Origin of the sequence: Kouleothrix sp. (genome assembly GCF_046328425.1) — a bacterium.
GTDB lineage: Bacteria > Chloroflexota > Chloroflexia > Chloroflexales > Roseiflexaceae > Kouleothrix.
The window spans coordinates 115344-173014 of record NZ_JAXLWP010000009.1 but is presented as its reverse complement, the minus strand read 5'-3'; the positions used below and the strand labels follow the sequence as shown (position 1 = coordinate 173014).

General features: G+C 67.3%; 50 protein-coding genes (1 of these 50 only partly in view). 39 read left to right on the top strand and 11 right to left on the bottom strand.

Features of this window, described 5'->3' with window-relative positions; translation table 11 throughout:
* Positions 1 to 601, bottom strand: the 5' portion of a protein-coding gene (locus U0177_RS10350) for a PP2C family protein-serine/threonine phosphatase (RefSeq protein ID WP_409570547.1). The gene continues 671 nt to the left of window position 1, outside the view; the window shows 601 of its 1272 coding nt (coding positions 1-601); it begins with the start codon at positions 599 to 601; its stop codon lies beyond the left edge, outside the window.
* Entirely contained in the window at positions 594 to 1022 is a 429-nt protein-coding gene (locus U0177_RS10345) for an ATP-binding protein (protein WP_409570546.1), read from the bottom strand. Before U0177_RS10345 ends, U0177_RS10350 begins: the two co-directional genes overlap by 8 nt.
* Before the next feature lie 129 nt (positions 1023 to 1151).
* Between U0177_RS10345 and U0177_RS10340 the strand changes: the two genes are divergently transcribed.
* From U0177_RS10340 to U0177_RS10310, 7 genes are all read left to right on the top strand, one after another.
* The gene (locus U0177_RS10340) at positions 1152 to 1853 is read left to right on the top strand and encodes a class I SAM-dependent methyltransferase (protein WP_409570545.1); all 702 of its coding nucleotides are present in this window, start codon (positions 1152 to 1154) and stop codon (positions 1851 to 1853) included.
* A 15-nt stretch (positions 1854 to 1868) separates the two neighbouring features.
* A complete protein-coding gene (locus tag U0177_RS10335) occupies positions 1869 to 3260 on the top strand; it encodes a serine/threonine protein kinase (RefSeq protein ID WP_409570544.1) in 1392 nt (463 codons plus the stop codon).
* A 481-nt stretch (positions 3261 to 3741) separates the two neighbouring features.
* Complete coding sequence (locus tag U0177_RS10330) at positions 3742 to 4524, top strand: SIR2 family NAD-dependent protein deacylase (RefSeq protein ID WP_409570543.1); 783 nt, start codon at positions 3742 to 3744, stop codon at positions 4522 to 4524.
* Positions 4521 to 5027, top strand: coding sequence for a DUF402 domain-containing protein (locus tag U0177_RS10325; RefSeq protein ID WP_409570542.1), 507 nt, complete (start codon positions 4521 to 4523; stop codon positions 5025 to 5027). The genes U0177_RS10330 and U0177_RS10325 overlap by 4 nt, the downstream gene beginning before the upstream one ends.
* Positions 5014 to 5625, top strand: coding sequence for a GNAT family N-acetyltransferase (locus tag U0177_RS10320; RefSeq protein ID WP_409570541.1), 612 nt, complete (start codon positions 5014 to 5016; stop codon positions 5623 to 5625). Before U0177_RS10325 ends, U0177_RS10320 begins: the two co-directional genes overlap by 14 nt.
* Positions 5626 to 5761: 136 nt before the next feature.
* The gene (locus U0177_RS10315) at positions 5762 to 6307 is read left to right on the top strand and encodes a nucleotidyltransferase family protein (RefSeq protein WP_409570540.1); all 546 of its coding nucleotides are present in this window, start codon (positions 5762 to 5764) and stop codon (positions 6305 to 6307) included.
* Positions 6308 to 6542: 235 nt separating this feature from the next.
* A complete protein-coding gene (locus U0177_RS10310; RefSeq protein ID WP_409570539.1) occupies positions 6543 to 12749 on the top strand; it encodes an Ig-like domain-containing protein in 6207 nt (2068 codons plus the stop codon).
* A 216-nt stretch (positions 12750 to 12965) separates the two neighbouring features.
* Here U0177_RS10310 and U0177_RS10305 read toward each other — a convergent pair whose 3' ends face one another.
* Positions 12966 to 13874, bottom strand: coding sequence for an NAD(P)/FAD-dependent oxidoreductase (locus U0177_RS10305; RefSeq protein WP_409570538.1), 909 nt, complete (start codon positions 13872 to 13874; stop codon positions 12966 to 12968).
* A 501-nt stretch (positions 13875 to 14375) separates the two neighbouring features.
* Here U0177_RS10305 and U0177_RS10300 point away from each other — a divergent pair.
* From U0177_RS10300 to U0177_RS10245, 12 genes are all read left to right on the top strand, one after another.
* Entirely contained in the window at positions 14376 to 14948 is a 573-nt protein-coding gene (locus U0177_RS10300; RefSeq protein ID WP_409570537.1) for a redoxin domain-containing protein, read from the top strand.
* Between the two features lie 369 nt (positions 14949 to 15317).
* The gene (locus U0177_RS10295; protein WP_409570536.1) at positions 15318 to 17426 is read left to right on the top strand and encodes a hypothetical protein; all 2109 of its coding nucleotides are present in this window, start codon (positions 15318 to 15320) and stop codon (positions 17424 to 17426) included.
* Positions 17423 to 18619 (top strand): glycosyltransferase, encoded by a 1197-nt coding sequence (locus U0177_RS10290; protein WP_409570535.1) that lies wholly within the window; start codon positions 17423 to 17425, stop codon positions 18617 to 18619. The genes U0177_RS10295 and U0177_RS10290 overlap by 4 nt, the downstream gene beginning before the upstream one ends.
* Positions 18534 to 19316 carry a glycosyltransferase family 2 protein gene (locus U0177_RS10285; RefSeq protein ID WP_409570534.1) on the top strand — a complete coding sequence of 261 codons (783 nt, stop codon included), beginning with the start codon at positions 18534 to 18536 and terminating at the stop codon, positions 19314 to 19316. The genes U0177_RS10290 and U0177_RS10285 overlap by 86 nt, the downstream gene beginning before the upstream one ends.
* A 238-nt stretch (positions 19317 to 19554) precedes the next feature.
* Complete coding sequence (locus tag U0177_RS10280; protein WP_409570533.1) at positions 19555 to 20232, top strand: class I SAM-dependent methyltransferase; 678 nt, start codon at positions 19555 to 19557, stop codon at positions 20230 to 20232.
* A gap of 4 nt (positions 20233 to 20236) precedes the next feature.
* Positions 20237 to 21436, top strand: a complete 1200-nt coding sequence (locus U0177_RS10275) for a glycosyltransferase family 4 protein (protein WP_409570532.1) — start codon at positions 20237 to 20239, stop codon at positions 21434 to 21436.
* A gap of 193 nt (positions 21437 to 21629) precedes the next feature.
* A complete protein-coding gene (locus U0177_RS10270; RefSeq protein ID WP_409570531.1) occupies positions 21630 to 22508 on the top strand; it encodes a glycosyltransferase family 2 protein in 879 nt (292 codons plus the stop codon).
* Positions 22509 to 22598: 90 nt separating this feature from the next.
* Positions 22599 to 23339: a class I SAM-dependent methyltransferase gene (locus U0177_RS10265; RefSeq protein WP_409570530.1), complete on the top strand. Its 741-nt coding sequence runs from the start codon at positions 22599 to 22601 to the stop codon at positions 23337 to 23339.
* 20 nt (positions 23340 to 23359) lie between these two features.
* Positions 23360 to 24361, top strand: coding sequence for a glycosyltransferase family 2 protein (locus U0177_RS10260; protein WP_409570529.1), 1002 nt, complete (start codon positions 23360 to 23362; stop codon positions 24359 to 24361).
* A gap of 1 nt (position 24362) precedes the next feature.
* Entirely contained in the window at positions 24363 to 25649 is a 1287-nt protein-coding gene (locus U0177_RS10255) for an oligosaccharide flippase family protein (RefSeq protein ID WP_409570528.1), read from the top strand.
* On the top strand, positions 25646 to 26971 hold the full coding sequence (locus U0177_RS10250; protein WP_409570527.1) for a polysaccharide pyruvyl transferase family protein: 1326 nt from the start codon (positions 25646 to 25648) through the stop codon (positions 26969 to 26971). Before U0177_RS10255 ends, U0177_RS10250 begins: the two co-directional genes overlap by 4 nt.
* 23 nt (positions 26972 to 26994) lie before the next feature.
* Positions 26995 to 27693, top strand: coding sequence for a methyltransferase domain-containing protein (locus U0177_RS10245; RefSeq protein WP_409570526.1), 699 nt, complete (start codon positions 26995 to 26997; stop codon positions 27691 to 27693).
* 294 nt (positions 27694 to 27987) lie between these two features.
* Here U0177_RS10245 and U0177_RS10240 read toward each other — a convergent pair whose 3' ends face one another.
* Positions 27988 to 28455: a hypothetical protein gene (locus tag U0177_RS10240; RefSeq protein WP_409570525.1), complete on the bottom strand. Its 468-nt coding sequence runs from the start codon at positions 28453 to 28455 to the stop codon at positions 27988 to 27990.
* 357 nt (positions 28456 to 28812) lie between these two features.
* Here U0177_RS10240 and U0177_RS10235 point away from each other — a divergent pair, with 357 nt between their 5' ends.
* Complete coding sequence (locus U0177_RS10235; protein ID WP_409570524.1) at positions 28813 to 30273, top strand: hypothetical protein; 1461 nt, start codon at positions 28813 to 28815, stop codon at positions 30271 to 30273.
* Between the two features lie 440 nt (positions 30274 to 30713).
* On the opposite strand, the gene U0177_RS10230 is transcribed toward U0177_RS10235, so the two are convergent.
* Both U0177_RS10230 and lgt read right to left on the bottom strand, forming a co-directional pair.
* A complete protein-coding gene (locus tag U0177_RS10230) occupies positions 30714 to 32108 on the bottom strand; it encodes a LuxR C-terminal-related transcriptional regulator (RefSeq protein ID WP_409570523.1) in 1395 nt (464 codons plus the stop codon).
* A 58-nt stretch (positions 32109 to 32166) separates the two neighbouring features.
* Entirely contained in the window at positions 32167 to 33102 is a 936-nt protein-coding gene (lgt, locus tag U0177_RS10225; RefSeq protein ID WP_409570522.1) for a prolipoprotein diacylglyceryl transferase, read from the bottom strand.
* A 114-nt stretch (positions 33103 to 33216) separates the two neighbouring features.
* Here lgt and U0177_RS10220 point away from each other — a divergent pair, with 114 nt between their 5' ends.
* From U0177_RS10220 to U0177_RS10165, 12 genes are all read left to right on the top strand, one after another.
* Positions 33217 to 34002, top strand: coding sequence for a class I SAM-dependent methyltransferase (locus U0177_RS10220; RefSeq protein ID WP_409570521.1), 786 nt, complete (start codon positions 33217 to 33219; stop codon positions 34000 to 34002).
* 60 nt (positions 34003 to 34062) lie between these two features.
* Positions 34063 to 35028, top strand: coding sequence for an asparaginase (locus U0177_RS10215; RefSeq protein ID WP_409570520.1), 966 nt, complete (start codon positions 34063 to 34065; stop codon positions 35026 to 35028).
* A 39-nt stretch (positions 35029 to 35067) separates the two neighbouring features.
* Complete coding sequence (locus U0177_RS10210) at positions 35068 to 35838, top strand: type III pantothenate kinase (RefSeq protein ID WP_409570519.1); 771 nt, start codon at positions 35068 to 35070, stop codon at positions 35836 to 35838.
* A gap of 3 nt (positions 35839 to 35841) precedes the next feature.
* On the top strand, positions 35842 to 36558 hold the full coding sequence (locus U0177_RS10205; RefSeq protein WP_409570518.1) for a ubiquinone/menaquinone biosynthesis methyltransferase: 717 nt from the start codon (positions 35842 to 35844) through the stop codon (positions 36556 to 36558).
* 11 nt (positions 36559 to 36569) lie between these two features.
* On the top strand, positions 36570 to 37514 hold the full coding sequence (locus U0177_RS10200; RefSeq protein WP_409570517.1) for a DUF4230 domain-containing protein: 945 nt from the start codon (positions 36570 to 36572) through the stop codon (positions 37512 to 37514).
* Positions 37515 to 37648: 134 nt separating this feature from the next.
* Positions 37649 to 39178 (top strand): GTPase Era, encoded by a 1530-nt coding sequence (gene era, locus U0177_RS10195; RefSeq protein ID WP_409570516.1) that lies wholly within the window; start codon positions 37649 to 37651, stop codon positions 39176 to 39178.
* Between the two features lie 202 nt (positions 39179 to 39380).
* Complete coding sequence (locus U0177_RS10190; protein ID WP_409570515.1) at positions 39381 to 39512, top strand: hypothetical protein; 132 nt, start codon at positions 39381 to 39383, stop codon at positions 39510 to 39512.
* A gap of 115 nt (positions 39513 to 39627) precedes the next feature.
* Positions 39628 to 40743, top strand: coding sequence for a 23S rRNA (adenine(2503)-C(2))-methyltransferase RlmN (gene rlmN / locus U0177_RS10185; RefSeq protein WP_409570514.1), 1116 nt, complete (start codon positions 39628 to 39630; stop codon positions 40741 to 40743).
* A 133-nt stretch (positions 40744 to 40876) separates the two neighbouring features.
* Positions 40877 to 42187, top strand: a complete 1311-nt coding sequence (gene hisS / locus U0177_RS10180; RefSeq protein WP_409570513.1) for a histidine--tRNA ligase — start codon at positions 40877 to 40879, stop codon at positions 42185 to 42187.
* A gap of 261 nt (positions 42188 to 42448) precedes the next feature.
* A complete protein-coding gene (locus tag U0177_RS10175) occupies positions 42449 to 43087 on the top strand; it encodes a cyclodeaminase/cyclohydrolase family protein (RefSeq protein WP_409570512.1) in 639 nt (212 codons plus the stop codon).
* Between the two features lie 100 nt (positions 43088 to 43187).
* A complete protein-coding gene (locus tag U0177_RS10170) occupies positions 43188 to 43757 on the top strand; it encodes a TlpA family protein disulfide reductase (protein ID WP_409570511.1) in 570 nt (189 codons plus the stop codon).
* On the top strand, positions 43757 to 44479 hold the full coding sequence (locus U0177_RS10165) for a prolipoprotein diacylglyceryl transferase family protein (RefSeq protein WP_409570510.1): 723 nt from the start codon (positions 43757 to 43759) through the stop codon (positions 44477 to 44479). Before U0177_RS10170 ends, U0177_RS10165 begins: the two co-directional genes overlap by 1 nt.
* Before the next feature lie 14 nt (positions 44480 to 44493).
* Here U0177_RS10165 and U0177_RS10160 read toward each other — a convergent pair whose 3' ends face one another.
* From U0177_RS10160 to abc-f, 4 genes are all read right to left on the bottom strand, one after another.
* A complete protein-coding gene (locus U0177_RS10160) occupies positions 44494 to 45510 on the bottom strand; it encodes an ATP-binding cassette domain-containing protein (RefSeq protein ID WP_409570509.1) in 1017 nt (338 codons plus the stop codon).
* Positions 45461 to 46390, bottom strand: a complete 930-nt coding sequence (locus U0177_RS10155) for an ABC-2 family transporter protein (RefSeq protein WP_409570508.1) — start codon at positions 46388 to 46390, stop codon at positions 45461 to 45463. The genes U0177_RS10160 and U0177_RS10155 overlap by 50 nt, the downstream gene beginning before the upstream one ends.
* The gene (locus tag U0177_RS10150; RefSeq protein ID WP_409570507.1) at positions 46380 to 47165 is read right to left on the bottom strand and encodes a hypothetical protein; all 786 of its coding nucleotides are present in this window, start codon (positions 47163 to 47165) and stop codon (positions 46380 to 46382) included. Before U0177_RS10150 ends, U0177_RS10155 begins: the two co-directional genes overlap by 11 nt.
* Positions 47166 to 47245: 80 nt before the next feature.
* Positions 47246 to 49009: a ribosomal protection-like ABC-F family protein gene (gene abc-f / locus U0177_RS10145; protein WP_409570506.1), complete on the bottom strand. Its 1764-nt coding sequence runs from the start codon at positions 49007 to 49009 to the stop codon at positions 47246 to 47248.
* Between the two features lie 639 nt (positions 49010 to 49648).
* Here abc-f and U0177_RS10140 point away from each other — a divergent pair.
* Positions 49649 to 50575 (top strand): LPXTG cell wall anchor domain-containing protein, encoded by a 927-nt coding sequence (locus U0177_RS10140; protein WP_409570505.1) that lies wholly within the window; start codon positions 49649 to 49651, stop codon positions 50573 to 50575.
* Between the two features lie 168 nt (positions 50576 to 50743).
* Positions 50744 to 51415: a PspC domain-containing protein gene (locus tag U0177_RS10135; protein ID WP_409570504.1), complete on the top strand. Its 672-nt coding sequence runs from the start codon at positions 50744 to 50746 to the stop codon at positions 51413 to 51415.
* Here the strand turns inward: U0177_RS10135 and U0177_RS10130 are convergent.
* Positions 51393 to 52073 (bottom strand): dual specificity protein phosphatase family protein, encoded by a 681-nt coding sequence (locus U0177_RS10130; protein ID WP_409570503.1) that lies wholly within the window; start codon positions 52071 to 52073, stop codon positions 51393 to 51395. The two genes, U0177_RS10135 and U0177_RS10130, sit on opposite strands and share 23 nt — an antisense overlap.
* A 136-nt stretch (positions 52074 to 52209) precedes the next feature.
* Here U0177_RS10130 and U0177_RS10125 point away from each other — a divergent pair, with 136 nt between their 5' ends.
* The 5 genes from U0177_RS10125 to U0177_RS10105 all read left to right on the top strand — a co-directional run bounded on the left by U0177_RS10125 (position 52210) and on the right by U0177_RS10105 (position 57595).
* On the top strand, positions 52210 to 52488 hold the full coding sequence (locus U0177_RS10125; RefSeq protein WP_409570502.1) for an Lrp/AsnC family transcriptional regulator: 279 nt from the start codon (positions 52210 to 52212) through the stop codon (positions 52486 to 52488).
* 391 nt (positions 52489 to 52879) lie between these two features.
* Positions 52880 to 55588, top strand: a complete 2709-nt coding sequence (ileS, locus tag U0177_RS10120; protein WP_409570501.1) for an isoleucine--tRNA ligase — start codon at positions 52880 to 52882, stop codon at positions 55586 to 55588.
* A 15-nt stretch (positions 55589 to 55603) separates the two neighbouring features.
* Positions 55604 to 56056, top strand: coding sequence for a DUF5915 domain-containing protein (locus U0177_RS10115; protein WP_409570500.1), 453 nt, complete (start codon positions 55604 to 55606; stop codon positions 56054 to 56056).
* Between the two features lies 1 nt (position 56057).
* Complete coding sequence (rsmG, locus tag U0177_RS10110; RefSeq protein ID WP_409570499.1) at positions 56058 to 56759, top strand: 16S rRNA (guanine(527)-N(7))-methyltransferase RsmG; 702 nt, start codon at positions 56058 to 56060, stop codon at positions 56757 to 56759.
* Between the two features lie 173 nt (positions 56760 to 56932).
* Positions 56933 to 57595, top strand: a complete 663-nt coding sequence (locus tag U0177_RS10105; protein WP_409570498.1) for a PspA/IM30 family protein — start codon at positions 56933 to 56935, stop codon at positions 57593 to 57595.
* Positions 57596 to 57671: the final 76 nt, after the last annotated feature.

Here is a 57671-nt window from a genome sequence, read left to right as displayed (position 1 = left end):
CGCGGTTCACCGCGGCGATCTGCCAGCCGGGCGGCTGCGCGATCGTGCGCGGCAGAAACAGCGATTGGATGCGCCGGGCCACCGCCAGCTCTTCTTCGAGCCGGACAAGCCGGACGCGCTCGGCCTGCGCGGCCTCAAGATCGGCGTAGGCGCGGGCCAGCTCGGCGTGCTTGGCGGCAAGGTCGTCGATCATCAGCTGGCTGGTGCGGCGCAGGCGCGCGGTGCTGCCGCGCAGCAGATCGAGCGTAAGCTCGGGGCTGCTCAGCATCAGCTCGGTGAACGCGCGCTCGTCGAACACCGCCACGCTGCTGTCGGCCAGCGCGCGCACCGTGGCCGAGCGCGGGCTGCCGTCGATCAGCGCCATCTCGCCGATAATCCGGCCGGGCAGGCAGACCTCGAGCCGCTGCGCGAAATCGCCCTGGTGCGCCACGGCCTCGAGCTCGCCGCTGAGCACCATGTAGCACGTGTAGCCAGGCGCGCCCTGCACAAACAGCACGTCGCCGGCCGCCAGCCGCTGCTCGGGCAGCTGCGCGGCCAGCTCGGCCAGGCGCGCATCGTTCGTGCGGCCGAACAGGCCGAGGGTACGCATGCGCTCAAGCATCGCCGGCCTCCGGCCGCTTCACGATCGTCAGCTCGTTCCAGCGCGTGGCCGGGTCGTGGTGGTAGCGCAGCTCGTCGGAAAGCTCGCGCACCAGAAACAGCCCCAGCCCGCCAACCGGGCGGTGCGCCAGATCGGCCGTCAGGTCGGGCCTGGGCGCGTCGTTGGGGTCGAACGGCGCGCCGCAATCGCAGATGCGCACCTGCAGCACGCCATTGGTCGCGTCGCACTCGACGCGGATCGGGCCGGAGGCGGGGCCCGAGTAGCTGTACTTCATGATATTCGTCGCGATCTCTTCGATCGAGAGGCGCAGCAAATATTCCTGCTCGTGCTCAAGCGAAAAATAGCGCTCGACATCATCGACAAAGCGCATCAGCTCCATGAGGCCCGCGTCATTCGCCACAACTTCGATCGACTGGTGCATCGCGATTTCTTTCGTCGCCACCCGGCTGGGTGCTACTAGAATAGCATAGAAATCGATGTGCTATAATGCCTCGCAACGCGCCAACGTATCGGTTCGGGCCACCTCGGTGGCGCACAGCCGGAGGCTACATTGGCGATCTGGCTTGGTCTGATCGCGGTTCCCGCCGTGCTGGCGCTGCTGTACTGGCTGATCGTCGTGGGCGAAGGCACATACCTGGGGCGCTACGCCGTACGCTTCATCTACCAGCGCGGCGCGCGCATCTACGACGATGTGCGCCGGCCGGTGGTGGCGAGCGACGCGGCGCTGCTGCTGCCGCTGCTGCGCGCCGCGCTGGCGGGCCGCGCCGCGCCGCGCGTGCTGGATGTGGCGACCGGCACCGGGCGCGTGCCGCTGCTGCTGGCCACGCAGCCCTGGTTCGGCGGCACGATCTGCGCGATCGATCTGGCCCCGGCCATGCTGGCGCGCGCGGCGGCCAAGCTGGCGGCCGCCGGCCTGGCCGGCCGGGTGGCGCTGCGCGTCGGCGAGGCTGGCGCGCTGCCCTGGCCCGACGCGGCATTCGACCTGGCGATATCGCTCGAAGCCCTGGAGTTCTTCCCGCGCCCGCGCCGCGCGCTGGCCGAAATGGCGCGCACACTCGCGCCCGGCGGCGTGCTGATCGTCAGCAAGTACCCCGATGCCTGGGCGCGCGCGCTGCCGCTGAAGGCGCTCACGCGCGCGGCAATGCGCCGGGCGCTGGCGCGGCTGGGCTTTGGCGCAGTCGAGTTCCGCGCATGGCAGCCCGGCCACTACGAGCTGGTGATCGCGACAAAGCTGGCCGCACAAAATCGATAAGTTCAAAGCCATACTATGACGGCAAATCCGCCTTCAATTCCACTACTGCACGGCCGCTACCGCATCGAAGAGCAGCTCGGCACCGGCCGGCTGGCCGTGGTGTACCGCGCCTACGACGAGCGCCTGCAGCGCCAGGTGCTGGTGCACATGCTGCGGCGCGACATGAGCCAGCAGGAGGCGCTGCGCCAGCGCTTTGTGCAAGAGGCGCACAACAGCGCGCGGCGCTCGCACCAGTCGCTGCTCGAAGTCTTCGACAGCGGCGAGATCGCCGGGCGGCCGTATATGGTGACGGAGTTCGTGGCCGGGCGCACGCTGCGCGAGATCGGCGCAATGCCGCTCGACGATGCGCTGCTGTATTTTCGCCAGCTGGTTGGCGCGGTGGCGGTGTGCCAGGGCGCCGGCGTGCCGCACCCGCCGGTCTCGAGCAATAACGTCGTGCTGGTGGCCGATGGCCACGTCGAGCTGCTCGAGAACTGGCGCACCCCTCAGGCCGAGATCGCGCTCGACGTGGCGGCCTACCGCGCGCCCGAGCGCGTGGCCGGCGGCCCGCTGACACACGCCGCCACGGTGTACGCGCTGGGGCTGCTGCTCGTCGAGATGCTGAGCGGCAAGCGGCTGACAAGCGGCGACGACCCGCGCGCGGTGGTGCAGCAGCACCTGGCATTGCAGGTGCCGCCGCTGGCGCAGCTCCGCCCAATGCTGTTCGTGCCCGCGCTCGACGAGCTGATCAAGCACGCCACCGCGCGCCTGCCCGGCGAGCGCCTGCCCGACGCGGCGGCGCTCGGCCGCGCGCTCGACGAGCTGCGCCGCACGCTGAGCCTCGATACGCGCCGGCTCGACCGGCCGCCGGTGCAGCCGCCGAGCATGCGCGAGCGGATCAATCGCACCACCGGGCGCATCCGCGCGCTGCCGGTGGCCGCGCCAGCCCCCGCGCCCGCCACGCCAGACGACGACGAGGCCGCGCCGGCCCGGCCGCTCGCCTACCCATCCAGCGCGCGCCGCTCGGTCGTCGGCATCGTGATCTTGCTGGCGATGCTGGTAGTCTTTGGCTGCGGCGCGTACTACGCCATCACCGTGGTGGTCGATCGGCTGGCGAATATCGAGCTGCCGCGCCCCGACATCAGCCTGCCCGACTTGGGGGTGCAGCTGCCAGGCTGGCTCACCGGCATCGTCAGCGGCGGCGGGCAGGTCTGGGTAGTGAATATCGATGGCCCCGAGGGCCTGAACCTGCGCAGCGCGCCCGGCACCGAGGCCGAGATCATTACCTACCTGCCCAGCGGCACCCACGTGCGCCAGATCGGCGGCCCGCGCACCGCCAGCAACACCGAGTGGATCCAGGTGCGCGCCGAAGTCGGCGGCAGCGTCGTCGAGGGTTGGGTGTCGCGCTTGTATGTCAAGCCCGAGTAGCGCCCAACGCCGCTGACGCCACCCCTGCCAGGGAGGGGAAAACAGCCTGGTGTTGCCCTGGTGCCGGCGGGCTGATGCAGCACGCCGGCAGCCGGAACGTGGTAGAATGGCACAGCAATAGCATACGAAATGTTTCCATGAAGATATACGTGTGAGCCACTGGCCCACTGCCGCTGAGATCCCGCCACGCTGCCCCGGCTGTGGCGGCCCGCCGCACCCCAATGTCGTGTGATTCGGCGAGGCGCTGCTGCGGCGGCGTTGCCAGGCGCGGCTCTTGGCTCGAACCCCCGGCGTGGTGCGGCGCGCCGCCGACCTGTCCCACTACGCCCGCCGGTGCGGCGCGCCCATGGCGCCGACAATCGCGGCATCGCCCCGCCCGGCATATTCGGTAAGCTGCTGATCGGCCCGGCTGTCGAGTCGCTGCCGCTGCTGCAGGCAGTGCTCGGTGGCCCGGCCGCGTGTGGATATAAGGAGGATCGCGATGCCGCTGACTTTGCCCGACTCAGTGCTGCAGCGCTTGAAGCAGGCTAAACGTGTCGTGGCGCTCACCGGCGGCGGCATGGCCGCCGCCAGCAAGGTGCCTTCGTTTCGCGAGGCCCACACCGGCGAGTGGGCGCAGTACGATGTAAGCGAGCTCGCCACCGTGCAGGCATACCTGCGCAACCCACGCATGGTCTGGGAGTGGTACGAGCACCGCCGCCGCACCGCCGAGGCCGCCGAGCCGAACGCCGCGCACTACGCCCTGGTCGATCTCGAGCAGCACTACCCAACCTTCACGCTGATTACGCAAACAATCGACGGCCTGCACTGGCGCGCCGGCTCGCGCGATTTGATCGAGCTGAACGGCTGCCTGCGCCGCAGCCGCTGCTACGAGGCCGGGCACATTATCTCGGCCTGGGAAGACGTGGGCGAGTCGCCGCCGCGCTGCCCGCATTGCGGCAGCATGCTGCGGCCCGGCGTGGTGATGTTCGGCGAGGGCCTGCCCGAGTGGGAGCTGCGCGCCGCGCGCGCCGCCGTCGAGCAGTGCGACGTGTTCGTGTGCGTCGGCGATGTCGGCGCGATCGAGCCGGTGTCGTCGTTCCCATTCGCCGCCAAGCGCGTCGGCGCGCTGCTGCTCTCGATCGACGCCGAAAACTCGATCTACACGCTGCTGGCCGACCACGTGATCGAGCAGCCGCTGAGCGAGGCGCTGCCCGAGCTGGTGCGCCTGGTGGTCGGCGAGATCGGCGAGCTCGACGCGGCCGCCTTTCCCATCGAGCCATGAAACCAATCACCGTGCGCTCGACCAAGTACGATGGTAGCCTGCACTACCACTACGTCACTACGCTGGTGCGCGAAGAGCCAAACCTGCTGCAGCTGTACCTCGCGCCCGGCGCGCACATCGAAAGCTATCGCGGCTCGATGATTGCTACGCAGCATAATTTGCAGCTCTACTGGGCCGACCGGCCATACAACCTGCATATCAGCTGGCACGCCGATTGGCGCCCGCGCAACCATTACATTAATATCGCCACGCCGGCCAGCTGGCACACCGGCCAGCTGCACTTTATCGACCTCGACCTCGACGTGATCTGGCGCTCGCAAACCGGCGAGGTGATACTCGACGACGAGGACGAGTTCGAAGCACACCAGCTACGCTTCGGCTACCCGGCCGACCTGATCCAGCGCTGCCGGGAGGCCAGCGCCGAGGTGATCGACCTGATCGCGCGGCGGGTCTACCCATTCGATGGTAGCCTGTACGCCTGGAGACCCAATGCTGCTCCGTAGTGCGCGGCTTTCGATTCGTCCCTGGACGTTCCACGACGACGAGCTGGCGGACGAATGGCCCCCCTACAATGATCCGCTTGAGCCGCTCTGGAACCTGCCGCGCCAGGTTGGCCTGTCTAGCGAGGTCTGGTCGTTTTTCGAAAGCACGGCGATGCGCCGCACCTGGGCCGTCGACGATGCGGCCGGCCGGATGATCGGGCGGATCTCGCTGCGCGATATCGATACCCGCAAGTCGCAGGCGCGGCTGGGCATTACCTTCGGCGCGTCGTACGTCGGCCAGGGCCTCGGCACCGAAGCGCTGGCGCTGTTCCTCACCTACTACTTCACCGATCTGGGCTTCCAGGCGATGGTGCTCGACGTGGCCGCGCCCAACCAGCGCGCGGTGCGCTCGTACGAGCGGCTGGGCTTTAGCTTCGCCGGCAGCGACTGGCGCATCGCCGATAGCCGCTTCGACTGGCGCGTGCTCGACAGCCCGCACTACGCCCAGCTGCGGCCGTTCTTCCGCAATGGCCAGCACGGCCTGTATGTCGAGTTCTACGAGATGCAGCTCCACAAGAACGACTGGCTGCGCTACGCGCGCTCGATCGGCCGCCGCTAGCACAGCCGGCCCCGCGCGCGGCGTGGGGGATAGCACAACAGGACTTTTTACCGCCTTGTGCTGCCGTTTCGGCGTGCTATGATACAAGCGACAGCTGCGCTGCCGCTGCTTCTCGTGCTTGCCTGCTGGAGCTGCTATGTCGCTGATCGCCGGGAACCTCGGGGTTGTGCAACGCCTGCTCGACGCCAATACTCTGAAATGGGCGGTGTGCGCCGGCTGCGCCGCGCACCTGTACGGCGATCGGCGGCCGATCCAGGATGTCGATATTCTGGTGACCCCAGGCAAACTACCCGATGTCGTACGGCTGCTTCAGCAGCAGCACAAAGCCGTCCAGTTCGACGGCCAGCGCATTCTCTGGCGCGGCATCAAGCTGTTCGACGACCTGAGCATCCGCCGCGGCGCGCAAACCCACCCCTTCAGCCTCGACGCCGCGATGCTCGCCCACATCCGGCGTATGCCGCTGCTCGGCTCGCCGGTGACGGTGCTGGCGCCCGAGGACGTGCTGGTGCACAAGGTAGTGCTGGGCCGCGGCCCCGAGCAAGGCAAGCACGACCTGGCCGACGCCGCCGGGATCATCCGCCGCCAGCAGCTCGACCTGGCGTACATGCGCGCGCGCGCCCAGGCCATGAACGCGGCCGAGGCCGCCGCCGACGCGCTGGCCCGCCTCGGCCTCGCGCTCTAGAAATGCTACAATATCCCCGGAACATCCTCGCCTGCTCAGGCGTCTCTCTTCCAACATCGATTGGTTCGCACGGCTACTAGGCACGGCTTACGCGCTGGATGCGGCGAGATCGGGCGCCCAGGGCTCCCGGCGCCTTCCGAGCACTGCCCTGGCTGGCCACCGGTGGCCACACCTGGAGCCGGCGGCAGCCAACCCGCAGGGAGCGCGCAGCTCGTGTACATAAAGGGGACGGCCTATGCGTCGCCGCACTGTTCGAATCGCCGCCGCTGTGGTGGTTGTGGCGCTGGTTGGTGGGCTGGCATTTGCGCTGCGCGGCCGGCCGGCGCCGATTGTCGAGCGGCCAACCGAGGCCGCGCCGCCCACACCGGCGCGCCTGCCCTACACCCCCCTGCCCGAGGGCACCGTCTCGCCGATTGTCGTTGGCCGCAGCCCGGCGCGCGGCGCCGAGCTTGCGCCGAACCAGCCGATCGAGCTGGTGTTCGACCGCGCCATGGATCAGAAGGCCGTCGAGAGCGCGTTTAGCCTCGCGCCGGCGGTGAGCGGCAGCATCCAGTGGGCCGACGCGCGCACGCTGCGCTTTGTGCCCAGCCAGCCGCTGCCACGCGCGCGCCTGTTCGACGTGACGCTCGGCCAGGCGGCCCGCGCCGCCGACGGCGCACAGCTGGCCGGGCCGTTCCAGTTTCGCTTCAGCACCGCCGGCTTTCTCGAGGTCGGCCAGGTGATCCCGGCGAATGACGCGGCCGAGGTGCAGCCCAACGCCACGATCACCGTGCTGTTCAACCGGCCGGTGGTGCCGCTAGCGCCAGCCGAAGGCCAGGCCGACGCGCCCCAGCCGCTGAGCTTCACGCCGCCGATCGCCGGCCGGGGCGAGTGGCTCAACACCGCCGTGTATGTGTTCCACCCCAGCGCGCCGCTGCCGGGCGGCATACGCTACAGCGCCAGCGTCGCGGCCGGGCTGCAGGGCATCGACGGCAGCCCGCTCGCCAGCGAGTACCGCTGGTCGTTCAGCACGGCGCGGCCGCAGGTGCTGGCGGTATTCCCGCAAGACGGCGAGCGCCTGGTGCCGATCGAGCAGCCGATCTCGCTGCAGCTGAGCCAGCCGATCGACGCTGCGGCCGCGCGCGCCGCCTTCCACCTGCGCGCAGGCGGCGCCGACGTGCCCGGCACACTTGATCTCGTGCGCGATACGCTGGTGTTCACGCCAGGCCAGCGGCTCGCGTTCGACAGCGACTACCAGGTGGCGCTCGGCGCCAGCCTGGGCGGCGCGGCCGGCGCCGGCATGGCGGCCGACTTCACCAGCGCCTTCCACACCGTGCCGCTGCCACGGCTGCTCGGCACCCAGCCGGCCGACGGCCAGGCCAACGTCAACCCCGGCAGCGACCTGGCGCTGTTCTTCAACACGCCGATCGACGCGGCCACGGTGATGGCCAACCTGCAGATGACGCCGCCGATCTCGCCGACGCAGGTGTACACCTACGGCGCGCAGATCTACCCAGGCGACACCAGCGCCCCGCCCGGCGCGGCCTACGGCTTCCACATCAGCTTTGGCGCCCGCCCGTCGAGCAGCTACCGCGCGCGGATCGGGCCAGGCATCGCCGACCCATACGGCAACCGCACCGGCCAGGCGCTGGAGATCGGCTTCCGCACCGCGCCGCTGCCGCCGGGGATCCAGATCGTGATGCCCGACTACATCGCTACCTACGACGCGCACAACCCGGCGCGCGTCGGCATCAGCTCGGTGAATATCGGCACCGCCAGCCTGGCGCTGTTCCGCCTGAGCCTCGACGCGCTGAAACAGCCCTACTGGGATGCCTCGCGCACGCCGACGGACGACACGCTCATCCGCCGCTGGCAGGTGCCGCTGAACACGCCGCTCGACCAGCCGACGCTCGCCAAGATCGACCTGCTGGCGAATGGCGGCGCGCTCGACCCCGGCGCGTACCTGCTGACGCTCGACCAGCCGCAAGGCCCGCCGCAGCAGCACGTGCTGGTGGTGTCGAACCTGAACGTGACGCTCAAATCGAGCCCCGGCGACGCGCTGGTGTGGGCCAACGACCTGGCCAGCGGCCAGCCTGCCGCCGGCTTGGCGTTCGATTTCTTCGACGACACGGGCAGCGCGCTCGGCAGCGCCAGCACCGACGCGAATGGCGTGGCGCGGCTGAAGCTCGCGCGCAGCGAAAACCACTGGACAATCGCGATCGCGCGCCAGCCGTTCGCCGCCGCCGCCTCGAGCTGGTCGCGCGGCCTGAGCCCTTGGGATTTCGGGCTCGACGGCAGCGGCGCGCTGCCCACGCTGGCGATGCACGTCTACACCGACCGGCCGATCTACCGGCCGGGCCAGGAAGTACACTTCAAAGGCATTGTGCGCAGCGAAAGCGACGCGAGCTTCAGCTTGCCGCCGGGCGGCCAGGCCGAGGTGACGATCACCAGCCCGCGCGGCGAGCAGGTAGCCCAGCAGCAGCTGGCGCTCAGCGCCAATGGCGCGTTCGACGGCAGCCTGAAGCTGGCCGACGGCGCGGCGCTCGGCCAGTACAGCATTGGCGTGTCGCTCGGCGGCCAGGGCGGCAACGCGAGCTTCCAGGTGGCGGCCTACCGCCCGCCCGAGTTCCAGGTGGGCGTGGCGCTGCCCGCCGCCGAGCTGGTGCGCGGCGCGCCGATCGCCGCCACCGCCGTGGTGAGCTACTTCTTTGGCGGGCCGGTGGCCAACGCGCCGGTGCAGTGGAACGTGCTGGCCGATAGCTACCGCTTTCAGCCGGCGTGGGGCGGGCGCTACCAGTTCGGCGATAGCGACGACCCCTGGCGCTGCTGGGAGTGCTGGTGGCGCCCAGCCACGCCACCCCAGCCGATCCTGAGCGGCAGCGGCACCACCGACGCGCAGGGCCGCCTGGCGATCGGCATCCCGGCCGACCTCAAAGACGCCCAGGGGGTGCCGATCACCGACAGCGTGCGCCTGACGATCGAGGCGACCGTAACCGGCAACGACAACCAGGCGATCAGCGGGCGCGCCAGCCTGGTGCTGCACCGCGGCCAGCTGTACATCGGCCTGGCGCCGCGCGGCTACGTCGCGCAGGCCGGCCAGCCGCAGACGATCGACCTGGTGGCCAGCGATACTGCCGGCCGGCGCGTGCCTGGGCAGGCGATCGACGTCGAGCTGGTGAAGTATACCTGGGACAACCGCTTCGTGGCCGACGCGGGCGGCAGCGGGCACTGGCAGTGGCAGGAAGTGCGCACCAGCGCCGGCCGCCAGAGCGTCACCACCGACGCGCAGGGCCAGGCCAGCGCTACATTCACGCCGGCCGAGGCCGGCTCGTACCGCGTGGTGGCGCGCACCACCGACGCCGGCGGCCGCGCCGCGCAGTCTTCGGCGTTTGTGTGGGTCGCCGGCAGCGAGTACACACCCTGGCGGCGCGACAACACCGACCAGGTATCGCTGATCGCCGACAAGACCAGCTATACGCCGGGCGAGACCGCCGAGATCCTGATCCCCTCGCCGTTCACGCGGCCGCACTGGGCGCTGATCACCGTCGAGCGCGGCGGCGTGCTGAGCTACGAGGTGCGCCAGCTCAACGGCAATAGCGCGCTGTTCCGCCTGCCGATCACCGCCGCGCACGCGCCCAACGTGTACGTCACGGTCACGCTATTCAGCCCGCCCGAGGCCGCCGGCCAGCCGTCCGACTTCAAGCTCGGCATCCTGCCGCTGGCGGTCGCGCCCGACCCGCAATCGCTGAAGGTCAGCCTGACGCCCAGGCTGGCGCAGGGCGACACCAGCGCCCAGCCCGGCCAGACGGCCGACTTCGACGTGCAGGTGAGCGACCTGGGCGGCCAGCCAGTCGCGGCCGAGCTATCGCTCGACCTGGTGGATCAGGCGGTGCTAAGCCTGCAGCCGCGCACGCCCGACGCCATCCGCGAGGCTTTCTACTACCGGCGCGCGCTGGCCGTAGGCACCGCCAGCGGCCTGGCGGTGTCGGGCGACCGGTTCTTGCAGCAGTTCGACCAGGAGCTGCTGCGCCAGCAGGGGCCGCCGCTCGGCAGCCTGCCGACCACTGCGGCTGGCGGCTCTGCCGGCAGCGCCGGCGGCGCGCCCCTCGGTACCGCCATACCAGCGTCAGCCCCCCAGGCAGCCGACAGCAAGAGCGCCGCGGCCGGCCCGGAGATCGCCGTGCGCCAGCAGTTCGCCGACACCGCCTACTGGAACGCGCGCGTGCAGACCGACGCGAGCGGCCGAGCCAGCGTGCAGTTGCGCCTGCCCGATAACCTCACCACCTGGGTGCTACGCGGCGTAGCCTTCACCGCCGAGACGCGCGTTGGCGAGGGCACCGCCAGCTTGCTCGTCACCAAACCGCTGCTGGTGCGCCCGGTAACGCCGCGCTTCCTGGTGGTCGGCGACGTCGTCGAGCTGGCCGCGAATGTCAGCAACAACACCGGCGCGCCGCTCGACGCCCAGGTGGCCCTGGCCACGCGCGGCCTGAGCATCACCGGCGAGCTGACGCAGACGCTGAGCATCCCGGCGAATGGCGAGGCGCGCGTGCGCTGGCGCGCCGAGGCGCAAGACGTCACCAGCGCCGACCTGGTGTTCAGCGCTCGGTCGGGCCAGTACGCCGACGCCAGCCGGCCGCGCCTGGCGACCGGGCCGGAGGGCACGCTGCCGGTATACCGCTACAGCGCGCCCGAGATCGTCGGCACCGGCGGGCAGATCGCCGGCGCAGGCGCGCGCACCGAGGCGATCGGGCTGCCGCCGAATGTCGACCCGCGCAGCGGCGAGCTGACGGTGCGTATCGACCCGTCGCTGGCGGCGGGCATGCGCGACGGCCTGCGCGCGCTCGAGCATTTCGAGTATGAATGCACCGAGCAGACGGTCTCGCGCTTTCTGCCGAACATTCTGACGCAGCGCGCGCTGCAGCGCCTGGGCATCGCCAACCCCGACCTCGCGGCGCGCCTGCCGCAGCTGGTGAGCGACGGCCTGGCCAAGCTGTACGCCCAGCAGCACGGCGACGGCGGCTGGGGCTGGTGGCCGCCCAGCGCCAACGCCCAGCTCGACGAGAGCAACCCGCATATCAGCGCCTACGTGGTGTTCGGGCTGCTGCGCGCCAAAGAAAGCGGCTACGACGTGCGCGACGACGTGATCGCGCACGGCCTCGACTACCTGGCGAGCAAGCTGCTGCCCACCGGCAGGCGCCCCGATCAGCTCAGCACCGCCGACGCCAACCAGCAGGCGTGGCTGCTGTACGTGCTGGCCGACGCTGGCCGCGCCGACGGCGCACGGCTCGACGATGTGTACGCCAACCGCGCCAAGCTGAGCTACTTCGCCCAGGCTCTGCTGGCGCTGGCGCTGAACCGCGCCGGCGCGCCGCCCGACGACGCGCGCATCAAAGGGCTGCTGGCCGACCTGAACAGCGCCGCCGTGCTCAGCGCGACCGGCGCGCACTGGGAAGAAAACCAGCCCGACTGGTTGAGCATGAACACCGATACGCGCACCACCGCGATCGTGCTCATGGCCCTGGCCCGGCTCGACCCATCCGCCAGCGCGAAGCAGCCGCCCGATACGCCGAGCGCCACATCGCAGCAGGCGGCGCCTGCCTCGCCTTTGCTCCCGAACGTCGTGCGCTGGCTGATGGCCGCGCGGCGCGACGGCGAGTGGGCCAGCACCCAGGAGAGCGCGTGGTCGCTGATCGCGCTGACCGACTGGATGGCCCAGAGCGGCGAGCTGCGCCCCGACTACGACTACGGCGTGTGGCTGAACAACGCGCAACAGGCCGGCGGCCACATCGGCCCGAACGACGCTCAGACCCCGGTCGTGCTGCGCACGCGCGTGGCCAACCTGCTGAGCGAGGGCGGCAACCGGCTGACGATCGGGCGGGGCGCGGGTGGCGGGCAGCTGTACTACACCGCGCACCTGCGCGCGTTTCTACCGGTCGAGCAGACGCAAGCGCTCGATCGCGGCGTGAGCGTGCGCCGCCGCTACACCCTGGCAAGCTGCCAGGACGGGCCGAAGTGCCCCGAGCTGCGCGAGGCGCGCGTGGGCGATGTCATCCGCGTGGAGCTTGAGATCGTTGCGCCAAACGACCTGTACTACCTGCAGGTCGAAGACCCGCTGCCCGCTGGCGCCGAGGCTGTCGATACCAGCCTGGCCACCACCAGCCTGCTGGCGCAGCCGCCGCAGACCACCGGCAACCTGCCCATCGCCGAAGCCGCCCCCGGACAGACAGCAATCGTCGATAGCCCGTGGCCGTGGTGGTGGCGTTGGTACAGCCACAGCGAGCTGCGCGACGAGAAGCTGGCGCTGTTCGCCGACGCGCTGCCGCGCGGCGCATACCTGTACAGCTACACCATCCGCGCCGCGCAAGCCGGCGAATTTCGCGTCATACCGACCACCGCGCGCGAGCAGTACTTCCCCGAGGTGTACGGCCGCGCCGATGGCCAGATCCTGCGCATCACTGAATAGTCTGGGCTTGCCTCGGGCATGAGCGAAAAGAAGGCTCGGCAGGGCGCTACCTGCCGAGCCTTCTTTTTTGTTGTGACTTACGCTTTGGTGGGGTTTGGGGGCGGCTTCGCCGCCTCTTTTTGTGTTGCACTACATGGCGAAGCCACCTAGTGCAACACAATCGATACGTGATCAAGCGAACAGCGTATAAAGCCTCATCGCATTGACGCAAGGCAATTACGCCGGCGTATGCGTCAGAATATAATCGTAGGCGCTGAGAGCCGCGCGCGCGCCGTCGCCGATCGCGATCAAAATCTGCTCGCCAAACGCCGTCGTGACATCGCCGGCCGCGAACAGGCCGGGCAGCGTGGTCGCATTCAGCTCGTCGACCCAGATAAACCCATCGGCGTCGGTCTGCGCAATCTTCTGCACGATCGCGCTGTTCGGCACCAGCCCAAGATCGACAAACGCCGCGTTGACGCGCAGCCGCCGATGCTCGTCGCCCTGCTCGATCACCAGCGCCTCGACATTAAACGGGCCAACCACCGCCTTCACCTGGAAGCCCTCGATCAGCTCGACATTCGTGCGCTGGCGCAGCGAGTGGGCCAGCGGCGTCTCCAGGCCGCCCGCCTCGGGCGCGATGATATACACCTTCGCGGCGGTGCGCGCCAGCTCGGCCGCGCCGCGCAGCGCGCGCACGGAGGTGCCCACCACCGCCACCGGCTTGCCGGCGACAATGTGGGCGTGCGTGGTGGCCGAGTAGCCCAACCCCTGGCCCAGCAGCTCGAGCGCGCCAGGCGCCTCAAGCGGCTTCGGCGCCGCGCCGGTGGCCACCAGCACCGACCGGCCTTCGAGCACGCCGTGCTGCCCGGTCGATACCTGGAACACGCCGTCGTTCTTCACGACGCTGCTCACGCGGTCGCAGATTGTGGCGTTGGGGTAGGCCAGCACCTGCTGCTCGAGCGCCCGCGCCGCCGCCGCCCCGGCCACATACTCGTCGCCCGGCTGGCCGCGCAGGTGCTGCTGGGTGCCGGCCTTGCCGCCCAGCTTCTCGTATACAATCACGACATCGAGCTGTTTGCCGAGCGCGTAGACCGCAGCGGAAAGCGCGGCCGCTCCGCCGCCTACGATAATCAGATCATGCATACGTTTCCTCATTCTCTATGGTGATGTTCGTGGGGTGCTGCCGACGCACGCGCCCTGCGACGCGGAAACAGGCAGCAAAAACAGGGATTGCGCTACCTCCGAAGTATAGGCTGCGCCACGGCATATGTGCGTAAAGAAAGCGCAACAGGTGATGACAGCTCATTCACAGGATTTACGCGCTGCGCGTTTTTGCCTTCGGCAGAGCGGTACTTTTGCATGGAAGGTGCTCAGAAGGTGGCGCAATGCGCCACCTTCTGAGCACAAAAGAAAGTACAGTACCATGCTGCCGCAGGCAGAACAAGCCCATATCGCAGGCAACTGCGTAAGTCCTGTCATTCACAGGACTTACGCGGTGCGTTTCGGGAAGGCTGCGCCTCATCTCGTAAGAGTTTCGTAACGCCCTCATAAGGGGCGGCGCGTATGCTGATGCTCGGCCACAGTCGCCGTTCCAGACGTGGCGAAGCACCAGCGGCATTGCCGCACATACCGAGGAGGTTCTCTATGCGCGTAGCACTCCCGCTCGCGGCGCTGGCAGGCGTGGCCCTGCTGATTGGCGCCCTGGCGCTGCTGCGGCCCGCGCCCGAAGCCGCCGGCCGCCCGGCCGCCACGCACGCTGCACAGAAGGACGCGCCGCGCGCGCCCGAGCTCGACGGCGCCGGCGCCTGGATCAATTCCGAGCCGCTGACGCTGGCCGACCTGAATAGCCACGGCAAGGTCGTGCTCATTGATTTTTGGACTTACGGCTGCTATAACTGCCAGAACACGCTGCCATACGTCAAACAGTGGTGGGAAAAGTACAAAGATCAAGGGCTCGTGATCGTCGGCGTGCACACGCCCGAGTTCGCTGCCGAACGCGTGCTCGGCAATGTGCAGGATGCGGTGAAGCAGGCCGGGATCGAGTGGCCGGTTGTGCAGGACAACGATTACACAATCTGGCGGGCCTACCGCAACAACTACTGGCCACGGTTTTACCTGGTCGATCGGCACGGCCAGATCGTCTACGACCACATCGGCGAGGGTGCCTACGAGGAGACCGACCGGCAGATCGCCGCAGCGCTTGCAGCCGCGCCGTAGCTGTTATACCGAATTCGCTCGATTACTTACACTTTGGTGGAGGTTCGGGGGCGGCTTCGCCGCCCCCGAAATTTCTTTTTCTTGTGCGGCGCCCGGCTTTGCCGGGCACCGCACAAGAAAACACAAGTAATCAAAAAAGCAGCAGATCCAGCTTCTCAAACAGGCGCGCAGGCGATTGCAGCGCGGCGCTCGCGCCGGCGTTACGTTGACACCCCCACACCGCTATCGTATAATGCCGCCCGCCGGCCTCGCGCCGTTCTGGAGCGTGTTCACGGGCCGGGGTGCATGGCCGAACCACCGAGCGTTGCGGCAGCGCGCCAGGGCGCGCGGTGTCCCGGCGCAGGGTGCGCGAGTTTGGAACGAGCTGTAGTGCCAATTGGCATCGATATGCGCTGGCGCGCGCCAATGCTGTGGCTGATCGGCGCGCTGCTGCTGGCTGGGGCGCTGGCGCTCGGCGGCGGCGGCGCGCTTTTGGTGTGGCTGGCGGCTGGGCTGCCGCGCTGGGCCGCGCCTGGCCTGGCGGTGGCACTGCTCTACACTACGCCCGGCCTGCTGCTGCTGCGGCTACTGTGGCCGCGCGAGCGCGCGCTGGGCTACGCCGAGCGGCTGGCCTTGGCGATCGGCGCCAGCGTGGCGCTGCCGCCCCTGCTGCTGCTGCTGTTTCAGCAGCTGGGCCTGCCCTGGGGCGCCACCGCCACCTGGGCCTACCTGGTGCTCTGCAGCGCCACCTGGGCTGTGCTGGCGCTGCGCGGCTGGCGCGCGCGGCCCGCGCCCGAGCTACGTGGGCCGGGCGTGGCGCTGCTCGGCGTGGCGCTGGCGGCGCTGCTGGTGCGGCTGTACGCCGCGCGCGGCCTGCCAGTGGGGCTGCTGGGCGACTCGTACCAGCATACGCTGATGGCCCAGCTGCTGGTCGATCACCGCGGCCTGTTTCAGTCGTGGCAGCCCTACGCGCCGCTCAGCACCTTCACCTACCATTTCGGCTTTCACGCCAACGCCGCGTTTTTCCACTACCTCACCGGCCTGAGCCTGCCCCGGAGCGTCGTGTGGGTTGGGCAGCTGCTGAACGCCGCGACGGTGCCGCTGGTGTTCGCCCTGGCCAGCGCGCTGAGCGCGCCGCGCTGGGCTGGCCTGTGGGCCGCGCTGATCGTCGGCTTTGTCGCCAACATCCCGGCCTTCTACATCAACTGGGGCCGCTACACCCAGCTCACCGGCCAGGTCGTGCTGATGGCGCTGGTGGTGTGCTGGGCGGCGCTGGCCGAGACTCAGGCGCAGCAGCGCCGCTCGCAGCGGCTCGCGTCCCTCGGCGCCTGGCTCGCCGCGCTCTGGCGCCCGATACTGCTGGCCGGGCTGCTCACCGCGGCCATGATGCTGACGCACTACCTGGTGACGGCCCTGGCGGCGCTGTTCGTGCTCGGCTACTTGGTGGTGCTGGCGCTGGCGCGGCGCTCGTGGCCGCTGCTGGGCGCGCTGGCGCTGCGGGCAATTCCGGCCGCCGCGCTTGGCCTGCTGCTGGCGCTGCCCTGGCTGCTGAACGTGCTGCGCGGCCAGCTGCTGCGCAATGCCAATGGCATGGTCAGCGGTGCGTCGGGCCAGGCGGTGATCAGCCAGATGTCGGCGCTCGAGCCCGTGGCGCCGCGCTATGTCGGCGGTGGGGTGCTGGCGCTGGCGCTGGCCGGGCTGCTGGCGGCCGCCTGGCGCCGCGAGTGGCGCATGGCCCTGCCGGCGCTGTGGGCCGCCCTGCTGGTGATCGCCGTGGCGCCATATGTCGTGGGCCTGCCCGGCGCCGGCATCATCGACGCTCCCACCGGCCTGGGCACGCTGTTCATCCCCGCCGCGCTGCTGGCCGGCTACGCGCTGGCCAGCGCCCAGGGCCTGCTGGCGGCGGCGATCGGCCGCGCGCGCCTGCCCGCCGCCCTGGCCGAAGCTCTGGCCGCAGGCGCGGCGCTGGCGGTCATCGCGCTCAACAGCGGCGGGCAGGCGCGCATCGCCACCGGCGAGACGGCGCTGGTCGGCCAGGCCGACCTCGCGGCGATCGAGTGGATCCGCGCCAACACACCGCCCGACGCGCGCTTTCTAGTGAATAGCTTCCCGGCCTACGGCGGAACGCTCGCGGCCGGCACCGACGCGGGCTGGTGGCTGCCGCTGCTGGCCGGCCGCTGGGCGAGCCTGCCGCCGCTGACGTACGGCAGTGAGCAGGGCGAGCGCGTAAACTACCAGAAGCACCTGAACGACTTCGTCGCCGCGCTGCGCGGCCGGCCGCTGAGCGACCCGCGCCCGGTGCGCGTCGACCTGACGCGCAAGGCCGCCTTGGGCGCGCTGCGCAGCGCTGGCGTCACGTACATCTACAACGGCGCGCACCCGTTCCCGGCCACGGTCGATCGCTTCGACTCGGCCATCCTGCGCACCAGCCCACTATTCACCCTGGTGTACGAGGCCGGCGGGGTCGAGATCTTTCGAGTGAATACGAGCGCCTCATGAAATTCGTCGTTATTGGCCCAACCTACCCGTTTCGCGGCGGGATCTCGCACTACACCACGCTGCTGGTGCGCCGGCTGCGCGAGCGCCACGACGTGCGCTTTTTCTCGTACCGCCGCCAGTACCCCAAGCTGCTGTTCCCCGGCAATGTCGGCGCCGACCCGAGCGAGTCGACGCTGTACGAGCAGTGCGAGCGCACCGTCGATACGCTTAACCCGCTCACCTGGCTGGCCACGGCGCGGCGCGTGGTGGCCGAGCGCCCGGACATCCTGCTGCTGCAGTGGTGGACGCCCTTCTGGATCCCGCTGCTCTTGATCGTCTCGCGCGCCGCGCGCCGCGCCGGCATCCCGATCCTGTACATCTCGCACCAGTTTATCGAGCCCGACAGCTCGCTGATCGAGTGGTTCTTCGCCCGGCTCACGCTGCGCCTGGCCGATGGCCTGATCGTGATGACCGAAGAGGAGTTCGGCATGGCCCGGCGGGTGCTGCCCGGCAAGCCCATCCGCGCCGGCCACCACCCGATCTACGAGGGCTTCCCGCGCCACGAGCTGCCGCGCGCCGAGGCGCGCCGCCGGCTTGGGCTGCCGGCCGAAGCGCCGCTGCTGCTGATGTTCGGCTTCGTGCGGCGCTACAAAGGGCTGCGCTACCTGCTCGACGCGCTGGGCTCGCTGCCCCAGCCGCCACACGTGCTGGTGGCAGGCGAGTTCTGGGAAGACGAGCAGCCCTACCGCGAGCAGATCCGCCGCCTGGGGCTCGAAGATCGCGTCACGCTGCACAACCGCTATATTCACAACGAAGATATCGAGCCGTACTTCGCCGCCGCCGACGCGCTGGTGCTGCCTTACCTCAGCGGCAGCCAGAGCGGTGTCGGCATGATCGCGATCCATCACGGCCTGCCAGTGATCGCTACCGCCGTTGGCGGCCTGGCCGAAACCATCACCGACGGCGAGACCGGCATGATTGTGCCGCCTGGCGACAGCGCGGCGCTCGCCCGCGCGATCGAGCGCTTCTTCGCCGAGCAGCTGGGCGACACCTTTCGCGCCGGCATGGCCCACGCGCGCGAGCGGCTATCGTGGGCCGCGCTGATACGCATTATCGAGGAGCTAAGCCATGAACTTGCCGCAGGCGGCGCGGGCGAGCGCGCCGACGGCCGCGCTGCCGACGATCGGCATCTCGGCCGTCGTACCAGTATTTAACGAGGCCGAGACGATCGAGGAGATCGTGCGCCGCCTCGAGCACGTGCCCGTCATCCGCCAGATTGTCGTCGTCGACGATTGCTCGCGCGACGGCACCCAGGAGATCGTGCGCCGGCTGGTGTCCGAGCGCCGCGTGGTGGCCGCCTTCCACGATCGCAACCGTGGCAAAGGCGCCGCGCTGCGCAGCGGCCTGCCGCTGGTGCAGGAAGAGTACCTCGCCATCCAGGACGCCGACCTCGAGTACGACCCGCGCGACTTCATTGCGATGGCCGAGCTGATCGAGCGCTACGACGCACAGGTGATCTACGGATCGCGCTTCCTCGGCGCCGGCCGCAGCGGCATGCTCTGGACGCACTACCTGGGCAACCGCGGCCTCACGCTGCTGTTTAACTTCATGTTTGGGCGCTGGATCACCGACATGGAGACGTGCTACAAGCTGTTCCGCACGAGCCTGCTGCGCCAGATCGGCATCGACAACGACCGTTTCGACGTCGACCCCGAGCTGACCGCAAAGGTGGTGCGCGCCGGCCACAAAATCTACGAGAGCCCGGTGTCGTATGTCGGCCGGCCGTACATCGCTGGCAAGAAGATCAAGCCGCGCGACGCCTTCACCGCCGTCGAGACGCTGTGGCACTACCGCCGCTGGCGCCCGCAGCCCGTCGCCGAGCCCGAGCCTGTGGGCGCGGCGCGCGGCTAGGTCGCGCGAGCCAAAGCCGCCGCACAAGCCGGCGAATATAAATAGGACTTACGCGGTTGGCGCGCTCAGCCTTCGGCAGAGCGGTACTATCCTCGTGTATTGCGTGCGGTTGTTCCACGCTCTGCGCCGAACAACCGCATACAGAAGATGAAGATAGAGAAGTACCACGCTGCCGCAGGCAGAATCGACGAACGACGCGAGCCACCACATAGCTCGTGTACTATAAAGTGAACAGACAATGACACAGCTCCTGCCGATCACACCCCACTTTGCCGCCTACTACCGCTCGCTGCTGATCGCCGATCAGCTGGGCCTGCCCGCCCGCGCCGCGCGCGTGCTCGACGTCGGCTGCGACGACGGCTACATCATGAGCCGGGTCGACGCGCCGCTGCGCCTCGGCGTCGATGTAAACCCGCGCCTGCGCCCCTCCGACGCAGTGGCGGTGGCGCGCGCATCGGCCACCGCGCTGCCGGCGCTCGCCGGCACTTTCGACTGCATCCTGGCCTTCGATGTGCTCGAGCACGTCGCCGACGACCGCGCCATGATGCGCGAGATGCTGCGCGTGCTCGCGCCCGAGGGCACGCTCTGGTTCACCACCCCCGCGCTCGGCTTCCGCATGTTCCCGGCCTGGCTCACGCCCTACACCAACCGCAGCTTCGGCCATGTGCGCAACGGCTACACGCCCGAGCAGCTCGGCGCGCTGCTGCCCGACGCCGAGCGCTACTCGGTTGAGTTTTTCTTCTGGAACGAGCCGGCCCTGCGCCTGCTGTTCGCGCCGCTGCACTTCCTCAACCTGGCCGCGCCATCGGCCGCCGCCGCGCTGGCGCGGCTGTGCTACCGCCTCGACAGCGCGTTCCACGAGGGCCGGCGCGGGCACCTGCTTGGCCGAGTGCGCCATCGCGCGGCCGCGAGCTAGCTCCATGCGCCTGCTGTTTCTGAGCACCTCTAGCCTCGAAGATCCCTCGCCGCGCGGGCGCTGGCTGCCGCTGGCGCGCGAGCTTGCGGCGCTCGGCCACCAGCCCGAGCTGGTGATGCTGCACCCGACCTACGGCCGACTGCCTGCCGGCCAGCGGCGCCAGGAGCGCGGGGGAGTCGTGGTATACTACGCCGGTCAGATGCACGTCTACGGCCCGGTGACGCAGCGGCGCTACTACGGCTCGGCCGCACTGCTGCGGGTGACGCTGCTGGCCACCTGGCGGCTGCTGCTGGCCGCGCTGCGCGCCCACCCCGACGCGATCCATGTCTGCAAGCCCCAGCCAATGAATGGGATGGCCGGGATGCTGGCGGCTAGGCGCCTGGGCGTGCCTCTGTACGTCGACTGCGACGACTACGAGGCCGGCGGCAATCGCTTCGGCTCGCCCTGGCAGCGCGCGCTGGTGCGCTACTGGGAAGATATGCTGCCGCGCCGCGCCGCCGCCGTCACCGTCAACACGCGCTTTCTGCAAAGCCGCTGCGCCGAGCTTGGGGTGGCCCCCGAACGCATTGTGTACGTGCCCAACGGCATCGCCGCCGCGCGCATCGGCACGCCGCCGCCACGGCAGGTGGCCGGCCTGCGCGCCGCGCTGGGCCTGGGCGACGCTCCGGTGGCGGTCTACGCCGGCACACTCAGCGAAACCAGCCACAACCTCGGCCTGCTGCTCGACGCGTTCGCGCTGGTGCACGCGCAGCTGCCGGGCGCGAAGCTGCTGCTAGTGGGCACCGGCCCCGACCACAACGCGCTGGCGGCGCGCGCGCACGACCTGGGCCTGGAGGGGCACGCGCTGTTCGTTGGCCACGCCGACTACGCCATGGTGCCGGCCTACTTCGCGCTCGCACGCTGCTCGGCCGACCCTGTGGCCGACGACGCGGTGGCGCGCGGGCGCTCGCCGCTGAAGATCGTCGAGAGCCTGGCAGCCGGCGTGCCTGTGGTTACCGGCGACGTGGGCGACCGCGCCGAGATGCTCGGCGCGCGCGGCGGCACGATCGTGGCCCCCGGCAGCGCCCGCGCACTAGCCGATGGCATGCTGGCATATCTGCGCGGCGCAGCCGCCGACAGCAATGCGGCTGGCTTCGCGCGCGAGCAGGCCGCCCACTTTCGCTGGGGTCGCCTTGCGCGCGAGTGGCTGGAGGCATACCGGTAATAGTCTTTATTGGAAATAATAATGATGGGGGTTTGAGGGCCACAGGCCCCAAACATCCTCTCTTGGTGGGGCAAAGCCCCTCCGGCTCCCCTATTTCCGATTAAGTCTCATAACAAGAGCAAAAGTCGCTTGTTGCCACAGGCACGAGCGCGCGCTATGAGCGATGGCATAAGAGCTATCACAAACAGAAATTTTGATCTCGATCATCATCCCTAACCTGCACTCCCCACTGATTGGCCAGGTCGTCGCGGCGCTCGAGCGGCAGACCGCGCGCGCCCAGGTCGGCGACATTATTGTAGTCGGGCAGGATCGCTACGGCCAGATCCCCGCGAGCGCGCGCTTTGTCGAGACGCCCACGCCGGTCTCGGCCGCCGCCGCCCGCAACCTGGGCGCGCGCCAGGCCCGCGGCGATGTGCTGCTATTCCTCGACGCCGACTGCATCGCCGCGCCCGACCTGGCCGAGCGGCTGCTGGCGCGCTTCGCCGCCGGCAGTGCCGTGGTGGGCGGCGGCATGGCGCTCGACGCCGATAGCTACTGGGTGCTGTGCGACAACCTGCTGTCGTTCGGCGAGTCGCTGGCCACCGCGCCGGCAGGCCCGCGCGCCTACCTGCCCAGCTTCTGCCTCGGCATTGCGCGCGCCGCGTTCGAGCAGGTCGCCGGCTTCGACGAGGGCTATGCCGGCGCGGCTGGCGAAGATATCGACATCTGCCTGCGGCTGCGCCAGCGCGGCCACGCGCTGTTCTTCGACCCGGCGCTGCGCGTGGTGCATCGCCCGCCGCGCAGCTCGGCGCGGGCCATGTGGCGCCACCAGCGCGCCTTCGGCCGCGGGTACTACCAGGTGGTGCGCACGCGCCCCGGCATGCTGCGCTCGCCGCTCGCGCGCATACGCCCGCGCACCGTCCCGCTGCTGCTGGCGGCCGCGCCGGCGCTTGCCTGCACCGATATCGCCAGGCTGTTTCGCCACAACCCGGCGCTACGCGGCTGCGGGCGCGCCGCGCCTGGCATGGTCTTGGGCCGGATCGGCTGGTATAGCGGTGTGGGTGGTGCAATCGGAGTAGCAGTGCGCCGCTAATACTGTCGGGGCTGGTAAAAGGCTACGCTGGCCATATCTCCGTCTGAAGGGCCAGCACGGAGTTCTTAAGAATAACAAAGGTAAACTTTTATGCGCTTTCCGGCCGCATTGCGATGGCTATCGCAGTTATATAATGCCCTGTTCACTACTCGCGCTTCGGGAATCCAGCAAGAAATACAATTCTGGGATGAGTGGTTTCGTACCAAGGGCCTCTCGTGGCCCGAGGGTTACACACGGCGCTTCGACCCACAGCTTGAGCTATCGGAGTACCACCGTAGCTTTATCGATCAGCTGCCGCAAGAAGATATCAAGATTCTCGACGTCGGCGCTGGCCCGCTTACACTTCTGGGCAAAACACATCCCTCGAAGCGTATTACGATTGTTGCAACCGATGTATTGGCCGACCAATACGCGCAATTAATTCAAAAGTATGCCGTGCGGCCGCTGACTCCAACCATTTTCGCCGATGTCGAACGACTGACCGAGCAATTTGCCGTCAATTCCTTCGACTTTGTCAATGCCCAGAATTGTATCGATCATACTCAGCACCCACTCGAAGCAATCAAGCAGATGATCGCAGTGGTAAAGCCGGCATGCTATGTGGCGCTTAGGCATGTCGAAAATGAAGCTGAGAATGCAAACTATGTTGGGTTGCATAAATGGAACTTCACCGTGCGCGATGGTCACCTCATGCTCAACAGCAAGCTCGCGCGCGTCGACGTGGCGCACGAATTGGCCGGAATAGCTACAGTGACATGTTTTAAAGAGAGTAATTGGGTCGTGGCCCGTATTTGTAAACATGCGTCTCCGGCGCACTCCTCGGGTATATGAATGATTTCGATGGTGGAACGATGAGCATCAGCATTGCGATCTGCACTCGTAATCGGCGCAGCGACATCACTCGCTGCCTCGATACACTGCTGAATATCGATTTGGCGCCAGTGAAAGAGATCATCATCCTCGATCAGTCCGATCAGCCGCTTAGCCTCGAACACATTCCAGCAAGCAGGCGCACGCTACTGCGCTATGCCTGGCGGAAAGGGCGCGGCCTCGCGCGCGCGCGTAACCAGGCGGTCGCGCTGGCAACAGGTGATATCGTCGCATTTACCGACGACGATTGCTTCGTTACCACAAACTGGGCCGTAACGATCGAGCGACTATTTCGCGAACACCCCGATGTAGACGGTGTATTTGGGCGCGTATTGGCGTACGGCGATCAATCTGAGATCACCTATCATCAATTTAAAACGGCATTTGGCGAGATCACCTATGCCACTAGGCCCGGCGGCCTGTCGTGCAGCGCGCTGATCGATAAGCCCACAAGCGCTACATACAACCGGCCGATCATGACACTCGAGCACCTTGGTTCAGGAAACAATATGGCGTTCCGCCGCACCGTCTTCGAGCACAATGGCTTGTTTGCCGAGCTATTGGGCGCGGGGGCATGGCTGCAGTCGGGTGAGGATATCGAATTCCACTACCGGCTGCTACGTGCACACCACCGCCTGATGTACACCCCCGACGCACTGCTCTACCACGATCGCTGGATGCGGCCACAGGAAAACGAGTCGCTTCAACATGGCTACACCGTTGGTGTTATCGCCACTTATCTCTACTTTGGGCTGCGCGGCGATCGATATGCCTGGAATTATTTCAAATATCGCTTTAGCACTGTAAAACAAGAGGTCGTGTCGTTATCGCAAGAACACGCCGAGCGTAAGCCACGGAGCTACTACACAACTCGCGCCCGTGCGTTTGCCAAAGGCATTGCGGGCGGCATCTGGCTGGCGTTAACACAGCGCCACGTACAAATGACGCCCCAAACTAGCTATACGATTACGCATGAAGCATAGAATGACACTGTACAAACGGCTGGAGTTACGCTTGTCAAGCTCACTCGAGCAGAGCAAACAGAAGCAAACCTTGCTGGGAACACTCATCCGAGGGATCTCGGCTGCGATCACCGGTGTGTTTCTGTCATATTTCCTCTCAGGCTTTGTTCAAATCCTGATCGTCCGGCAGCTTGGCAAGCTGCTTTATGGCGAGTATGCCACACTTACCGCTACGCTTGGCCTAATGGCTAGCTTGCTTGGCTTTGGCCTAGACGTCTGGGTGCTAAGCGAGGGCGGCCGCGATCACTCGACGCTAGCTATGAACATTGGCCATGTCCTGTGGGCCAAGATCGTCGGGGCGGTTGTGCTGCTAGCACTGGTGGCGCTGGCTTGGTCGAATCAGATGGTCGAGACGCCGGCATTTGTCATTGGAGTGCTGGGCATTATTTTCGACAGCTTCACAAGCACTGGTTACAGCGCCCTGCGCGCGCTCAACCGCAACGGCTCGGTCGCAATCTTCCAGGTGGTATCACCATTGGTGCTGCTTGGCGCGATCGGCGCAATGCAATATGTCGGCGCCAGTGTGCTGCTGCTGTTCTTCGTTCAAGCACTCACCAGCGCAGCACTTGCCACCACGCTGCTGCTGCTCTTGCGTAAGCTGGTGGGGCCACTATTGCTACACCGCTTTCGGCTCTGGTACCTTGTGAGCGGGGCCTGGCTATTTGTCGCGGCCGACGTACTCTCGAACATCTATACACAGTCAAGTATTGTGATTCTGGGCCGCTTGGTCGATCAGACGCTGGTTGGCCTTTGGAAGCCGGCGCTGAATGTGATCGGGTTTACGTTTCTCGTGCCTAGCCTGTTATTCTTAGTTGGCCTACCACAGCTTAACGCTGTAACGCGCGATCGACGACAGTATCGCAGCTTGCTGCTGGCGCTCTCAGCCGGCGCGCTGTGCTACGGCGTTGCAGTGATGATTGGGCTTTGGCTATTCAATGGCTTTATCGTGCAGCTGCTCTTTGGCCACGAGTACGATGCGGCACTGCCACTTGTACGCGCGATGAGCCTGGTACCACTGTTCAAGTCGGGCAGCTTTGTCTGCGTGGCCATCCTGCTCTCACTCAATCGCCAGCTCGTCCGAGTAGGCCTCCAGGCGATCGTCACGGTGCTCAGTGTGATCGGCGGCTTGGTATTCATTCCAATTTACGGCTTGCAGGGCGCAGTCTGGCTGTATGTTGCAATCGAGGCGCTGATCTTCATACTGTATCTGGCTGGTGCAGCATTCCAACTGCGGCGAGCGTGGCGATGAAAGTACTGCTGACCAACCAGAACTCGGTGTTAAACTTGGGCGATTTCGCCATTCATCTTGAAACACTGCGAATGGTGCGCGAGGCATGCCCCGAGGCCGAGGTGACGCTGACATATCACGACCTTGCCTCAGCGCGCGAGCATTTGCCAGGGTATCGCCTGCTACCGGCCCTGGACTCGTGGGCTTACCAAGTGAACGAGCGCGGTGAAGTCGTGTTCACGCCTGTGCTGCGGCGCATTATCGATGTACTGATATTGTGCCTAGGCGTGCTGATATATCGTTTTGGTGGTGCTACTCCGCGGCTGTTCCGCGACCAATCCAAGCACGAAGTATTTGCCGCATTCGCCTCGGCCGATATCGTGCTGGCATGCGGCGGCGGCTATATCTACGATACCGAATTGCCGCGCGGTCTGCCCTCACAGCTCATCAGCTTCGCTACCTGGTCGATCTTTCTGCTTGGATCGCATTTGCTGGCACTAGCTTTAGGTAAACCGCTGGTGCTATTACCGCAATCGATCGGGCCGTTGCGCGACCCGGTGCGGCAGCGTGTGGTTGCCTGGATCATCAGTCAGGCACGCCTGACTCTGGTGCGCGAACGCGAGTCGCTGGCACTGCTCGATGAACTAGGCTGTGGCGCCAAGGTGGCGTACTCGCCCGATTTAGCATTTGGCATGCCTGGCGGCGTACTCGCCGAGGCGCGTGCGCTGCTCGATACAGCCGATCTGCCACATGAAAGCGTGGCGTTTTGCGTCGGCATGACTGCGCTCGATTGGCGCGGCCAAAGCCGAGCGTTCGATGGGCAGGAGCGCTACGAGCGCGCGCTACTTGGCTGCATCGACGCAATCACGGCCGACAGCGGTATGGTAGTACTGTTCGCTCAATGCCATAGCCAGTTCGCCGCCTGGGACGATAAGCTCGTTAATCGGCGGCTACGCGAGCGCGCTCGCCAACCCGAGCGCGTGGTGCTAGTCGAACAGCTAGCCCAGCCCGATATACTCCAGGCTGCCTATGGTCAGATGGACTATTTCATCGGTACGCGCATGCACTCAGTTATATTGGCAGCGAATGCCGGAGTGCCAGCACTGGCGATCGGCTACCTGCATAAGTCGCTGGGAATCATGCGCGAAATAGGCCTGGCCGAGCGTTGCTTTGATATAGGCAGCGTCTCGGCCGAGCTGCTTATTGAAGGGTTGAGCAAATTACGCAACGCTCCCGATACCGAGCGAATTGCTACATACGTCGAGCACGCCAGGCGCCGTAAACGTGCGCTCGCCGCACTACTACCGATGCTGGCCGGCCAAACATATCATTTCAAGCCATAACATACTGTCGGAAAGGAGCTCCTGTGAAGCTGCCTGTGCCTGTGCAAAAGCTGGCGCGCGGTCCACTGCTAGCTGCCGAGTGGCTGGTAAAGCGCACGCTTTCAACAATACTCTGGGTCGCGTGGCGGGCGCACCTCAACCCTTTCACGTCGCTGCGCGGCCTCCCCGATAGCCCAGGCCGCTTTTACATCGACCAATTTTTGAGTCGGTATGCCGCCGAATGTCGCGGCCGCTTCCTGGAGTTCGGCGACCCACGCTACCGCCCAACGTTTGCACCCGCCATGGTTACGCAGTACGACGTGCTAAACATCGTACCAGGCCCAAATGTGACTATTGTCGGCGACATTCAAAGCTGCTCACAGATCCCCGACAACACCTATGATGTAATCGTCTGCACCCAAGTGCTCGAGCACGTGCCTAATCCGTTTCTTGCTTCGTCCGAATTGATTCGTATTCTCAAGCCAGGTGGGCGGCTACTACTGACCGTACCGGCAGCATACCCGTATCACGCAGTGCCGCGTGATTACTGGCGCTTCACCCGCGACTCGCTGCATCTGCTGTTTGGTGAACACCTGCACGACATACAAATTGAGCCTTGGGGTAACCGGGTATCGGTGATCGCATCATACTGGTACTGGGCTTACGATCAGCTACCACGCGATGCACTACTACGGCGCGACCCCGACAATGCTCAGATTCTTTCACTGTACGGCCGTAAATAACACGAGTTACGCGGTGTCCTCCCGCATGGGAGGTTTGGAGGGCTTGCGCCCTCAAGATCTCTCTTTTGGCTGGTCGCAGCCACCGCCGTGGCCGCGACCAGCCAAAAAGGAAGTTTTCGGGGCGGCTTTGCCGCCCCCGATGCGCACCGCGTAAGTCCTGTAAATAACACCAAGCTCAAGAACCACAGTGGCGTCCGGCAATGCCGAACGCCACTGTGGAAAGCATACGCACTCAAGCAGATCTCGCAGAATAGATCGCTCAAGGCCATCTGCCACCCGGCCACATACAGCGCGCTACTTTGTGCGCTGCACAATCGGGTTCACTTGAATCTGTCCGGTATCAAACGTCTTACCCGCCTCGATCTGGTAGATCCGCGCATTGCCATTGCTCTCGCGTACCACATCGCTGTTTCCATCATAATCGCCAACTATCAAAGCATATTCGTTAGGTGGAACAGTTGTAAATACAAAAAAGCCATTCTGATCGGTCAACGTCGCAGGGCTCTGCGACATATTCAGCACGTAGGCCGCGCTCTTGTGGTCGCTATCCCAGTGAATCTGCGCTAGGTACACAGGCGTCCCCGTGATCGGCGTATTGCCCCCAGCAGACAGCGCCTGGCCGGTCACAATCCCCGAGCTGGCACTTGGCGTAGGCACCGGTGGCCGGTTTGCGTTGGCCGGCTGCGGCACGGCCGCGCCGCCACAGCCCGCCAGCACCACAGCTGCAACTACGAGCAATAACACGACAAGCTTTACTTTCATTGGCAGGGCCTCCGAACATATCCAAAATTGTACACGCAAGGCAGCCGCATTGGCGGTTACGGCGACTAGTATAGCACGACTTCGCCGTAGTACGCAGTGTCGAATTGCTTACAAATATGTCAGCAAGCATTGCCTGGAAGGCGCGCTAAATGAACAAGGCTTCATAATAGCTTTAAGGCTTTACAAAGCCATAAATCGCCTCAATAACCCGATCGGGTTAGCGCTTAATCGAGCTAATTCGGCGATGAGAGCTGCAAAAACTACCCTCACGAAGTATGGAACCCGGCCGGCGAAGCAGGTATAGTAGCCACAACGAACTCGCGTTCGACCATGATCATTGTTGTAGGAGGCTTTTGGATGAAACGATTTTTGGTTGCTCTCAGTCTTGTGATGGCGATGTGCTTCTCGATCCTGCCGGGCGCTGCATTTGCCGCGCCGGCGTATCAGACGCCCTTCTCGGTCTCCATCACCTACCAGAACGTCGGCACCGGCACGGCGACGATCAATGTGAGCTTCTTCGCCGAGAACAGCGGCACGGCTCAGACGTTCTCGGCCGGCACGCTGGCGGCGGGCGCCAGCACCTCGCTGAGTGTCGGCCAGGCGGTGCAGGGCGGCTCGTTCAAGGGCTCGGCCGTGCTCTCGTCGGATCAGCCGGTGATCGCCACGATCGTGCAGGTCGACGCCAGCGGCGCTGTGAAGAACCGCCCGCTGTCGAATGGCTTCTCGGCCAGCGACGGCAACGCGAAGCAGCTGGTCGCTTCGGTGCTGAAGAACGCCTTCAATAGCACCACGGTCTTCTCGGTGCAGAACACCGAGTCGGCCCCGGTGAACGTCACCGTGAAGTACTTCGCGGTTGGCGCTTCGTCGCCGTCGGCGACGGCCACGGCGAATAACCTGCCGGCCGGCGCGGCCAAGTACTTCGATGCTGGCGCGATCGGCGACCTGCCGAACGGCTTCAGCGGCTCGGCAGTTGCCACCGCGGTGCTGGCCTCCGACAACACCACCCCGGCCAAGATCGTCGTGACGGCGAATGAGCTGAGCACCGTCGACGGCGCGTCGAAGAGCTTCGAGGGCACCGCGCTGAGCGGCCCGAAAGTCTACATGCCGTCGGCGCTCTGCAACGCCTTCGGCGGCCAGACGACGGCCTACGCGGTGCAGAATGCAGGCAACAGCAGCGTGACGTTCAACGTGCGCTACAAGCTGTCGGGTGCTGCCGACGTGATCGACGGCCCGTACACCATCGGCGCCGGCGGCAAGCAGAGCATCGGTGGCTGCACCAAGCTGTCTGCCGGTGGTAATGGCTCGGCGATCATCGAGAGCACCACGCCCGATGGCCAGCTGGTCGCGGTCGGTAAGGTTACTGGCGCGAACATCACCTCGGCCTTCCTGGGTGTTGTCGAGAACAATGGCTCGGCCAAGGTGGCGCTGCCGTATGTGCGCTATGCCTCGAACGCCGAGATCAACAAGCAGCAGCGCACCAGCATCGCGATCCAGAACATCGGCAGCGCCGATGCCACCAACGTGAAGGTGCAGTTCATCGACAAAGACGGCAACGTCAAGGGCACCCACACGATCGGCACCATCGCGGCTGGTGGTAAGGCCTCGTCGAACCCAACCCAGGGCAACGCCCTCGACGCCTGTGGCCGGTTCGGTATGTACGGCGCGAACGGCAGCACCACCGACTGCAATTCGGTTCTGTTCGGCGGCGGCGCGATCGTCACGGCCGATAGCGGCGCCCAGCTGGCGGTGGTCGTGCGTATCTTCACCGGCAGCCCGATCGCGGCCGGCGAGGACTACAACGGCATCAACGTTCAGTAATACTTACGCCTGAAAAAGTAAAGCGTTTGCAGAGGCGGCTCCTTTCTTCGGAAAGGGGCCGCTTTTGCTTTCGCCGTAGGCTTGGTACTTATGCTACATCCGGCTGAGCACTTGCCGTATGTTCAGGGCTCGGGAGCCACTCTGCCGCCCTCGAAAGTTCTTTAGCCGGCTGAGCACTTGCTATATATGGGGGTTCGGGGGCGGCAGGGGCGGCTTTGCCGCCCCCGCAAGTTCTTTTTGGGATGCCCTGCCTGGCTTCGCCAGGCAGGGCATCCCAAAAAGAAAGCGATCAAACGGAGTTATACCAAATTCGCTTGATGACGTACACTTTGGTGGGGGTTGGGGGCGGCGAAGCTGCCCCCAAATTTCTTATTGTGTTGCACGGCGCGGCTTCGCCACGTCGTGCAACACAATCTAGAAGTGATCAAGCGAACAGCATATTATTGGCCGGAGTTGACAATTGGGAACAGAGTGGAGTAGATAACCTGATACTCGCTCACCGCGCCGGGCTGACCGCCGGCGTTCGTGCCGAATAGAAAGATGCTGGTGCTGAGCGCAGCGGCGCGCGGCGAGATTCCGACATCGCTGGGTACGCCTACCGCTATGCGCCAGGCGTCGGCCGCAGGGCTGTACTCGGTAGCCGAGCGCTTCTGCGGGTCGAACAGCAACACGCTGTTGACGGTGCCTACCACCGCCGGCGCCGCCACGGGCGTGCTCAGCGGTACCAGCGCCTCCCAGGCGCCGCCCTCGGCGGTCGGGTCGAAGCGCTCGTTGGTGGCTAGCGGCCCGCTCTGATTCTCGCCGCCAATGACATAGATATGCTCTTCGACCAGCGCCGCACCGGCGTTGGCGCGCGGCGTGCGCATTGCTGTGCGCTCGGTCCATTTCCTCTCGCGCGGGTCGAACACAAATACCTCGCCACGGTAGCTCGTGCCGTCCCAGCCGCCAAATAGGTACAGCTGGCCCTCGAAATCGGCCAGTGCGTAGCGGCTGCGCGGCGCGGGCAGCGGCGGGAGCGTTTCCCACTGCTTGGTGCGCGGGTCGTAGGCTTCGCACACGCTCAGCACCTGGCCGCCTGGCCCCTCGCCGCCCGGCACGTACACCTTGCCGCCGATCGTCACAGCTTGCACGTGGCTGGCGGCCGTGGGCTTGGCATTCAGCGCCACCATCTGGTCTTTGCTTGGGTCGTATCGCTCGACCGCATCGCTGGGCGCGGCGCCAAGCGTGCCACCGATCAAGTATAGCTTGTTGTCGTAGGCGGCGACGGCGAAATCGCTGCGCGGCTGCGGCCAGGCGCGGTGGCTCTTCCAGCGGTTGAGCGTGGCGGCATCGGTGGCAGCCGCTGGCGCGAGCGTCTGCGGCGCGGGCCGCAGCACCAGCAGGTAGAGCAGCGCAAGGCCCACCAGCACAGCCGTGCCGGCCGTTATCGCCCCAATCAGGCGGGTGCGCGGGCGCGCCGGGGCGAGCGCCTCGGGCGCCGTCGCCGAGCCTGCGACGTCGTCGGCCGGCGGCGCCACGGCATCGGGTGGGGGCAGTGGCTCGGCAAGCTCAGGGGCTTCGAGGGTAGCGGCGGGTGTGGCAAGAATTTCGGCACGAGCAGGCGGCGTATCGAGCTGCACCAAACCCTGACGGATGGCGTACACCGTCGCCTCGGTGCGCGAAGCAGCGCCGATCTTCTCGAAAATATTGCGCAGGTGAACCTTGACCGTGTTGATGCTGATGTTCAGCTGGTTAGCGATCTGCTGATTCGTCGCACCCATGGCGACAAGGCGCAGAATATCGCGCTCGCGCTCGCTGATTTGTGCGGATTCGCTCGACATACGCTCCGATGTCATGTGTATCTCCGCACCGAATCATAGCATGATCGCCAGGGCGTCGCAAGGGAAGCGCGGGCTACGAGTCGCCTGCCGCCGGCGCGGTCGCGACCGCATCGGGCTCGCCGCCGGGATCATCGGCCGGCGCAGGTACCTTGGCCGCAGGCGGCGGCAGCGCGCGCCGGTGGTTGATCACCAGGCCGGCAACGCCGATCGCCAGCAGCAGCAGGCTGACGATCTGGGCGGTGCGCAGCGCGCCGCCGCACTCGCCGCCGATGCCGTTGGTGCACAGGCTGTCGGTGCGTAGCCCCTCGATCCAGAAGCGGCCCAGGCCATACCAGATCGCGTAGAACAGCGCGATATCGCCGGTGCGCAGCCAGCCGCGCAGCCGTCGCTCGAGCCACAGCAGCAGGCCCACGCCAACAATATTCCAGATCGACTCGTACAAGAAGGTGGCGTGGAACAGCGTAGCGGGCGGGTACTTCGCCATATCGTCGTAGGGCGGCAGCCGCCGGTCGGCGTCGATCGTGACGCCGACGGGCAGGCTGGTGGGCCGGCCGTAGGCTTCCTGGTTCATAAAGTTGCCCCAGCGGCCGATCGACTGGGCCAGCAGAAAGCCAGGCATGCAGATATCGAGGAATTCGATCAGCGGCAGCCTGTTGCGCCGGGTGTAGATCAGCGCCGCCAGGATCGCGCCGATCAGCGCGCCGTGGATCGCCAGCCCGCCTTTGGTAGTGTTGATCAGATCGAACCACGGCCGCCCGGCGAAGCTGGGCCACTCGAATATCACATAGTAGATCCGCGCCCCGGCAATGCCGAGCACCATCCCCAGCAGCAGCAGGTTCCAGATATGCTCGGGGTTATAGCCGCGCTGCTCGGCGCGCCGCGAGGCCAGCCAGCCCGCCAGCATCGCGCCGCCGACGATCAGCACACCATACCAACGCACCGCCAGCGGTATGCCGAACAGCGTGGTATTGATGAGAAAGGGATCGCCGGGTGGGTGAAGTGGAAACATAGGCTCGCTCATTCCTATCGCGCGTACAACGGCCCGTATTGTACGCCCCGGCTCCGGCGCTGTCAAAGCTGCGCGTGCTGGGTCGCGGCGCATGCATGGTACAATACCGGCTGTATGACGCAGTATCAGGCCTACGCGCCTTTCTACGATATCACCGGCCAGATCCGCTTCGCTGTGCTGATGGCGCAGTATCTACGCGAGATCCTGGGCCGCCACCCGGCGCCGCGCCGCCGCGCGCTCGACCTAGCCTGTGGCACCGGCACGCTGGCGCTTATGCTGGCCGACGACGGCTGGGACGTCGTTGGGCTCGACGTGTCGGAGGCGATGCTCGGCCAGGCCCGCGCCAAGGCCGCGAACCTCGATACGCCGGGTAGCGCCGCGTTCGTATGCGGCGATATGCGCGACATCGGCGCGGCGGTTGACGCCGCGCGGGGCGGGCGCCCGCCGCAGCAGTTCGGCCTGGCGACGTGCGTGTACGACAGCCTGAACTACCTGCTGGCCGAGCACGAGCTAGCGGCGTGCTTCGCCGGCGCCGCCGGGGCGCTCGCGCCACACGGGCTGTTCGTGCTTGATCTCAATACGCGCTACTTCCTCGAGTACGACTGGGGCGAGTGCGAGGTGATCGAGATGCCGGGCTTTGTGCAGGTGTCGCAGAGCCACTTCGATCCAGCCACAGCCTGCTCGACGATGCTGCTGACCGGGTTCGTGGGCGACGATGCGCAGGGCTACGTGCGCTTCGACGAGACGCACGTCGAGCGCGCCTACGAGCCAGCCGAAGTCGAGCGATTGCTTGCGGACGCCGGCTTCGCGATCGAGGCCAGCTACGACTGTTTCACATTCCAGCCGGTGAGCGAGCGTACCCAGCGGATCGCCTGGGTGGCACGCAAGCGCGAGCCGTGAGGCGCGGCGCCCGCGCGGCTTTCCGGGCGCCAGCCGCGAGCCCCGCGAACGGAGCGAGCCTTGAACAAAGTCGTGATCATCACAACCGGCGGCACGATCGCCATGAAGCGCGGCCCGATGGTGGGTGGCGCGGTGCCTACGCTGAAGGGCGAAGATTTCATGGCGCTGCTGCCCCACAGCGGGATCGGCCTGGCGTTTGAAGAGTTCGCCAATTTACCGAGCAGCCACCTTACGCCGGCGCAGGGCCTCGATCTGGGCCGGCGCGTCGAGGCCGCGCTCGGCGCGCCCGATGTCGATGGCGTGGTGGTGACGCACGGCACCGACACGCTGGAAGAAACCGCCTACCTGCTCGACCTGACGATCAGCTCGGCCAAGCCGGTGGTGGTGACTGGCTCGATGCGTACGGCGACGGCGCTCGGCTACGATGGGATGCTGAACCTGGCGGCGGCGATCCGCGTCGCCGCCGCGCCCGAGGCGCGCGGGCTGGGCGCGCTGGTGGTGTTCAACGAGCGGATCTTCGCGGCCTGCGAGGCCCAGAAGGTGCATAGCCAGCGCGCCGATGCCTTCGACGCGCCAGGCAGCGGCGCGCTGGGCTGGCTCGACGCCGAGCACGTCTGGCTGCACCACCGGCCGCTGCGGCGCGTGTACATCCCGTGCTCGCGGCTGGAAGAGCTGGTCGACCTGCTCACGATCGGCCAGGGCGCGAGCGAGCGCCAGCTGCGCCACTCGATCGACGACGGCGTGGCCGGGATTGTGATCGAGGCCTTCGGCAGCGGCCGCGTGCCGCCGTGGTGGCTGCCGCTGATCCAGGAAGCGCTGGCCAAGCGCATCGCGGTGGTGCTCGCCACCCGCTGCCGCGCCGGCACGCTCTACGACGAATATGGCTACGTCGGGGCCTACCACGACCTGCGGCGGCTCGGCGTGCTGTTCGCGCACAACCTCAGCGGCGTGAAGGCGCGGATCAAGCTGATGGTGGCGCTCGGCGCGGCGCGCAAGCCCGACGAGCTGCGCGGCTGGTTTGCCTGACGAAATAGCGGAGCGCTCTGCGCGGGCCCTGTACACACTATGCTGCTGACAGTCGATATTGGCAACACCAACATCAAGCTGGGCGTCTACAGCGGCGCAGAGCTGCTGGCGCACTGGCGCCTGGCCACCGAGCGGCTGAGGCTGGCCGACGAGTACGGCGTGATGATCCACAACCTGTTCGGGCTGGCCGGGCTCGACCCGCGCGCCGTGCAGGGATGCGCAATCTCGTGCGTGGTGCCGCCGCTCACGAGCCAGTTTCGCACGCTGAGCCGCACGTACCTCGGCGTCGAGCCGGTGATCATCGGGCCGGGCATCGCCACCGGATTGCGCTATGAGATCGACACGCCCGACCAGCTTGGCGCCGACCGGGTGGCGAACTCGCTGGCGGCGTTCCGGCGCTATGGTGGCCCGGTGATCGCGATCGCGTTTGGCACCGCCACCGCCTTCGACGTCATCACCGCAGAGGGCGTGTATGTCGGCGGGGCGATTGCGCCGGGCATCGGCATCGCCGCCGACGCCCTGTTCCGGCTGGCGGCCCGGCTCTACCAGGTCGAGCTGGCGCGCCCACCGCAGGTGATCGGCAAAAACACCGTGCACTACATGCAGTCGGGCTTGATCCTCGGCTACGCCGGGCTGGTCGAGGGGCTCGTGCGGCGCATGCACGCCGAGCTAGGCGGGCCTTGCACAGTGGTGGCCACCGGCGGGCTGGCCGAAGTGATTGCCGGCGAAACCGACGCGATTACCGCCGTCGAGCCATACCTGACGCTCGACGGCCTGCGTATGATCTACGAGATGAACCGTAAGGATTAAACCGTGTCTGTACTACCTCCACCCGATCAGAAAGCCGTATATGTCGAGCGCATGTTTGCGCGGATCGCGCCGAGCTACGATCGGATGAACCGTGTCATGACGATCGGCATGGATCGCGGCTGGCGCGACTACGCCGTGAACGCGATCGCCCCGCCGGTGAACGGCCGCGCCCTGGATGTCGGCACTGGCACCGGCGATTTTCTGCCGCTGCTGGCCAGCTGGATGCCACAGGGCTTCGCGGTTGGGCTCGACTTCACCGTGGCGATGATGCAGGCCGGGCTGCCAAAGCTCGGCGCCGCCGCAGGCCGAGCCGGGTTCGTCGGCGGCGACGCTTTGCGCCTGCCGTTCGCCGAGGCGACATTTGACGCGATCACCACCGGCTTCACCATGCGCAATGTCGTCGACATCGAGCAGGCCTTCCGCGAGATGGCGCGCGTGGCCCGGCCTGGCTGCGCGCTGGTGTGTCTCGAGGTGGCGCGGCCAAACAACCCGCTGCTGCGCCTGGGCCACCGGATCTACTTCGAGCAGATCGTGCCGCGCATCACCAGGCTGCTGGGCGGCGACCCGACGGCCTACACCTACCTGCCGCAGTCGGCGCGGGCGTTCCCACCGCCCGACACGCTGGTGCGGATCATGCAGCAGGCCGGCTGGAGCGAGGTGCGCTACGCGCTGCTGGGCATGGGCGCGGTGGCGGTGCATACGGCTTTCAAGCAGCGATAGAAAGGGCTGGCATGGCGCGCTACGACAACGATCGCCCGCGACGTCGCGACGACGACGACGATTACGAGCCGCGCCCGCGGCGCTCGCCCGACTACCCGCCGAACCGGCGCGACTCGCTGATCGAGCGCCGGATGCGCCGTGGCCAGGACGAGGAGTTTTTCGACGACGATTTCGACACGCCGCGCAGCGGCGGGGGCGGCTATGCCAGGGGCGGCTACGGCGGGGGCGGCTGCGCCAACGCCACGCTGTACCTGCTGCTCGGCGGCATCGCCCTGCTGCTGGTGGCGCTGTTCGTGGGGCCGCAGCTGCTGAACAGCTTTGTACCGAACGTGCCCCAGCAAGTGCGCGTGCTCGTCGCAACGCCCACCACCACGCTGCGCGACCGCGGCGGCACGATCTTGCAGATCCGTAGCCTGAACCGGCTCGAGACGCAGAGCTTCGCGGCCGAGCGCGTGATCGAAGCCAAAGTCGAGCGCGGCAACCCGCTTGACCTGCTGCTGGGCGACCGGCTGCTGCTCATTGCGAGCGGCGAGGTGGTGGCAGGTGTCGACCTGAGCAAGCTGCGCGACGGCGACGTGACGATCTCGCCCGATGGCAAACGCATTGAGCTGAAGCTGCCGGCGTCGGAGATCTTCAGCAAAAGCCTGAATAGCGACCGCACGCGCGTGTACGATCGCCAGCAGGGCGTTCTGGCGTCCGATAACAAAGATCTCGAGACCCAGGCGCGCGCCCAGGCCGAGGTGGAGATACTCAACGCCGCCTGCGAGAACAATATTATGCAGCGCGCCGCCGACGACGCCCGGCGCTCGATGGAGCAGTTTCTGAAGCTGCTCGACTTCGAGCAGGTGACTGTGACAAGCACGGCCGGGCCGTGCGTGGCGCCTGCAGGCTTGCCGGCCGGGCCGGCCACCTCGGCTACGCCGGCCGCCGCCACGCCGACATCGACTGTTCAATAGAGCGCGGTACTATAGCAATCCGATCGGATTCATAAGGGGGAGGAGGTTTTTCTTTGGCGGGCCGCGCCCCCTGGCCCCTGCTTTTGTGGATGATCGCACTATACGACCTATCAGGAATACAGAGCTCGAAGCATATGGTTACAATTTCTTTCGACCCGGACGCCAGGACGTTGTACTGGTATTTTAGCGAGATTGAAGCCGGCAGCACCGCGTTTGAAGGCGAGTGCGACGGCACGCTGCTGCTCGACGCCGATGGGCAGGTGATTGGGCTGGAGCTTGAGTTCGACGGCATTGGGCGGCGCGAGCTGGCGCTGGCGCTTGCGCACCCGCACGTGCGCTTCGATCGCGGCGCCGCGACGCTGACGGTGCTGTTGCTCGGCGAGGAGCCGGCCGAAGTGCAGCCGCTGCACGAGCCGGTGATCCTCGACTTCGACGCCGGCGACCAGCTGCAGGGCTGCGAGGTGTTCGCCGCGCCCGAATTCGGCCTGGGCGAGCGCCTTGGGCGCCTGGATGCGCTGCGCGTCGCGCTTGAGGACGACGAGCCGCCGCCCGGCTGGGGCGATGATACGCCTGACGACGAGCCTAGCGATACCGACGACGAGCCCGCCGACGACGAGCCAGGCGAAAATCTCGACGAGGCGCTTGACGAAGCGCTGGCCGAGGACGACGAATTGGCCGAGCTCGACGCGCTGGACGGCGCACCAGCCAGCCAAGTCGCGGAGGATGAGCCGCAAGATCGGCAGCCTGAGCCGCCGCAGACCGCCGCGCTGGCGCCCGAAGGCTTTCGCTCGGGATTTGTGGCGCTTGTCGGCAAGCCGAACGTCGGCAAGTCGACACTGCTGAACGCGCTGCTGGGCCAGAAAGTGGCGATCGTGTCGCCCAAGCCGCAGACTACGCGCATGCCGCTGCGCGGCATCCTGAGCCGCTCCGACGCGCAGATCGTGTTTGTCGATACGCCCGGGATTCACGACCCGCGCACCAAGCTCGGCTCGTTCATGGTCGAGCAGGCGCGCCGCAGCATACCCGACGCCGACGTCGTGTGCTTTGTGGTCGATATCGCCGAGCCGCCAAACCGCACCGAGCGCCGCATCGCCGAGCTAACCGCGCGCTCCAGAGCGCGGCGCATCCTGGTGCTGAACAAAGTCGATCGGCGCACCGGCACGGGCCAGCAGCACCTGGCGGCCTACCGCGCGCTCGGGCCGTGGGACATGGAAGTAGCGGTGTCGGCGCTGCGCGCGCAGGGCCTCGAAACCCTGCTGGGCGAGATCGTCGCGCGCCTGCCAGCCGGGCCAGCGCTCTACCCCGACGACCAGGTGACCGACCAGAGCGAGCGCGAGCACGCCGCCGAGCTGGTGCGCGAGCAGGTGCTCAAGCTCACCGAGCAGGAGGTGCCGCACGGCGTGGCGGTGGAGGTTGAGGAGTGGGAAGAAAAAGAGCACGCGGTCTACATCCGCATGACGATCTATGTCGAAAAGGAATCGCAGAAAGGCATCCTGATCGGCGCGAATGGGGCGATGCTGAAGCGGATTGGCAGCGGCGCGCGCCCGGGCATCGAGGCGCTGGCCGGCCGGCGCATATTTCTCGACCTGTGGGTGAAGGCGCGGCCAAACTGGCGCGACGATCCGTCATCGCTGCGCTGGCTGGGCTACCGCGATCGCGACTGACACATCCACAGGCATAGTTCTTGCGTATGATCCAACGACCGGTAAAAATACCCGCGCTGCTACGTTTTATTATCAAGGTACTGCACAATAATAGTACATATCACCTATGGCGATTCGAGCGGGAGGTTGGTATACTACAAAGAAGTCGCCAATCCGCTGCTATCATACCGCGCAGCGCGTCACACTTGAAGGAGTAAAGCTCATGGAAATTCTCGTGTTGCTGGCAGTTGTCGCCCTGATGGCTGTGCTGGTTGCGCGCGCTGCGCAGGATCGGCGAGTGGAAGTGCGGGTGCCGGTGCGGATCGAGCGGCAGCGCGCGGCGCGGCGGCGCTAGCGCCAGGCTCACCCCGCGGCAGCACGCTGCCGTGAGGCGCAGAGACGACGTATCGCAGCAGGCGGGGATGCTCGGCATCCTCGCCTGCGCCGTTGGCGTGGTATAATTTGTGGTTATGACGACTGATCGACTTCACTTACTCGACCTATCGCTGCCTGAGCTCGAGGCCACGCTGCGCGGCTGGGGCCAGCCGGCCTTCCGGGCGCGCCAGATCTACCGGCAGCTGTATGTGAACCTGGCGACGCAGCCGGCCGCGATGACCGACCTGCCGCTGGCGCTGCGCGAGCGGCTAGATGCGGCTGCGCGGATCACAACGCTCGAGCTGGTGCGGCTGCAAACCGCCGACGCCGGCCTGACGCGCAAGGCGCTGTTTCGCCTGCCTGGCGGCGAAGTAGTTGAGAGCGTGCTGATGGTGTACCCCGATCGCGCGACAGTGTGTGTTTCGACACAGGCCGGCTGCGCGATGGGCTGCGTGTTCTGTGCCACCGGGCGGATGGGCCTGCTGCGCAACCTCAGCGCCGGCGAGATCGTCGAGCAGGTGCTGTGGGCCGCGCGCGAGCTTCAGACGATCGAGGCGGGCGGCCAGAACCAGCCGCCGAGCGCCCGGCCGCTGGCCCTGACAAACGTGGTGTTCATGGGCATGGGCGAGCCCTTCGCGAACTACGACCGCTGGTGGCAGTCGGTTGAGCGGCTGCACGACCCGCGCGGCTTCAACATGGGCGCGCGCAACATGACCGTCTCGACCGTCGGGCAGGTGAGCGGCATCCGGCGGCTGGCCGGCGCGGCGCTGCCGATCAACTTGGCGATCTCGCTGCACGCCCCCGACGACGCGCTGCGCTCGGAGATGATGCCGATCAACCGGCGCTACCCGATCGCCGAGCTGCTGGCGGCTACGCGCGAGTATATCGCCGCTACCAGCCGGCGGGTATCGTTTGAGTATGTGCTGCTGCAGGGCAAGAACGACGCCCCCGAGCAGGCCGCCGCGCTGGCTGAGCTACTAAAAGACATGTTATGTCATGTTAACCTTATCCCCTGGAACCCAGTGCCGGGCGCGCCGCTGGGCCGCTCGGAGCGCGCGCGAGTGCTGCGCTTTCAGCAGGTGCTGCACGAGCGCGGCGTCGCCTGCACCGTGCGGGTCGAGCGTGGGGTGGCGATTGCGGCGGCATGCGGCCAGCTGGCCGGCGTGCCCGAGGCCTTGGCCGACCCGGCGCTAGCGCTCAGCGCGCAGTAGCACCGCATTCTACAAAGCGCAGGCCAAGCCGCGCCGGCCGGGCCTGGCGCTCCCCCAGCGCCGCATGCAGGCGCGAAGCCGCGAAGACATATGGTATGATACTGGCGCATTCCAGCAGACACCGAGGGGCGCGATGAGCAACAAACCGCAGAACTTCAAGGGCATGCGCGATCACCTGCCGGCGGCGATGATCCTGCGCCAGCACATACTGAACACACTGGTCGGCGTGTTCGAGCGCCACGGCTTCGAGCCGCTGCAGACGCCGATCATCGAGTATGCGCGCACGCTTGAGGGCAAGATCGGCGACGAGGAAAAGCTGATCTACCACTTCGAGACAGCCGGCGGCGACAAGGTAGCGCTGCGCTACGACCAGACCGTGCCACTAGCGCGGGTGGTGGCGCAGTACCAAGGCCAGCTGGTGTTTCCGTGGCGCCGCTACGCGATCGGGCAGTCGTACCGCGGCGAGCGCCAGCAGCGCGGGCGCTACCGCGAGTTCTGGCAGGCGGATGTCGACATCGTCGGCTCGGCCTCGCCGATCGCCGACGCCGAGATCATCGCGGTGCTCACCGAGGCGCTCAGGGCGCTGGGCTTCAGCGGCTTCACCACGCAGCTGAACCACCGCCAGGTGCTCGCCGGCGTGGCGCGCGCGTCGGGGCTCGACGAGGCGTCGGCCGGCGGGGTGTACCGCGCAATCGACAAGCTCGACAAGATCGGCGCCGACGGGGTGCGCGAGGAGTTGCTGAAGAGCGGCGTGGCGGCCGAGGCTGCCGGGCGTATCCTGGACATGGTGCTGCTGCAAGGGCCGCCCAGCGACGTTCTGGAGGAGCTGTCGGATCGGCTGGCCGGCGACGAGCGCGCTGAGGCCGCGCTCGAGAACCTGCGCGCCATCCTGGCGTACCTGCCCGAGCTTGGCGTACCGCCCGAGACCTACGCTGTGTCGCCGCAGCTGGCGCGCGGGCTCTCGTACTACACCGGCGTGGTGTTCGAAAGTGTGCTGGCCTCGCCGCCGATGGGCTCGCTGCTGGGCGGCGGCCGCTACGACGAGCTGGTGGGCGCATTCGCCGGCCGGCCGATCCCGACTGTCGGGCTGGCGTTTGGCATCGAGCGGCTGCACGACGTGATGGAAGAGCTGGGCATGGGGCCGGCGCGGCGCACGGTGGCCGAGGTGTTTGTGACGCTGTTCGATCGCGAGCGCGCCCTGGCAAGCCTCCAGCTAGCCAGCGAGCTGCGCGCGGCCGGCCTGAAGGTCGAAACCGCGCTCGACGCCAACGACAAGCTTGGCAAGCAGTTTAAGTACGCCGACCAGCGCGGCATCGGGTTCGCGCTGGTGCTCGGCCCCGACGAGATCGCGCGCGGCGAGGTGGTGGTGAAGAACCTGCGCAGTGGCGAGCAGCGCGCCGTCGCGCGCGCGGATGTCGTGGCGGCGCTGCGCACGAGCGAGTAGCGCCTGCGCTTACGGCGGCAAGAGGGCGGTATGGCTCAAACAATCGAACAACAGCGCACCTACCTTGCACCAAGCTAGGAAGTTGCGCATCTGTTCCCGGTGCAAGGCCGTGCTTTGAACAGGTAACGGTTTTGCGCCTGCGTGGCGCGGCCTACGAGCCGCAGGGGCAGTATCGCCGCGCGACAGCGCACCTTCTGGCTTGCTGGCTGGCTTTCAGGTTACGGTGGCCACGATTTTCGACGAAACATAAAGGCGAAGTGCATGAGTGGGTCATTTCTCGACGCGCCGCTGAGCGGCTTTCTGAGCGCGCTGGCGAGCGGAAGCGCGACGCCGGGCGGCGGCTCGGTGGCGGCGCTGACGGGCGCGCAGGCGGCCGGGCTGGTGGCGATGGTGTGCAACCTGACGATTGGCAAAAAGGCGTACGCGGCATTCGAAGGCGAGGCGCGCGAGCTGCTGGCCCAGGCCGAGGCGCGCCGCGCCGAGCTGGCGGCGTTTATCCAGGCCGACACCGACGCGTTCGACGAGCTGATGGCGGCGTACAAGCTGCCCAAAGCCAGCGACGACGAGATCGCCGCGCGCAAGGCGGCGATCCAGGCGGCCACAATGCGGGCCACCGAGGTGCCGCTGGCCATGGCCGCCGCGGCGCGCGCCGTGCTGCCGCTGTGCGGCCCGCTGGCCCAGCACGGCAGCCGCACCGCCGTGAGCGATGTAGGTGCGGCGGCGCTGGCGGTGCGCGCGGCGGTGCCTACCGCGCTGCTGAACGTCGAGATCAACCTGGCATCGATCGACGACGCGGCGTTTGCCGAGCGCGCCCGCGCGCAGGCCGCCGCGCTGGTCGACGGCCTCGACGAGCAAGTGGCCGAGGTGCTAGCGACGGTGCGGGCGCGGATCGCGGGGTAGCCGGGCGCCTCGCATTACCAGGCTGTGAAGATGGCGCTCGGCCCCGGCTGAGCGCCTTTTTGGTTGGCCAGCGTGCCGGCCGTACCGATCGGGAGATCGCATGGTGCGAGTATGGCTGCGCGACGCCCGGCGCTGGCGGGCGCTGATGCTGGCGTCGCTGCTGCTTGGCGCGGGCTGGATCTGGGCCGCGCGGATACCTGGCACGCGCGCCGACGCCGGGCGCCCTCCAAGCCCGCGCGAGGGCTTCCCCGCGCCCGATTTCGCGCTCGAAACGCTTGCCGGCGATCGGGTGGCGCTCGCCGACATGCGCGGCCAAGTGGTGATTATCAACGTGTGGGCCAGCTGGTGCGGCCCATGCCGCGCCGAAATGCCCGCGATCCAACAGCTGTACGGCGCGCAGCGCGAGCGCGGGCTGCGCGTGCTCGCGGTGAACAGCACCGTGCAGGACGACGCCGACAAAGCGCGGGCGTTTGTGGGCGAGCTTGGGCTCACGCTGCCGGTGCTGCTCGATCGCGACGGCGAGGTGACGCGGCGCTACCAGGTGCGCGCGCTGCCGAGCACCTTTGTTGTCGATCGCCAGGGCGTGATTCGCTCGGTGATCTTTGGCGGGCCGCTCAGCGCAGCCGTGCTGCAAACCACCGTTGACGCGCTGCTAGCGGAGGCGCCCTGATGCTGCCGGTGTTACACATTGGCCCGCTGGCGCTGCCCTCGGCGCCGCTGGCCCTGCTGCTGGGCGTGTGGGCCGGTGCCTGGCTGGCCGAGCGCGCGGCGCCGCGTGGCCAGGCCGAGGCCGTGAGCACGCTGGCGATGCTGATGCTGGCCGCCGGCCTGGTGTGCGCGAGGCTTGGCTACGCCGCGCGCTTTCTGGCGATCTACGCGGCCGACCCGCTGAGCCTGCTTTCGCCAAACCCGGCCTCGCTCGACCTGTGGGCCGGGCTGGCCGGCGCCGCCCTCGGCGGGCTGGCCTACGGCTGGCGGCGCGGCCTGCGGCTGTGGCCGACGCTTGACGCGCTGGCGCCTGGCCTGGCGCTGCTGGCGGTTGCCGTGGGGCTGGCGCACCTCGCCAGCGGCGACGCATTTGGCGCGCCGGCCAATCTGCCCTGGAGCATCTGGCTGTGGGAGGCTTGGCGCCACCCCACGCAGCTATACGAGCTGATCGCCGCCGGCTTGGTGCTGGTGGTGTGGCGCCTGGCGCGCGGCCGCAGCCCGTTCGACGGCTTTGGCTTTCTGCTTGTGCTGGCGCTTACCGCCGCGGCGCGCCTGCTGCTCGAAGGGTTTCGCGGCGACAGCTGGCTCGTGCTGGGCGGACTGCGCGGCGCCCAGCTAGTGGCGCTGGCGCTGCTGCTCGCGGCCCTGGCGCTGCTGCGCCAGCGCGCGCTCGCAGACGGCTGAGCGGCACCACGCGCTCAGCGCTGCCACTGGCGGTAGATATCGGCGATCACCTCGTCGATCGGCGCGCGGTGGGTCTCGACATCCAGCACCTGAACCTGGCCAGCGGCCTGCTCGAGCAGCGTGGCAATGCGCGTCTTGGTCGCATCGAACATATACTCGTGGCGCCCGGCCGCGCTCTGCACCAGCTGCGCGCCCGCAAGCACCGGCGCGTCGGCGGCGCCCGTCTCGATCAGCAGCCGGCGCTGATCGGATACTTCGCGGCGCAGCTTGTCGAACGGGCCGTCGAAGGCGATCTGGCCGTGGTCGATCATGACGATCCGCCCGGCCAGCTGCTCGAGCTCGGCCATGTCGTGGCTGGTGAGCATCACCGTAACGTGGCGCTCGCGGTTGAGATCTTTGATGAACCCGAGGATCGTGCGCTTGGCCAGCACATCCAGCCCGAGCGTCGGCTCGTCGAGGAACAGCAGCTCGGGCTCGTGCAGCAGCGCCAGGCCCAGCTCGGCGCGCATCTTCTGGCCCAGGCTCAGCTCGCGCGTGAGGCTATTGAAGAACTCGCCAAGGCCGAGCAGCTCCTTCACCAGCGCGCACATGCGCTCGTAGCGCGGCCGCGGGATGTCCCACACCACGCGCTTCCACTCGAAGCTGGCGGCCACCGGGTGATCCATCCACAGCTCGCTGCGCTGGCCGAATACCACGCCGATCTTGCCGACGTAGCGCACCCGCTCGCGCACCGGGTCCATGCCCAGCGCGCGGACGCTGCCGGTGTCGGGCGCGAGCAGGCCCGAGAGCAGCTTGACGGTGGTGCTCTTGCCGGCACCGTTCGGGCCGGCGTAGGCCACGATCTCGCCGCGCGCGATCCGCAGGTCGATCTGCTGCAGCGCGCGCACCTCGCGCACCGGCGGGCGCAGCAGGGTGCGCAGGGTGTCGCGCAGCCGCTCGGAGCGCTGGTGCTGATGAAAGGTTTTGGAAACGCCGCGCAGCTCAACCACGGTGGCCGAGGCTGCTGTAGCGCTGTGAGCCGGTGCGTCCATAGTGGCGCATTCCTTTCCGAAATACCAGGGCGGCGAGCCCAGCGAAGACCAGCGCGGCCAGCGGCGTGAGCCAGCCGGCCCAGCCAGACGGGTTGAAGCCCAGCAGCGCGCTGGAGGGGTACCAGGCTACAAAGCCGATCGGCAGCAGCGTCAGCAGGGCGCCGCGCAGCAGCGGCGCCAGGCCGTCGAGCGGGAATGGCGTGAGCTGATCGAACAGCCGGGTGGCCGCGCTGCTGATCTCCTCGGCCGCGCGCGGCGCCCAGAAGGCCAGGCTGCCCGATAAGAACGAGCATGCCACGACGATCGCCGACGACGCCGCCAGATTGAGCGCCAGCAGCGCCAGCCAGCCGGGCGTGATGCTCAGGTGCAGCCGGGCGAGCGCCCAGGCCAGCAGCCCAAGCCCCGCCAGCAGCGTCGATGAGCTTGAGACCGGCATGAACCCCTCGGTGAGCAGCGACATCCAGAGCGGCTGCGGCTGGATAAGCGTGTGGTCGAGCTGGCCGCGCCCCAGCCGGCGGCTGATGATCAGCACGTTGTAGCCGAACAGGATGTTCATTACACCGCTTACCACGGTTGCATAGCCAAGCATGAACATGACCTGATCTTTGCTCCAGGCACCGAGCCCGGAGAAGCGCTCGGCCAGCAGCAGCAGCGCCGCAACCATAGCCAGGTTGACGACAGTGTCGGAGATGTACCACACCAGCGCGAAGCGCATGTTCGACATCAGCAGGGTGAAATCGAGCACCGCATACATCTTCCACAGCCGCAGCAGCCGCCAGGCGGAAGACTGAAAGCGGAGGATCGCGGATGGAGGCGGGGGATCGCCGCCGGCGACCATCCACGCGCCTTCCTCGATCTGCTGCCCAGAATTAGCCGCCATACGCCACCATGCGCTCGCGGCCGGCGCGCCACAGCCAGTGCGCCAGCGGCCACAGCAGCGCCGACCAGCCGACCTGGAGCGCGAGCAGTCCGGCTGGGTCGCTGCCGGTGTAGATCCGCAGCGGCGCCGAGGCCATGGCGGCGAACGGCAGCCAGCCGAACGCCGCGCCCACGCCCGGCGGCAGCAGCGCCAGCGGTATCAGCGCGCCCGAGAGCACGCTGGTGATCGCAGCGCGCATCTTGCTGACGGCCCACAGCGGCAGGCGCAGCAGCACCAGCACGCCGCCAAACACAAACTCGACCGCCAGCCCGACCGAGATCGCCAGCGCCAGGCTGAGCACGAACAGCCCGGCCGCGCCAAGGCTGGCCGGCCGCGGATCCACGCCAAGCAGCGGGGCGCAGGCCAGCAGCGGCAGCGAGAAGACGGCAAGCTCGAACAGCCAGCTGCCGGCCAGCTCGGCGGCAAACTGGCTGAAAACGCCCAGCGGCTGGAGCATCCGCCCGGCAATCGAGCCGTTCCAGAGCGCCATATCGAGGCCGGTGCGCGGCGAAAGCTGCCTGGCGAACACCTCGGCCACCAGCGTATAGGTGAGAACTGTTTCCAGTGCCATACCCGAGGCGGCGCTTTTGCCGCCGAGGATGGTGCGCCAGAGCGCCAGCAGCACCAGCACGCGCAGCAGCCGCAGCAGGTAGTCGAGCAGAAACAGCGGGCTGTCGCCGATATAGCTGGCGGCCGACATGGCGGCGGTTTTCCAGTATTTTTGAATTTCTTTCATCAGCTTCTGTGCTCGTATCATAACCAAAGTCGCTTGATGACCTACACTTTGAAAGCAGCCCGCGCCAGCGCGCAGCCGCATCACTTGCGCTTCGGCGGCTGCACAGCCTTCTTACCCTTCGCATCCTCCTGCCTTCGTGGCAAAGGCTCGGGCGGCGGCGCAGTCGGGCGGGCGCGGCGCTCGGCTTCCTCGGTGTAGTAGCTGTAGCCACCCTCGAAGGCGCGCAGCTCGCCGTCGCGCAGCTCAAACACCCGGTCGACCACGCGGTCGAGGAAGTAGCGGTCGTGCGAGACGACCACGACGGTGCCGGCGAACTCGTCGAGCGCCTGCTCGAGCACCTCGGCTGAGGCGATGTCGAGGTTGTTGGTCGGCTCGTCGAGCAGCAGGCAGTTCGCGCCGGTGAGCATGAGCCGGGCCAGCTGCACGCGGCTCTTCTCGCCGCCGCTGAGGCTGGCGATCGGCTGGGCCGCCGCGGCGTAGGGGATGAGGAATCGGCCCAGCTTGGCCACCGCCTCGGCCTCGTACATCGGGCGCACGTCGCGCAGCGCCTCGATCGGCGTCTGGCGCATGTCGAGCGTCTCGTGCTGCTGGGCGTAGTAGCCCAGCTGGATGCTCGGCCCGACCCAGATTGCGTCGGCCGGCTGGCCGCCGTTTGAGGATGCGTCGGGCGCGAGCTGGCCGAGGATCAGGCGCAGCAGCACCGACTTACCGGCGCCGTTCGGGCCGACAATGCCGACGCGCTCGCCATTCATGACCGTCGCGGCGGCGTCGAGCAGGACGATCGTATCGCCGAAGGTCTTGTCGACGCGGCGCAGCTCGAGCGCCTTGGCGCCACCGCGCGCGTGCGGGCGAAACTGCAGCGCGATCTTGCGGCGCTCGAGCACCGGCCGCTCGACTTTATCCATGCGGTCGAGCATGCGCTGCTTGTTTTCGATCTGGGTCTTGTGGCGCTTATCGAGCGAGATCGCCAGCCACACCTTGAAGCGCGAGATCGCCTCTTCGAGCCGCTCGATCTCCTTTTGCTGCGCCGCGTACTCCTGCTGCTGGCGAACAAGCGCCAGCTCTTTTTGCGTCGCGTACGCCGAATAGTTGCCCTCCCACTGCTTGATCCGCGCGATCACGCCGGGGGCCGGCTCGATCTCGGCGATCTGGCCGACGGTCTCGTCGAGCAGGTAGCGGTCGTGCGAGATGATCACGACCGTGCCGGTGAAGTCGCGGATGATCCGCTCGAGCATGGTCTTGCGCGCCAGGTCGAGGTGGTTGTCGGGCTCGTCGAGCAGCAGCAGGTCGGGCTCGGCCAGCAGGCAGCGCGCCAGGCCCACGAGCTTGCGCTGGCCGCCGCTGAGCAGCTGCATCGGCTGATCCCACTGGCTTTCGGGCATGCCCAGCTCGCGCAGCAGGCTTTCGGCGCGGCTGTGCAGGCGCGGCCCGCCCGACGCTTCGTACTGCTCAAGCAAGCGCTCGTGCTCGGCCAGCACGCGCTCGAGCGCGGCCATATCGGCGGCCACGGCTGGCTCGCCCATACGCGCCTCGGCGGCGGCGATGCGATCCTCGAGCGCGGCGAGGTCGGCGCGGGCGGCAAGCAGCTCGGCCAGCACGCCGCGCCCTGGCTCGCCGCTGTACTCCTGGGGCAGGTAGGCCACGCGCGCGCCGCGCCGCAGCGTCACGGCGCCTTCCTCGGGCGGCTCGATGCCGGCCAGGGTGCGCAGCAGCGTACTTTTGCCGACGCCGTTGGGGCCAACCAGGCCGATCCGCTCGCCGTCGTGCAGCGTCCAGCTGAGGCCGCTGAAGATCGTGCGGCCGCCGTGCACGCGCGCGACGTTGTTGATATCGGCGATGATCATGGTTCTGCTCCTACTGCATCCTCGATGCGCTTGATCTATGGTGCTCCCCCGCCGCTGGTAGCGGCGGAGGGTTGGCTCACCGTAGTTGTAAATACAAAAAAGCCGTGGGCCAAGCACTGGCCCACGACTCTTGCGACAAATAGCTAAGAAACTGTTTACAGCATACGCCAGCCGCAGGGCACAGTGATCCTATGTCCTGCGCGCAGTGTGGCACCGCGGAAAGAGCTCCAGCAGGTTGAAATGCGATTCCAGCGCATCAGCGTGCTTCCTTGAAACCGAATACCGCCATGAGTGTAGCAGGGCTTGCCGGGTGCGTCAATCCTTCTTGAGATTGATACCTGGCACTTTCTTTTTATGATGCCCGGCTCGCCTTAAGAAATTTCGGGGACGACGAAGCCGCGCCCGAGCCCCGCCATACAAAGGCATGAATTTCGCGCGCGAGAGATTCATTTTCCAAAACATTACGAATACTCTACACAACCGATACTGCTCGATACTGCGCCACGCCGGCGATAGCGGGGATACCGGTGCCCCGTGGCTTTGCTGTGCGCGCAGGCGGCCGGGCAGTGTGGCGCGCGGCGCGAGGCAGCGGCCGCGGGCGATACAGTATCTGCCAAATGTTATACGGAGGAAGGAACTATGGCGACCATTCGTGGGAAGCTGGCCGTGCTGATCCTGGCCATGCTGCTGATGCTGGCGGCGGTGCCGTCGGCGTTCGCACAGGCGTATACCGTGAAGGTGGCGAAAAACGCCACGCTGGGCAATATTCTGACCGACAACGACGGCCGGACGCTGTACCGCTTCACGCCCGACGTGATCAACACCAGCAGCGCCTGCTACAACCAGTGCGCGGTGGCCTGGCCGCCGCTGCTGATCGGCGAGGGCAGCCCGGTGGCCGGCGACGGCGTCGACGGCAACCTGCTGGGCGTGCTGACGCGCACCGACGGCACGCGCCAGGTGATGTATAATGGCATGCCGCTGTACTACTTCGACGGCGACAAAAATCCCGGCGACACCAACGGCCAGTTCCTGCGGAATGTCTGGTTTATCGTCAAACCAAACACCACCACGGTGGGCAACCAGGGCGTGTCGCTAGGCCTGGTGAAGAACGACAAGCTTGGCCTGATCCTGGTGGATGGCCAGGGCCGCACGCTGTACCTGTTCACGCGCGACAGCGAGAACAAGACGGTGTGCTACGACGGCTGCGCGAATGTGTGGCCGCCGCTGCTGGCCGGCAAGGTCGAGGTGGGCTTAAACGGCATCGGCGGCAAGGTCGGCTTCACCACCCGCAACGACGGCAACCGGCAGGTGACGTACGACGGCAAGCCGCTGTACTACTACACGCCCGACACCGCGCCGGGCGACACCAAGGGCCAGGGCGTGGGCAATGTGTGGTTCGTGATCGCGCCCGACGCCGCCGTGGCGGCCCAGCCGGCCGCCACAGCCGCCAAGCCGGCCGCGCTGCCAACCACCGGCGCGGCCGACACAGCGCCGGTTGCGCTGCTGGCCGGGCTGGCGGTGCTGCTGGGGCTGCTGGGGCTCGCGCTGCGCATGCGCCGCGCCTAGGACGCGCGAAGATCGCCGGAGAATTGCCGTTCGCCGGGCGCAGCCGCGATCGTGGTGCGCCCGGCGAACGGCGTGTTACGCCGCAACAATTGTTAAGGAATGCGCGTCGTATCCGCCAGAAGCGACAGATATCCAGGCCGCCGTGAGGCGGCCAGAAGAAGGTTTGGTATGCAGCCACGACTGATGCGCAGTCGCACTGAAGTAATCGTCGCAGGCGTCTGTGGTGGCCTGGCGGAATACTTTGCGATCGACCCGGTGATTGTGCGGCTGATCTTTGTGCTGGTGACGCTCACCAGCGGCCTGGGCCTGCTGGTGTACCCGATTCTGTGGATGGTGATGCCCAAGGCCGGCGGGGCAGGTAGCGCCGATCTATTCCCGCACGATGCCGAGGAGTGGCGCCGCCGTGCCCAGGTGTTTGGCGAGGAGGCCTCGCAGGTGAGCCAGCAGTTTAGCCGCGAGGTGCGCGAGGTACTACGCCAAGGCCAGGCCGCCTCGAGCCAGGGCCGCTCGGCCGCGCCGCCGGCCTACGGCGATGTGCCGCCGCCCGAGGCGTACCGCTACGACCCAATGACCGGCCAGCCGATCAACCCGGCCGACCCGGCCACCGGCCGCACGGTCACCCTGCGCGTCGACCCGACCGAAGCGCAGCTGGCGGTGCCGCCCCCGCCGTACCAGCAGCCGGGCGCCGCGCCGGCACCGCAGCGCAAGCGCGGGCGCGTGTTCGGCTTCTTGCTGCTCGGCATTGGCATCCTGGTGCTGGCGAACCTGTTTAATATCGACCAGTATATCTTTCCGCTGCTGCTGATCGGCGCTGGGTTTATGCTGCTGCGCCGGCGTTAGGCGCAGGCGTGGTGGCGGGGCTCTTCGGGCAGCGAGGGCAGGGGCGGGGGCCATTGCGGCCCCCGCGGTTTGTTGGCAGGCTGCTGCGGCCCGGCGCTGCATGGCCGCCGGCGCGCGCCAGCTCGTGCTCCCACTCGCGCAGGCGCGCGAGCTGGCGCGCGTTCAGCACCACAATCGGGCGCGCGCGCCGAACCGTGTGGAACGCCTCGGCGTGGCCGAGCCCCTGGGTCATCAGAAATGCGCTGGCGGTGAGCGATGCCCGGCCTACGCCGGCGTGGCAGTGCACCATTACGGGCAGGCCGTCGGCGTGTGCCGCGCCGATGAACGCCACCGCCTCGCGCAGCTGCTCGATCGTCGGCGGGTGGAAATCGGGCACCAGCAGGCGCAGGGCGCGCTCGGGCGGCGGCCCTTCGAAGGCATCGGCGCGCTCGGCCTGCAAGCTCAGCACCGCGCGAATGCCGAGCGCGCGCAGCGCCGGCCACTGGCCGGGCGCGAACTGGCCGCCGACAAACAGCAGATCGGCCACATGGCTGACGTTGAGGCCAAATGCGCGCTGCCACTGCGTGCGCACGTACACCGGGTAGAGCTCGGGCAGGCGCAGCGTGGCGCGTAGGCCGTAGGTGGGCGGAAAGGGCAGGCGTAGCTGGCGGTTCGACATGGTTCCCTGCTGTGTGCACTAGCGAGGCGAGGCGCGGGGCGCCGCTTGGCGCATAGTATAGCATATTCCTGCGTTGCGCCGCGCCTGCCCTTGCGCTATACTGCGCGCAGGCCCGCCGAGCACAGGAGCAACCGCCATGTTCACCGCCTTCGTGATGGTCAAAGCCACGCCGCAGAAGATCGCCGCGATTGCCCAGGAGATCGCGAACATGCCCAGCGTCGCCGAGGTGTACAGCGTCACCGGCGACTTCGACATCCTGGTGGTGCTGCGCCTGGCCGAGTACGAGCAGCTGGCCGAGGCCGTGCCCGACGGGTTATCGAAGATCGAGGGGATCACCGGCACCAGCACGGTGCTAGCGTTCCGGCGCTTCTCGGCCAAAGATCTCGACGCCGCCTGGGATATTGGCGTCTCGTAATCCCCCAGAAGACCGACGACACTCCGCCTGACTGCGGGTATACTGCCTGCAATAGCGCTGACGGAGCCGAGTAGGCAGCCGCGATGTCGCACAGCGAGCGCGCAGATGGTGCAAGGCGCGCGCGACACAGCCGCCGAAGATCTCTCCCGAGCCGAGCGGCGAACCGCATCTGGCTGCCATTACCGGCAGCTCCATGCACAGTAGTTGGCTCCGTGCTCGCCCGACGTTACACGGGCGGAAGTGTGTTGGCACTTCGCCGAGCGGGTTTCGCGCAGCGCGCGCGAAGCTAAGAAGGGTGGTACCGCGGGGCTTCCGGCCTCGTCCCTCCAGAGGGGCGGGGTTTTTTGTTGCCCAAAACTCCCAGCGCTCGGCGTATAGTCAGGAGGACAGTATGGCCTTCCAGGCAGTCGATCCAAACGTGTCGTTTCCAGCGCTCGAGCAGGCGGTGGCACAGGGGTGGGCCGAGCATGGCATCGCCCGGCAGGTGCTGGCGGCCGGCGACCGCGCCAACCCGTTTGTGTTCTTCGAGGGGCCGCCGACAATGAACGGCCTGCCGGGCGTACACCATGTCGAGGCGCGCGCGGTGAAGGATGCGATCAACCGCTTTCAGCGCATGCGCGGCCGCTATGTGATCGGCGCACGCGGCGGCTGGGACACCCACGGCCTGCCCGTCGAGGTGCAGGTTGAGCGCGCCCTCGGCTTCAGCGGCAAGCCCGACATCGAGCGCTACGGCGTGGCTGCCTTCAACGCGGCCTGCCGCGCCAGCGCGCACGACCATATCGCCATATTCGAGCGCCTCACCGAGCGCATGGGCTACTGGCTCGACCTCGAGCACCCCTACACGACCTACGACAACAGCTACATCGAGTCGCTGTGGTGGGTGCTTCAGCAGCTCTGGCAGCGCGACCTGCTGTTCCGCGACTACAAGGTGACGATGCACTGCCCGCGCTGCGGCACGTCGCTTTCGGCGCACGAGGTGGCGCAGGGATTCGAGGACGATGTCGACGACCCGAGCGTGTGGGTGCGCTTCCGCCACACCCCCTCCGGCCACCCCCACGACGACCAGCTCGCCGGCGCCGCCTTTCTCGCCTGGACGACCACGCCCTGGACCTTGCCCGCCAACGTCGCCCTCGCGCTCAAGCCCGACGCCGACTATCTGCTCGTGGACTACCACGGCGCCGCCGCCCCCGAGCGGCTGGTGCTGGCCGCTGCCCTCGCCGATCGCGTGCTCGGCGAAGGCTCCTACCACGTGCTCGCGACCTTCCGCGGCGACGCGCTCTGGGGCGTGCGCTACCAGCGCCTGTTCGACGGCGTGCCCGGCCCCGGCGATACCCCCGACCTCGCCCGCGCCTACCTGGCCATCGCCGACGCGTTTGTCTCGCTCGAGGACGGCACCGGCATCGTGCACATCGCGCCGGCCTACGGCGACCTCGAGATCGGCCGCACCTACAGCCTGCCGACGCTGTTCTCGGTCGACCTGAGCGGCACGACCTACGCGCAGTACGACGCGCTGGGCTTTGGCGGGCTGTTCTTCAAAACGGCCGACCCGGTGATCACGCGCACCCTGCACGAGCGCGGGCTGCTGTTCCGCAGCGGGCGAGTGCGCCACGCCTACCCGTTCTGCTGGCGCTGCAAGACGCCGCTGCTGTACTACGCCAAGCCCTCCTGGTACATCCGCACCACCGCCAAGAAAGAGCGGCTAATCGCCCACAACCAGGCGGTTCATTGGGTGCCCGAGCATATCAAGAATGGGCGCTTCGGCAACTGGCTGGCCAACAACATCGACTGGGCGATCAGCCGCGAGCGCTACTGGGGCACCCCGCTGCCGATCTGGGTGTCGGACGACGGCAAGCATATGGAGTGCATTGGCTCGCTGGCCGAGCTTGAGCAGAAGGTCGGCCGCAGCCTGAAGGACCTCGACCTGCACCGCCCGTACGTCGACGAGCTCACCTGGCCCGCGCCGGGCGGCGGCCTGATGCGGCGGATCCCCGACGTGGCCGACGCCTGGTTCGACTCGGGCGCGATGCCGGTGGCGCAGTGGCACTACCCGTTCGAAAACCAGCAGCTGTTCGAGATCGCCGGCCAGGCCGACTACATCTCGGAAGCGATCGACCAAACGCGCGGCTGGTTCTACACGCTGCACGCCGTCGCCACGCTGCTGTTCGACCGCCCGGCGTTCAAAAATGTGATCTGCCTTGGCCACATCCTCGACACCAAGGGCGAGAAGATGTCGAAATCGCGCGGCAATGTCGTCGACCCGTTCGCGCTGCTCGACGAGTTTGGCGCCGACGCCGTGCGCTGGTATATGTTCGCCAGCGCCCCGCCCTACAATCCACGCCGCTTCGGCCCCGAGCAGGTGGGCGAGATGCTGCGCCAGTTCCTGCTGACGCTGTGGAACACCTACAGCTTCTTCACCACCTACGCCAACCTCGACGGCTGGGCGCCGCCCGACCTCGCCCCGCCCGCCGACACGCTCCTCCCCACCGACCGCTGGGCCCTCGCCCACCTCAGCGCCCTCGTCCAAACCGTTACCGCCGCCCTCGACACCTACGACATCCACGCCCCCGCCAAAGCCATCGAGGCCTTTGTCGAAGACCTCTCCAACTGGTATGTCCGCCGCAACCGCCGCCGCTTCTGGAAGGCCGAGAGCGACGCCGACAAGCAGGCTGCCTACGTCACCCTCTACACCTGCCTCACCACCCTTGCGCGCCTGCTCGCGCCCTTCACCCCCTTCCTCGCCGAGGCGCTCTGGCACAACCTCGTCGCCTCCCAGCGCCCCGGCGTGCCGCAGAGCGTGCACCTCGCCGCCTGGCCCCAGCCTGACCCTGCCGCCCGCGACGACGCCCCTGCTCGCCGACACCGCCACCCTGCTCGAGGCCATCCGCCTTGGCCGGGCTGCCCGCCGCCAGGGCCGGCATCGTTGCGCCAGGTCGCGCGTGCTGCCCACCGCCTCGACGGCATCCGCCGCTTCGAGAGCGAGCTGCGCGACGAGCTGAACGTCAAGGTCGTGCAATTCACTACACGCCGCCGCCACGCTGGTCGAGGACAGGCCGCCGAGTCCGTGCGTGGGTGGGTAGAAGTACAGAAGCAGGCGACGTAGGCGCTGGCGGGGCTGGTGGCGAGGCGCGTACGGTGGTGCAGGCGGCCGAGGCCGGCACGGCGTTCGAGCTGTCGTCGATGGGCAGGCGCCGCAGGCCGAGGCGGAGGATGTGCTGGTGAGCAGCACGGCGCCAGCAGGCTACGCGGTGGCGGAGCACGAGGGCGTGCTGGTGGCGCTGGACACGCTGCGACGGCCGAGCTGCGAGTGGAGGGGCCATGCGGGAGCTGGTGCGGGCAGATCCAGGATGCGCGCAAGGCGGCGGGGCTGGCGATCGCCGACCGGGTGGCGGTGACGCTGGAGGGGGCAGATGCGGAGGTGGCGGGGGTGGTCGCAGCGTGGGAGGGGTATCTGCGCGCGGAGACGCTGGCGGCGCGGCTGGCGCTGGCGGCGCCTGCGGCGGGGGCGGCGGTCAGCGGGATCGAGCTCGACGGCCGCCCGCTCACCCTCGGCCTCACCAAAGCCGAATAGCATGGAGCAGCTGGCAGCCAGCGCCGCGGCGTGGGGCATCGTGCTCAGCCCGCAGCAGATCGCGCAATTCGCGGCCTACGCCGCCGAGCTGCGGCGCTGGAACGAGCGCGTGAACCTGACCACGATCACCGAGGATAGCGCGATCGCCACGCGCCATTTCCTCGATTCGCTACGCTGCGCGCTCAGCTGGGGCGACGCGCCCGCCAACCTGATCGACATTGGGGCGGGCGCGGGCTTCCCTGGGCTACCGCTGAAGATCCTACAGCCCGCTCTGCAGCTGACGCTGGTCGAGAGCATCGGCAAAAAAGCCGCCTTTCTCGAGCACATCGTCGCGCTGCTGGGCCTGGGCGATGTGGAGGTGCTGGCCGAGCGCGCCGAGGTAGTAGGGCACGCGGCAGCGCACCGCGAGCGCTACGATGTCACGGTGGCGCGGGCGGTGGCCGAGCTGCGCGTGCTTGCGGAATATTGCCTGCCGCTCTGCCGCACCGGCGGGCGCTTTCTGGCGCCAAAGGGCGCGCAGCTCGATGCGGAGCTGGCGGCGGCGCAGCCGACGATCGCGCGGCTAGGCGGCAGCGTTATCGGCGTCGAGCCGGTGCAGATCCCTGGGGCCGAACCGCGCGTGCTGGTGGTCGTCGGCAAAGTCGCGGCCACGCCGGCGCGGTACCCACGCGCGCCGGGCATACCGGCCAAACGCCCGATCTAAAGCGCATGAGGCGCAATAGTGAGCAAGGCTTGAAACTTGCTGGCACGACACGGCGTACAAAGCATGGTTGAATGACGCGAGCGGCTTGTGCTAGAATACCTGCATAGGTTGGCACAACGCTCGCGCGCATCCCATCTACAATCAGCCGCCAACATCGAAAAGGAGGGCGCCGCATGTCCATTTTTACCCGTATCAGCGATCTGCTCAGCGCGAACATCAACTCGCTGCTCGACAAAGCCGAGGATCCTGAGAAGATGGCCGACGAGTACCTGCGCCAGCTGAACAGTGAGCTGTACGAGGCCAAAACCAGCGTAGCATCGGCCATGGCCGACGCCACCAAGCTTAACAACAAAGAGGCCCAGTACCTGGCCGAGACCGAGCAGTGGAACAATAAAGCCGAGGCTGCGCTACGCGCCGGCGACGAGAACCTGGCCAAGGCCGCGCTGGCGCGCAAGGTGCAGGCGCAGAAGCTGGCCCAGCAGTACACGCAGCAATCCGACGCGCAGGACGAGCAGGTGGCCGCGCTGCAGCAGGCGCTGGTGCAGCTCGAGACGCGCATCGCCGAGACGAAGGCCAAGCGCGAGCTGATCGTCGCTAAGAAGAACCGCGCCCAGACGCAAGAGGCCATGCAGCGCATGGCCCGCGGCCTCAGCAGCACCGGCGCGCTCGACAAGCTCGACCAGCTCGAGGAGCGCGTGGACGACCGTCTGGCGCGCGCCGACGCGATGGCCAAGCTCGAGAGCGGCACGCTCGAAAGCAAGTTCAAGGATCTCGAGCGCGACCAGGAGGTCAACTCCGAGCTTGCCGAGCTCAAGCGCAAGCTCGGCCAGCAGTAATACCGGCTCCGCTCGCTCACGTTCTTTTTGTGTGGCCTGGCCCGCTTAGGCCTCGCCGGGCAGCCACAAAATGCAG

Bases quoted from the DNA above. Each gene is read 5' to 3' on its own strand.
- U0177_RS10345 (WP_409570546.1), bottom strand. From the start codon at position 1,022: ATGCACCAGTCGATCGAAGTTGTGGCGAATGACGCGGGCCTCATGGAG.
- U0177_RS10335 (WP_409570544.1), top strand. From the start codon at position 1,869: ATGACGGCAAATCCGCCTTCAATTCCACTACTGCACGGCCGCTACCGC.
- U0177_RS10330 (WP_409570543.1), top strand. From the start codon at position 3,742: ATGCCGCTGACTTTGCCCGACTCAGTGCTGCAGCGCTTGAAGCAGGCT.
- U0177_RS10325 (WP_409570542.1), top strand. From the start codon at position 4,521: ATGAAACCAATCACCGTGCGCTCGACCAAGTACGATGGTAGCCTGCAC.
- U0177_RS10320 (WP_409570541.1), top strand. From the start codon at position 5,014: ATGCTGCTCCGTAGTGCGCGGCTTTCGATTCGTCCCTGGACGTTCCAC.
- U0177_RS10315 (WP_409570540.1), top strand. From the start codon at position 5,762: ATGTCGCTGATCGCCGGGAACCTCGGGGTTGTGCAACGCCTGCTCGAC.
- U0177_RS10310 (WP_409570539.1), top strand. From the start codon at position 6,543: ATGCGTCGCCGCACTGTTCGAATCGCCGCCGCTGTGGTGGTTGTGGCG.
- U0177_RS10305 (WP_409570538.1), bottom strand. From the start codon at position 13,874: ATGCATGATCTGATTATCGTAGGCGGCGGAGCGGCCGCGCTTTCCGCT.
- U0177_RS10300 (WP_409570537.1), top strand. From the start codon at position 14,376: ATGCGCGTAGCACTCCCGCTCGCGGCGCTGGCAGGCGTGGCCCTGCTG.
- U0177_RS10290 (WP_409570535.1), top strand. From the start codon at position 17,423: ATGAAATTCGTCGTTATTGGCCCAACCTACCCGTTTCGCGGCGGGATC.
- U0177_RS10285 (WP_409570534.1), top strand. From the start codon at position 18,534: ATGAACTTGCCGCAGGCGGCGCGGGCGAGCGCGCCGACGGCCGCGCTG.
- U0177_RS10280 (WP_409570533.1), top strand. From the start codon at position 19,555: ATGACACAGCTCCTGCCGATCACACCCCACTTTGCCGCCTACTACCGC.
- U0177_RS10275 (WP_409570532.1), top strand. From the start codon at position 20,237: ATGCGCCTGCTGTTTCTGAGCACCTCTAGCCTCGAAGATCCCTCGCCG.
- U0177_RS10265 (WP_409570530.1), top strand. From the start codon at position 22,599: ATGCGCTTTCCGGCCGCATTGCGATGGCTATCGCAGTTATATAATGCC.
- U0177_RS10260 (WP_409570529.1), top strand. From the start codon at position 23,360: ATGAGCATCAGCATTGCGATCTGCACTCGTAATCGGCGCAGCGACATC.
- U0177_RS10255 (WP_409570528.1), top strand. From the start codon at position 24,363: ATGACACTGTACAAACGGCTGGAGTTACGCTTGTCAAGCTCACTCGAG.
- U0177_RS10250 (WP_409570527.1), top strand. From the start codon at position 25,646: ATGAAAGTACTGCTGACCAACCAGAACTCGGTGTTAAACTTGGGCGAT.
- U0177_RS10240 (WP_409570525.1), bottom strand. From the start codon at position 28,455: ATGAAAGTAAAGCTTGTCGTGTTATTGCTCGTAGTTGCAGCTGTGGTG.
- U0177_RS10235 (WP_409570524.1), top strand. From the start codon at position 28,813: ATGAAACGATTTTTGGTTGCTCTCAGTCTTGTGATGGCGATGTGCTTC.
- U0177_RS10230 (WP_409570523.1), bottom strand. From the start codon at position 32,108: ATGACATCGGAGCGTATGTCGAGCGAATCCGCACAAATCAGCGAGCGC.
- lgt (WP_409570522.1), bottom strand. From the start codon at position 33,102: ATGTTTCCACTTCACCCACCCGGCGATCCCTTTCTCATCAATACCACG.
- U0177_RS10220 (WP_409570521.1), top strand. From the start codon at position 33,217: ATGACGCAGTATCAGGCCTACGCGCCTTTCTACGATATCACCGGCCAG.
- U0177_RS10210 (WP_409570519.1), top strand. From the start codon at position 35,068: ATGCTGCTGACAGTCGATATTGGCAACACCAACATCAAGCTGGGCGTC.
- U0177_RS10200 (WP_409570517.1), top strand. From the start codon at position 36,570: ATGGCGCGCTACGACAACGATCGCCCGCGACGTCGCGACGACGACGAC.
- era (WP_409570516.1), top strand. From the start codon at position 37,649: ATGGTTACAATTTCTTTCGACCCGGACGCCAGGACGTTGTACTGGTAT.
- U0177_RS10190 (WP_409570515.1), top strand. From the start codon at position 39,381: ATGGAAATTCTCGTGTTGCTGGCAGTTGTCGCCCTGATGGCTGTGCTG.
- rlmN (WP_409570514.1), top strand. From the start codon at position 39,628: ATGACGACTGATCGACTTCACTTACTCGACCTATCGCTGCCTGAGCTC.
- hisS (WP_409570513.1), top strand. From the start codon at position 40,877: ATGAGCAACAAACCGCAGAACTTCAAGGGCATGCGCGATCACCTGCCG.
- U0177_RS10175 (WP_409570512.1), top strand. From the start codon at position 42,449: ATGAGTGGGTCATTTCTCGACGCGCCGCTGAGCGGCTTTCTGAGCGCG.
- U0177_RS10170 (WP_409570511.1), top strand. From the start codon at position 43,188: ATGGTGCGAGTATGGCTGCGCGACGCCCGGCGCTGGCGGGCGCTGATG.
- U0177_RS10165 (WP_409570510.1), top strand. From the start codon at position 43,757: ATGCTGCCGGTGTTACACATTGGCCCGCTGGCGCTGCCCTCGGCGCCG.
- U0177_RS10160 (WP_409570509.1), bottom strand. From the start codon at position 45,510: ATGGACGCACCGGCTCACAGCGCTACAGCAGCCTCGGCCACCGTGGTT.
- U0177_RS10155 (WP_409570508.1), bottom strand. From the start codon at position 46,390: ATGGCGGCTAATTCTGGGCAGCAGATCGAGGAAGGCGCGTGGATGGTC.
- U0177_RS10150 (WP_409570507.1), bottom strand. From the start codon at position 47,165: ATGAAAGAAATTCAAAAATACTGGAAAACCGCCGCCATGTCGGCCGCC.
- abc-f (WP_409570506.1), bottom strand. From the start codon at position 49,009: ATGATCATCGCCGATATCAACAACGTCGCGCGCGTGCACGGCGGCCGC.
- U0177_RS10140 (WP_409570505.1), top strand. From the start codon at position 49,649: ATGGCGACCATTCGTGGGAAGCTGGCCGTGCTGATCCTGGCCATGCTG.
- U0177_RS10135 (WP_409570504.1), top strand. From the start codon at position 50,744: ATGCAGCCACGACTGATGCGCAGTCGCACTGAAGTAATCGTCGCAGGC.
- U0177_RS10130 (WP_409570503.1), bottom strand. From the start codon at position 52,073: ATGTCGAACCGCCAGCTACGCCTGCCCTTTCCGCCCACCTACGGCCTA.
- U0177_RS10125 (WP_409570502.1), top strand. From the start codon at position 52,210: ATGTTCACCGCCTTCGTGATGGTCAAAGCCACGCCGCAGAAGATCGCC.
- ileS (WP_409570501.1), top strand. From the start codon at position 52,880: ATGGCCTTCCAGGCAGTCGATCCAAACGTGTCGTTTCCAGCGCTCGAG.
- rsmG (WP_409570499.1), top strand. From the start codon at position 56,058: ATGGAGCAGCTGGCAGCCAGCGCCGCGGCGTGGGGCATCGTGCTCAGC.
- U0177_RS10105 (WP_409570498.1), top strand. From the start codon at position 56,933: ATGTCCATTTTTACCCGTATCAGCGATCTGCTCAGCGCGAACATCAAC.